Here is a 57,671-nt window from a genome sequence, read left to right as displayed (position 1 = left end):
TTGAGGCGGCCACCGCGCACCTCGTGGCCAACGGCGTAACCGTGCTGAGTGACGAGATGGACTACATCAGCCGAAAGCTGCGGCTCTTCGAGGGTCCCGAGGGCATCACCGTAGAGTTGGTACAGTGGGACGGCTCAGCCTAGACTTATCTGCGGTAGAAAATGCGTCAAACCAAAAAACTGGAGCTTCGGTTCTGATTCGATCAGAACCGATCATGCTCTAGGCAGCTGAGGACACCTTGTCTGGCTGGCAAGCGCGCTTGTCTGCGAAGGCCGTGTTGATGGCGTCGTGGAAGCGACGCAGCCAGTGCTCGGCCGTATTCGCGCGCGCTTCGGCTTCGGCCAGTCGTTTCGTGAGTTGTTCTACGTTCGCCTCACTTGCAATCAATCTTTCCTGGAGGCTGGCAATCTGTTGTGAAGCCTCAATTCGCTTCGAACGTGAATGCTGCAACAGTTCGAACGCCTTGGCCTGGATTTTGTGCGAGTGGCTTTCCACCATCTGCATGGCCTGGGCGGCGCCACTGATCAGCTCAAGGGCTTGAAGATGGTCTGGAGAATCGGCGTCTTTCGGCAGGGCCGCGGGTGACGGGACTGCCGGGGCTGACAGGGCCTCTTCGAGTTCGAAGCTGAAGTCCGAGTCACCCTGGTCCTCCGTCCGCGGTACGACGAGGCTGTAGATGTGAGGGCGACGGATTGCGTTTGGCTGCCTGATGGTGGCTCTGCTCTCCCGGGCCATGGTGTTCTCCTCCAATGCGCTGGGCCGTGACGGGACAATCGCAAGCGTATGGTTAACAAATGGTTAACGCGCACACGTGAAAAGGATGGTTGACGGGTTGATACCCCTTGGCGTTGCCGGCCTGGCGGATCAGATATCCGCCGATTTGGGGATCCGATATCGCTTCAGGATAACTTCGTCCCGCCTTAGGTGCCGGTGCGCCTGAAATCGTCGACCGGGTCGGCGCGCAGATTGCGGAAGAACGTTTCGACCTCGCGCGAGAGCGTTTCTGCCGTCGCCGTCAGGTCGCTGGAGGCGGTGAGGACGGACGCCGCGGCCGTGCTGGTCTTGCCCATGGCGTCGCTGAGCGAGCCGATATTGACCACCAGCGTGCCGTTGCCTTGCGCGGCCAGTTGCGCGTTCTGCGAGATTTCGCGGGTCGCCAGATCCTGCTGCTCGATGGCGCCGGCAATCGCCGACGTCACATCGTTGATCTCGCGCACCGCGTTGCCTATTTCGCGGACGGCATCGACCGAATTCCTGGTCGAGGTCTGGATCAGGCCGACGTTCTGGCCGATCTCGGCGGTCGCCTTGGCGGTCTGCTCGGCCAGCGCCTTGACCTCATGGGCGACGACGGCGAAGCCGCGGCCGGCGTCACCGGCGCGCGCGGCTTCGATCGTTGCGTTCAGCGCCAGCAGATTGGTCTGCTCGGCGATCGCCTGGATCAGGTTGAGCACGCCGTCGATGCGCTGCGTTGCGGCGGCAAGCCCTTCGATCTCGGTGACGGATTTCTCCGTGCGCAGACCGGCCTGTTCGACCGCGCTGGCAGACTGGCGAACCTGACGGCCGATCTCTTCAACGGAAGCGGACAGTTCTTCGGCGGCGCTGGCGACCGCGGAAACGTTGCTGGAAGCCTGCTCGGTGGCGCCTGACGCCGCAACCGCGCGTCCGCTGGCATCCGACGCTACGCTGGCGATGGTTTCAGCCGTGCCGCGCATCGACGTCGCGTTGTCGGTGACGGCGCGCAATACGCCGCCGATCGCTTCACGGAACGAGTCCACCGAGGCTTCGATCTGCCTGGTGCGTTGTTCGCGGGCCCTGGAATCCTCGACCACCTGCGAATTCAAATTGCGGTTGCGATCCATCGCCTCCTGGAAAATCTTGATGGCGCGCGCCAGCGCGCCGATCTCGTCGAGGCGATTGGCGTGCGGCACCTCGACGCCTTCGGCGCCCTCGGCGACGCGCTTGATGGTGTCGGTGATGACAGACAGCGGACGCGCGACCGAGCGGGAAATGATCAGCACGCCGATCACGACCACGATGATCGCCAGCACGCCGAGACCGGTCAGGACAAAGGCCAGCGTATGGTTGGCGTCGGCCCGCTGCGCCAGCTTCTTGCTGCGCTCGGCGTAGACCCTGGAAAGCGCTTCGAGATCCTTGTTCAGGGCCGAGCGCACCTGGCGGTTGGCGTCATTGTCGCCCCATTCGCGGCCAGCGGCAGCGCCGATTTCCACGCCGCGCCGAACCAGTTCCTTGCGGAAGTCGACGAATTGTTCGATGCGCTTCTTGAAGGTGGCGAACTGCTCGGCATCGTCGGCCTGTACCAGCGCCTGCCAGTTCCGGACGACTTCGAGAATGCTTTCGTTGAACTTGAGCAACCCATCGCCGTACTTCTTCACGACGGCGGGCTCCGTCGACATGTAGACGCCGCGCGATTCCATCACCACCGCATAGACCAGCGAATTGACGCGCTCGACATTCTGCGCGGCGCGGCTCGCCGTTGCCACGGCCTCGGTGAGCGCGGCGTTCTGGCGGGTATTGTAGTCGGACAACGCGGTAATGGCGGCGACGAGGACCGCAAACAACGCAAAGATCGAATACAGCTTGGTCGCGAGCGAAAGGCGGGACGCGATGCTGCGGACAGAGGTGGGGGATTTCACAATTTCAGCCATAACGGCACTCCACAAAGGCCGGTGAGAGCACCGTCGGCCGTCTATAAATTGTGCAGCGTTTTCATGGAGAATGTCTTAACGCGCGAGGTTCGCATGGCTGCAACTTTTGGAATTTATTACATAAGAAGTTCAAATGGTTATCGCGGTGGTCTGTCAGGTGCGGCACTACGACCGGAGCGTGTATTTCTTACCGAGCGTTGCTCACGGACGAGGTGCGATTCGATGTGATCCCGTGTTGCCGCCAGCCCACTCGCGGCTCTCGCTCATCCATAGCGGCAAGCCGCCTGACGGATGTGAGGGCGCGCCAACCTGCCGCAAACGAGCAGAAGTGTTCTCACGCAGGGGGACCCGCAAACACCGGGGGCGCGAATCAAGCTACACAGCGAGCGCAGCGACGAAACGGTCTGGCTCGTCTTGCCCAGGCGGGTGAACGCGCAAACCCAGAAGCCATCGTCTGGAACCATCGTGTGCGCAGGAGGCCTGCTGCACCAAGTGGTTCGATTGCGAGTGAGGACGAGGGCTTATGGCTCAAACTGCTGCCCTGACGGGCAATGTCGATCTCTATCTCCACGTTCGCGTGCTGCTCGCCATCATTCTCGGGCTCAGCGTCACCCGCTTGATCAGTGGCCTCGCGACCTTGATCCAGCATCCCGGCCGCTCCCCGATCTGGTCTGTTCATCTGGGCTGGGTGGCCTGGGCACTCCTGAACGTGGTCACGTTCTGGTGGTGGGAGTTTCGGCTGAGCCTCGTGCAGCAATGGACGTTTGGCCTCTATGCCTTCGTTTGCGTGTACGCGTCGATGTACTATTTCCTCAGCGCGCTGCTTTTTCCTCAGGATCTCGATGATTATCAGGGCTATCAGGACTATTTTCTCGACCGCCGCCGCTGGTTCTTTGGCTTAATTGCCCTGACGGAAGCGCTCGATGTGGTCGATACCTTGATAAAGGGCGAGCAACATCTACGTTTCCTGGGACCTGAATATCTCCCGCGGATCGGCGCATTCGTGGCGCTGTGCGCGGTGGCCGCGATCACGCGCAATCCGAGATTCCACAAGCTGTTCGTGTTCGCCGCGATCGCTTATGAGATTAGCTTTTTCGGCCGCTATTACGGTACACTGAACTAGCACCGGGCGGCGGCCACGACCGTGGAGCGAGAGCAGGGGCCAGGAAATCAGCATGGTCTATCGCCAAGCCATCGATGCCACCTCTTACGTCTTTGACGATTTGCGCGATCTGCTTGCCAAGGCGACGCCGTCGCGTTCCGGCGATCGCCTGGCCGGCGTCGCGGCTGGTAGCGCCCAGCAGATGATTGCGGCGCGGATGGCGCTCGCGAATGTCCCGCTCAAGCAGTTCCTGAGCGAGACGGTGGTGCCTTACGAGGACGACGAGGTCACCCGGCTGATCGTCGATAGCCATGACGCGGCGGGCTTTGCCGCCATCTCGTCGCTGACGGTGGGCGGGTTTCGCGACTGGCTGCTCTCGGACGCTGCGACCTCCGCGGTGCTGCAGCAGATATCGCGCGGGATCACGCCGGAAATGGCCGCCGCCGTGTCCAAATTGATGCGCAACCAGGATCTCATCCTGGTAGCAAAAAAATGCGCCGTCACGACGGCGTTTCGCAACACCATCGGCCTGAAGGGCCGGATGAGCGTCCGCCTGCAGCCCAACCATCCCTTTGACGACGCCAGGGGCATTACCGCCTCGATCCTCGACGGCATCCTGCTCGGATCGGGCGATGCCTGTATCGGCATCAACCCGGCGAGCGACGATCCGGCCGTGATCGGCGAGCTCGTGCGCCTGCTCGACGGCGTGATCGCGCGGCTGCAGATCCCGACCCAGGGCTGCGTGCTTACCCATGTCACCACCACGCTCGGGCTGATCGGGCAGGGCGCGCCCGTCGATCTCGTATTCCAGTCGATTGCAGGGACCGAGGCCGCCAACCGCAGCTTTGGCGTCGATCTGGCGCTGTTGCGGGAAGCGCAGCAGGCCGGGTTATCGCTACGCCGCGGCACCGTCGGCGACAATGTGATGTATTTCGAGACCGGGCAGGGCTCGGCGCTGTCGGCGGGCGCCCATCACAATGTCGATCAGCAGACCCTGGAAGCGCGGGCCTATGCTGTGGCACGCGCCTTCGATCCCTTGCTGGTCAACAGCGTGGTCGGCTTTATCGGCCCGGAATACCTGTATGACGGCAAGGAGATCATCCGCGCCGGGCTGGAGGACCATTTCTGCGGCAAGCTGCTCGGCCTGCCGCTCGGCGTCGACGTTTGCTACACCAACCACGCCGAGGCCGATCAGGACGACATGGACAATCTCTTGACGCTGCTGGCGGCCGCCGGCGTTACCTTCATCATGGGGGTGCCGGGCGCGGATGACGTGATGCTGAACTATCAGTCCACCTCATTCCACGACGCGCTCTATGTCCGGGACCTGTTCGGACTGAAGCGGGCGCCCGAATTCGACGACTGGCTGCTGCGCAGCGGGCTTGCCGGCCCCGATTTCCGCCTTGCGGGCGACGCGGGCCTGCTACCCGAATTTGCGTCACGGCTGATCGCTTGAACCGTCCGGGCGCGCCCGGTGACTAGCTGCCACGCAACCTTCGGGCCGCCAGCGCGTTATAAGGGGCCGCCACAATCTTGAAGAATTTCTGGCCCACCCTTCAATGACGTGCTTAAATTTGCGATAGGGCTTTGGCTGAGGAAGTTTGATGAGAGCTGAAGGCATTGAGACGGCACGGCGCATCCTGTGTGTCTTCCCCCGATACACGTCATCTTTTGGCACGTTCGAATACGCCTATCCTCTGACCGACGGCGTGCAGGCTTTCATGCCACCGCAGGGGTTGCTGCTGATCGCGGCCTATTTGCCGGCCAACTGGCCGGTCCGTTTCGTCGACGAAAACCTCCGCCCCGCCACCCAAGAAGATTTCGAGTGGGCGGAAGCAGTGTTCGTCAGCGGCATGCACATCCAGCGCCAGCAGATGAACGACATCTGCCGCCGTGCCCATGCCTTCGACCTCGCGGTCGCGATCGGCGGGCCGTCGGTGAGCGCCTGCCCGGATTACTATCCCTCGTTCGATTACCTCCATGTCGGCGAACTCGGCGACGCGACCAATGATTTGATCGCGCGGCTGGCGCGCGACCCGTCACGGCCTGAGCAGCAGGTGGTGCTGAAGACTGCCGACCGCCTCGCGATGACGGAGTTTCCGATTCCGGCGTATGAACTCGCCGAGATCAGAAAATATCTCCTCGGCAGTATCCAGTATTCGAGCGGCTGTCCCTATCAGTGCGAGTTCTGCGACATCCCCGGCCTCTATGGGCGCAATCCACGCATCAAGACGCCGCAGCAGATCGTCGCCGAACTCGACAGGCTGCGCGAATGTGGAATGACCGACACGGTGTATTTCGTCGATGACAATTTCATCGGCAACCGCAAGGCGGCGCTCGACCTGCTGCCGCATCTTGTCGAATGGCAGAAGCGAACCGGCTACATCACGCGGCTCGCGTGCGAGGCGACGCTGAACATCGCCAAGCGGCCCGAGATCCTCAAGCTGATGCACGAGGCCTTCTTCGTCACCGTGTTCTGCGGCATCGAGACTCCCGATCCCGACGCGCTGAAGGCGATGCACAAGGACCACAACATGATGGTCCCGATCCTGGAAGGCATCCACACCATCAATTCCTATGGCATGGAGGTCGTCTCCGGCATCATCATGGGTCTCGATACCGACAAGCCCGAGACCGCCGACGCGTTGCTGGCCTTTGTCGATGAATCCCGGATTCCGCTGCTGACGATCAATCTGCTGCAGGCGCTGCCGAAGACACCGCTGTGGGATCGCCTGCAAAAGGAAGGCCGGCTGCTCGAGGAAGACGACAGCCGCGACTCCAATGTCGATTTCCTGCTGCCCTACGATCAGGTGGTCAGTTCATGGCGCAAATGCATGGAATTCGCCTATGAACCCGCGCGGCTGTTCGCGCGCTATCAGTATCAATGCGAATACACCTACGCCAACCGGCTCAAAAGGCCTGTCAGCCCGGAGATGAAGAGCTGGGCCAATATCCGGCGCGGCCTGATCATGCTGCGCAACATCTTCTGGAAAGTCGGGGTGCTCGGCGACTACCGGAAGGCGTTCTGGAAATTCGCGCTGCGGCGGCTGCGGCAGGGCGACATCGAGGGCCTGATCGGTTCGGCGATGATCGCGCATCATCTGATCCTGTTCGCGCGTGCAGCCTCCGGCGGTCAGCAGAGCGCATCGAACTATTCGATCCGGCTGCGCGAGGCCTCGGTTCCTGCCGAGTAACACCGATATGAAAACGCCGGTGCTAGCGTCCCGTTCGTTGAGCGATCTGCGAGAGCTCACGCCGGCGCGCGTCGGGCTCGGCCGGGCCGGCGCCAGCATGCCGACCGATGCGCTGCTTGCCTTCACCCTCGACCACGCACGGGCCCGCGATGCGGTTCATGGCGCCTTCGATACCTCGCGTCTCGTCGAGGAATTGGCCAGTCTTGGGCTGGCGCCGGTGCTCCTTTCAAGTCAGGCGCGCAACCGGCGCGATTATCTGCGCCGCCCCGATCTCGGACGCATGCTCGATCCGGTCTCGCAACGCGCGCTGGCCGATCGAAGCGATGGCCCGTGCCAGCTGGCCATCGTGGTCGGCGACGGGCTCTCGCCCGCGGCGGTCAATGTCCATGCGGTCGAACTGGTTCGCCATCTGGTTCCACGATTGCAGGAAGCCGGGATCCAGCCCGGCGGTACCGCGGTCGCCTCCGGCGCGCGCGTGGCGCTGGGGGACGAGATCGGCGCCATGTTCGGCGCACGGATGGTCCTGATGCTGATCGGCGAGCGGCCGGGCCTGTCGGCGCCGGACAGCCTCGGCGCCTATCTGACCTTTGCGCCGCGCATCGGCCTCACCGACGCTGATCGCAACTGCGTCTCCAACATCCACGGCGCGGGGCTGGGCTACGATGAAGCCGCTTTCAAGATCGCCTGGCTGGTGCGCGAGGGGCTGGCCCGGCAAGTCACGGGCGTCGCACTAAAAGATGAAAGCGGTGGCGCGGCACCGGCGCGGATCGGCGCTGGTTAGTTCGAGTGTGACAAATCAGAGACTTAGCGGTGGTTTTCGTGATCTGCACGGCGATTTGACCCCCGCCGCGCGCTTGCCGTATGCGGTCCGGGCCTGTAAAACGGCGACGGTTAATTTACCGCGTGATTTCAAGGGCTAGCGCCAATCAGCGCCAATCAGATATGGGGCTGACTGAGCCGCATCCGCGCCCGCAACCCAAACTACAATTCAAGCCGACGTGAGAACTGGACAGGGTATGCTCGAAAAGAACACCGAAAGTCGGGTCCATGTCGAGGAGATCGAGGAGCCGCCGCCGCCCGGGCAGAGCATCGCCTTCGGTCTCGAGCGCATGGGGCTGATCGCGGTCAAGGCGCCCATCCTGTCCTGCCTCATCCTGGCCGCCCTGATGATCGCGGCGATCTTCGGCATCCAGCGCATCAAGATCGACGATTCGCTGAGCCAGCTGTTCCGCTCCGATTCCAAGGACTACAAGCAGTACGAAGCCGTCACCAAGCGCTTCCCGGCGACCGAGTTCGACGTGCTGGTGGTGGTCGAAGGCAAAGCGCTGATGGCGCGGCCCAATCTCGAGAAGATCCGTGACATGGTCACCGACCTGCAACTGGTCGATGGCGTGCGCGGCCTGGTCTCGCTGTTTTCGGCGCGTCAGGCGCCGGAGCGCGGCAAGCTGCCGGCGGCGCTGTTCCCCTCCGAGCTGCCGGAAGGCGCGGCCTACGACAAATTCGTCGAGACCGTGAAGACCAACGAGATCATTCGCGGCAAGCTGCTGTCCGAGGACGGCACGCTGGCGCTGATGGTGCTGTCGCTCGAACCATCGATCGTCGCCAGCAAAGACCTCTCCAGGGTGATCGCCGATATCCGCAAGATCATGGCCGACGATCTCGCCGGCAGCGGGCTCAACGCGCAGCTGTCCGGCGTTCCGGTCATGCAGCTCGAGATCCGCAACGCGGTCAAGCGCGACGGGCTGACCTACAACATCCTCGGCATCCTGGCCGGCTGCATCATCGCGATCATCTTCTTCCGCAAGATATCGTTCATGATCATCGCGGCGTTCCCGCCGATCATCGCGATCCTGCTCGCGCTCGGCGGTCTTGGCTGGGCCGGATTCAATCTCAACATGTTCCTCAACGTGATGACGCCGCTCATCATGGTGATCAGCTTCTCCGATTCGATGCAGCTGACCTTCGCCGCGCGCGACCGGCTGATCGCGGGACAGGACAAATACACCGCCTTCAAGAACGCCGTGCTGGTGGTGGGGCCGGCCTGCGTGCTCACCCATGGCACCGCGGGCATCTCGTTCATCGCCCTGCAATTCTCCGACTCCGAGCTGATCCGCAAGTTCGGCGAGGCCGGGCTCGCCGCCACCATCATCGCGCTGATCGCGGTGCTGTCGCTGGTGCCCGCGTTCGGCGTGCTTCTGGTGCGCAACGAAAAGATCATGGCGGTGAAATTCCAGGGTGCCGACGCCGGCGTTCAGGCGCTGCGCAATTTCTGCTACTGGATCGCCGTGCGCATGGTCGGCCGCCCCGGGCTGTTCAGCCTGCTCGCGGTGATCCTGGTCGCCGGCCTCGGCTACATCTACGCCACGCTGGAGCCGCGTTATCGTCTTGCCGACCAGGTGCCTGACAAACGCCAGGCGGTAGCGGCGTCGAGCCGTCTCGATGCCAAGCTCACCGGCGCGAACCCGATCGACGTGCTGATCGAATTCCCCAAAGGCGCCTCGCTCTATTCGGCGGACACCCTGAAGACGATCGCCGATGTCCATTCCATGGTGGAAACGGCGGCCGGCGTCGGCAACGTCTGGTCGCTGGAAACGCTGCGCCGCTGGCTGGCCGAAAAGGCCGGCAGTAGCGATGTCGCGACGCTGAAGGAATATGTCAGCGTGATTCCCGAACATCTGGTGCGGCGCTTCATCTCGGCCGATCAGGACGCCGTAGTGGTGTCGGGCCGCGTTCCCGATCTCGATTCCAGCGAGATTCTTCCCGTGGTCGACAAGCTCGACGCGGCGCTCAACAAGGTGCGCGCCGAGCATCCGGGCTATGAGATCGCGGTGACCGGTCTGTCGGCCATCGCCGCGCGCAACAGCGCCAACATGATCCAGAAGCTCAACCACGGCCTCACCATCGAATTCCTGCTGGTCGCGATCTTCATTGGCCTCGCGTTCCGCTCGGTGGTGGTGATGTTCTCCTGCATCCTGCCGGGGATTTTCCCGGTGGTGGCATCGGGCACCGTGCTGTGGCTGCTCGGGGAGGGACTGCAATTCGCCAGCGTGGTCGCGCTGACGGTGTCGTTCGGCCTCGGTCTCAGTGCGACGATCCACTTCCTGAACCGGCTGCGGCTGGAGTCGAAGCCCGGCATCAGTCCGGAACTGGCGGTGGAACGCGCCACCGTGCTGGTCGGCCCGGCGCTGATCCTGACCACGGTGGTGCTGGCCTGCGGCCTCGTCGTGACGGTGTTTTCCGACCTGCCGTCGCTGCGCCTGTTCGGCTGGCTCAGCGCGTTCTCGATGGTCGCAGCACTGGTCGCGGATCTCTTCATCCTGCGGCCGACGTCGATGTTCCTGATCAACCTGTCGGACAGGATCCGTGGCACCGGCGCTCACGCCAAGCCGGCAAAATAGCCGCAAAATAACCGATGGGCAGCTTTTTGCAGAAAGCCGTCTGCACGAAAAAGAGCCAGGTTCTGATCAATAGAACCTGGCTCTGAACCTAGAGACACCGCTCGATCAGGTCTTCGTCAGCGTGATGTTGACGCCGCGGATTTCGCCCTTGGAACTGATCTGGACGATCTGCTTGGTGCCGTTGGTCCGCAGGTTCAAATTGGCCGCAAATCCGGACGCCTCGACGAACACGTCGATCTGTCCGCCGCCCGCGGTGCCCTGCAGATTGCCGAAGATGTTGCGGCTCTTCTCACTCCAGTTGCCGGAGATGCGGTCACCCTGGCTGGTGACGTCGCTGGAGAGAACGAATTTGTAGCTGTCGCTGGCGCAGTTCAGGTTCTGCTTCAGGCCGAGCCCGTTGGCGTTGACCTTGTAGTCGGCCTTGCAACGGATGTTTTCGGTGGTGCCGTTGGACAGCGCGACCGTGCCTGCGCCGGCCCAATTTCCGTCAAAACCGGCAAACGGGCCTCCCGCCTGCGTGTAGCCTGCGGAGACTGACAACATCAGCGCGGCGCCAACGCCAACGGCCGTGAGAGCCTGACCAAACAGACTGGAACCAAACATTTTCATTGTGATTTTCCCATCAAAATAGACGCTCTTTCAAAGACACGTCTCGCCCACATCGAAGATTTAGTGTTCCCGCGATATGTTAGGTTCAAATGACAAAATGCCACTTGCGGCGATAGCGCCCCGAAAGGCGGCATTTTCACGCACGGAATCAAAAAATATCCGTTGAGCTTCGTTGGCAGCATCTAGCTTCGCGAGGGCCTGTCCGCAACAGCCAATCAAGAAGAAAGTTATGCCGTGAATAAACGTGATATATCAACTGGTTAATCGATAGGCATCGCCGCCGCAAATTTGGCCGCATTTGCCAGCGCTTGTCGTCGGCTCATTGCTGCGCTACGCGGCGTCTTCAAACAAATCCGTCCCGGCGATGCCGAAACACGATTCGGGAACAGGATTTCTTGCTGCCGAAATGAAGGAATACGATGCGTAAACTTTTCCTGGCTCTCTCTTTATTGTCGATCGCGGTATCATCGGATGCCTTCGCCCAGCAACAGCGCAGTGGAACGCCGGAAGAGCAAAAGGCTTGCGCCCGTGACGTGCAGCGCTTTTGCCGCGCGGTGATCGATCAGGGCGATTTCACCATCCTGGCCTGCCTGCAGCAAAATCGTCCGAAGATCACGGCGGCCTGCGACCAGGTGCTGAAAAGCCACGGGCAATAACCCCCGTCCGGATCGGTTAACCGTCGTACAAGGCCCGTTTCCGGCGTATTTGCCGGGAGCGGCGGCATGGGCTTGATGCCCCAGACAGCATTGGTTTTGGCGGCGTATTCCCCTATATGGGGCTCGCGATCCGTCGCACGCGCCTGATATCGGCGTGTGCCGCCATTTGGACCAATGTAGCCAGCTTTTGATGACCAGCGCGAGCGAACTACGATCCGGAAAAACCCACCGTGACGAGAACTTTCCGGTCGCGTCGTGGATCATTCATCCGCGTCACCGGGCGCTGATTCTCAGCTTCTACAATTTCGTCAGGACGGCCGACGACATCGCCGATCACGCGACGCTGCCGCCAGACGAAAAGCTGAGGCTTCTCGACCTCCTTGAAGCGGAGTTGCTCGGCAAGGGCGACACCCAGAAGGAGGCGGTCAGCCTGCGCCATGCGCTCGCCGCGCGCGAGATGCCGCCGCGCCACGCGCTCGACGTGCTGATTGCGTTCCGGATGGACGTCACCAAGCTGCGTTACGAGAACTGGGACGACGTGATCCATTATTGCCGCTACTCGGCGATGCCGGTCGGACGCTTCATGCTCGACGTCCACGGCGAGAGCACCTCGACCTGGGCTGCCTCCGATGCGCTGTGCGCCGGACTGCAGATCAACAACCATCTGCAGGACTGCGCCAAGGATTTTCGCGACCTCAACCGCGTCTACCTGCCGCGCGACGCGCTCGCAGCCGCCGGTGCTACGGTCGAGATGCTGGGCGAGACGAAGTCGCCACCCGCTTTGCTGAAGTGCCTGCAGGCGCTGGCGGTGCGGACCGAGACCGTGCTCAACGAAAGCAAGTCGCTGGCGGCCGAAGTGAAGGATTTCCGCCTCGGCCTCGAGATCTCGGTCATCCAGGCCTTTGCCGACAAGATCGTAGGCCTGCTGAAGGTGCGCGATCCGCTCGCTGAGCGCGTGCATCTCAGTCCGCTCGAATTGCTGGCGCAAAGCCTCGGCGGTGTCGCCGGCGAGATCGCGCGCCGCGCGGTGGGCCGGCGGCCCGTGTCGAAACCGGCGGCCGGCGCATGACATCAGAGACGGCGGCGGCCAACGCGAATTACGGCACCACCGCGTCCGGCAGTTCGTTTTATGCCGCGATGCGCATTCTGCCGCGCGACCAGCGCGAAGCGATGTTCCTGATCTACAGTTTCTGCCGGCAGGTCGACGACATCGCCGATTCCCACGAACCGCGGAGCGAACGGCTCGCCGGCCTCCAGCAATGGCGTGATGACATCGACGCGCTCTATCGGGGCCGTCCGCCGGCACGTCTGCAGGGCTACGTCGCCCCGGTGCGGACCTTCGGTCTCAAGCGCGAGGATTTTCTGGCCGTCGTCGACGGCATGGAAATGGACGTGCCGCAGGACATCCGTGCGCCGGATTTCGCAACGCTCGACCTTTATTGCGACCGCGTCGCGAGCGCCGTCGGGCGTTTGTCGGTACGGGTGTTCGGCCTTCCGGAGAGTGACGGCGTCGAGCTCGCGCATCATCTTGGCCGCGCGCTGCAATTGACCAACATCCTGCGCGACATCGATGAAGACGCCACCCTCGGCCGTCTGTATCTGCCGCGCGAAGCCCTGCTGCATGCCGGGATCACAAGCAACGACCCGCAGAGGGTGATCGTCGAACGCGCATTGCCGAAAGTCTGCCAGCCGCTGGCGGAACGGGCCAAGGCGTATTTCGAGAAAGCCGACGAGATCATGAAGCGCAATTCGCGGCGCAAGGTGCGTGCGCCCCGGATCATGTCGAAATATTACCGCGCCATCCTCGAGCTGTTGCTGGAGCGGGGCTTTGCCGCGCCGCGCGCACCGGTCCGCGTCACCAAGCTCGCCAAGATCGGCATCCTTCTCCGTTACGCGATCATCTGATGCAAAAAACCGCTCACATCATCGGCGCCGGCATTTCCGGCCTCTCCGCCGCCGTCCGCCTGGCGAACGCCAATTACAGGGTGTGCGTCCACGAGGCCACGCAAACGACCGGCGGCCGTTGCCGTTCCTATTTCGACGCCGCCACCAACTTGATGATCGACAATGGCAATCACCTGCTGTTGTCGGGCAACAGCCATGCGCTGGCCTATGCGCGCTCGATCGGCACCGAGGCGGGACTGGTCGGACCGAAGCGCGCGCAGTTTCCTTTCTGCGACGTCTCGACCGGCCAGCGCTGGCAGCTCGATCTCGGTGATGGCCGGCTGCCGCTGTGGGTGTTCGACGAGGCGCGCCGGGTGCCCGACACGTCCTTGCGCGATTATCTCGCGCTGATGCCTCTGATCTGGGCAGGGGCGGACAAACTGGTCGGCAAGTCGATCCCCTGCGAGGGCACGCTGTACCAGCGGCTGGTGCAGCCATTGCTGTTGGCCGCGCTCAACGTCGATCCGCCGGAGGGTTCGGCGGGGCTCGCCGGCGCGATCGTCCGTGAAACGCTGCTCGCCGGCGGCCAGGCCTGCCGGCCGCTGATCGCCCGCGAGGGCTTAAGTTCGGTGCTGATCGAACCTGCGATCAAGCTGCTGCAGGACAAGGGCGCCAGCGTTCAGCTCGGGCATGAGCTGCGTGAATTCGCGATGAACGGCAGCCATGTCGGCGCACTGAAGTTCGGCGACGACGCGATTGCGCTGGCGCCTGACGATGTCGTGGTGCTCGCCGTTCCGCCGCGTCCCGCCGCGTCGTTGCTGCCGGGTCTCAAGACGCCGACGAAATTTCGCGCCATCGTCAATGCGCATTTCCGCTTCGATCCGCCAAGGGATGCGCCGCCGATCCTTGGCGTCGTCGGTGGATTGGTGGAATGGCTGTTTGCATTCCCGCAGCGCCTGTCGGTCACCATCAGCAATGGCGACCGTTTGGTCGATATGCCCCGTGAAGAACTCGCGCAGGCGATCTGGCGCGACGTCTGCAAGGCAGGTGGCGTGCAGGGCGAACTGCCCCCCTGGCAGATCGTGCGCGAACGCCGTGCTACATTCGAGGCGACGCCGGAGCAGAACGCGCTGCGGCCGGGCCCGGTCACCGCTTACAAAAACCTGTTTCTCGCCGGCGACTGGACTGATACGGGGTTGCCGGCAACCATCGAGGGATCGGTGCGGTCGGGTGACCGCGCGGCCGATCTGGTTCTGGCCAGAGCATGATGGCCTGACTGGATGAGCGCGTGACCGGATTTACGGTGCGCGATCGCGAACAGAGGGATGTCTGACGAAATGTCTTCCGTCGATCACAGCGTTGTTGCCGATCCCGTCGCGGCAGCCGACCCCATCGCGGCAGTCGATCCCGTCGCCCTGGAGAAATCGATCTCCTCGGCGACGCAGGCGCTGCTCGGCTATCGGCAATCCGACGGGCACTGGATATTCGAGCTGGAAGCCGACAGCACGATCCCGTCGGAATATGTGCTGCTGCGCCACTATCTCGCCGAGCCCGTCGATAGCGAACTCGAAGCCAAGATCGCCAACTATATCAGGCGCACGCAAGGCAATCATGGCGGCTGGCCGCTGGTGCAGGACGGTGCGTTCGACATGAGCGCCAGCGTGAAGTCCTACTTCGCGCTGAAGATGATCGGCGATTCCGTCGATGCGCCGCACATGGTGCGGGCGCGCGAGGCGATCCGTTCGCGCGGCGGGGCCGCCAAAGTCAACGTGTTCACTCGCTTCCTGCTGGCTTTCTACGGCGTGGTGACATGGCGCGCGGTACCGGTGCTGCCGATCGAGATCATGCTGCTGCCGATGTGGTCGCCGTTCCATATCAACAAGATCTCCTACTGGGCGCGCACCACGATCGTGCCGCTGATGGTGATGGCGGCGCTGAAGCCGCTGGCGAAGAATCCGAAAGGTGTCGGGATCGACGAATTGTTCCTGCAGGATCCGAAGTCGGTCGGCATGACGCCGAAGGCGCCGCATCAAAGCACGGGCTGGTTCCTGCTGTTTCGCAGCCTCGACGCCGTGCTGCGGGTCGTCGAACCGATGTTTCCGAAAAAGTTTCGTGCCCGCGCGATCGATGCGGCACTTGCCTTTATCGACGAGCGGTTGAACGGCGAAGACGGCATGGGCGCGATCTATCCGCCGATGGCCAACATCGTTATGATGTACGAGGCGCTCGGCAAGGGACCGGATTTTCCGCCGCGCGCGATCACCCGCAAAGGCATCGACAAGCTCCTGGTGATCGGCGAGCACGAGGCCTATTGCCAGCCGTGCGTGTCGCCGGTGTGGGACACGGCGCTCACCTGCCACGCACTGGCTGAGGCCGGCGGCGAAGAAACGCTCGCAAAAATGAAGCAGGGTCTCGACTGGCTGAAGCCGCTGCAGGTGCTCGACCTCAAGGGCGATTGGGCGGTGAAGGCGCCCGATGTGCGGCCGGGTGGCTGGGCGTTCCAGTACAACAATGCGCATTATCCCGATCTCGACGACACCGCTGTTGTCGTCATGGCCATGGACCGCACGCGTCGGCAGTCCGGAAGCAACGAGTATGATACCGCGATCGCGCGCGGCCGCGAGTGGATCGAGGGCATGCAGAGCCGCGATGGCGGCTGGGCTGCCTTCGACGTCAACAATCTCGAATATTATCTCAACAACATCCCGTTCTCCGACCACGGCGCGCTGCTCGATCCGCCGACCGAGGATGTCACCGCGCGCTGCGTCTCGATGCTGGCGCAACTCGGCGAAACCGCCGCAACCAGCAAGGCTGTTGCCGACGGCATCGACTATCTGCGCCGCACCCAACTTGCCGAAGGCTCATGGTACGGCCGCTGGGGGCTGAATTACATCTACGGCACCTGGTCGGTGCTCTGTGCGCTAAATGTCGCAGGTATCGACCATCAGGACCCAATGATTCGCAAGGCGGTCGATTGGCTGCTATCGATTCAGAATCAGGACGGCGGCTGGGGCGAAGATGCGGTCAGCTACCGGCTGGACTACAGGGGATTCGAGGCCGCACCATCGACCTCCTCGCAAACGGCATGGGCCTTGCTTGGATTGATGGCAGTGGGTGAAGTCGGGAACCCGGCAGTTGCGCGCGGTGTGGAGTACCTAAAAACCACACAGACCGAAAAAGGGCTGTGGGATGAGCCGCGCTACACGGCTACGGGGTTTCCGCGGGTGTTTTATTTGCGTTATCATGGCTACTCGAAGTTCTTTCCGCTCTGGGCGATGGCGCGGTATCGGAATTTGAGAAGCACCAACAGCAGGGTGGTAGGGGTCGGGATGTGACTTGGGGGGCGGGGGCCGCCGCGATCGTGGACAATTCGAGTGATCTCAATTCGGGTGATCTCAATCAAATTGATCCGCGGCCGGTTTTGATCGTTACAGGCTTGGTACAAGAGGCCCGCATTGCGGCCGGTCCAGGCATGATCGTGATCTGCAGCAGTAGCGATCCGCAGCAATTGCGCGCGCTGCTCGCAACACTGGATTCATCGACATTCAGGGGCGTCATCTCTTTCGGCGTCGCCGGCGGGCTCGATCCGTCGCTGAAGTCGGGCGATGTCGTGGTCGCGACCGAGGTTCTGGCCGGCGATACACGTTTTCTGGCCGGTCTGGCGCTCAACGAGGAAGTGATTGCCAGCGCCGCGCTGCGGCGGCGGCGCGTGATTCGCGGCGGTCTGGCCGGAGTGGAGCAGGTCATTGCGGCGACCGCCTGCAAGGCCGCGCTGCATTCGGAGACGGGGGCTGCGGCGGTCGACATGGAAAGCCATATCGCGGCGGCCTATGCGGCCAAGGCAGGCATTCCGTTCGCGGCACTGCGCGTCATCTCCGATCCTGCCAGCCGCGCGCTGCCGGCTTTGGCCAAGAGCGCGATCAAGCCGAATGGCGATATCGACCTGCGCAAGATACTGCGCGGCGTCGCGCGCAATCCGAGAACGCTGCGCGCGCTGGTGTCCACGGGCATCGATTTCAATCGTGCGCTGCGTTCGCTGCGCGGCTGCCGCGGCTTCATCTCCGGCGGCGAGGGGCTGGCCGCGGCCAACGCCTGACGACCGCTGAAATAGTCTGCTGCAACGAAAAATGCCGTCGCAACGCGACGGCATTTTGTTTTGTGCTCTTTTGATTCTCAGCACTCACGCAACGCGGACAAGCCGCGTTGCGCTCCCGGCAGGCTTCAAGCGGCCGTGGAGGCGTTCTGCTGCTGCTTGGCGGCGGCGGCAGCCGCCTCGTCCTTGCGGATCTCCGACAGCCGCTTCTGCACTTCCGATGAGAAGATGTACTGCGCCGGACGCTGTTTATCGAGGTTGATCTCTGGGGCCATCGGACCTGATGTCCGGACGCCGCGCAGCGCCACCCACATCGCCTTCAACGGATTGACCAGCGCGGCATTGGCGGCGGTCGGCTCATAGCCGCAATGCGCCATGCAGTCGGCGCACTTCTCGTACTTGCCGGTGCCGTAGGTCTCCCAGTCGGTGGTCTCCATCAATTCCTTGAAGGTCTTGGTGTAGCCCTCGCCGAGCAGGTAGCAGGGCTTCTGCCAGCCGAAAATGTTGCGCGCCGGCATGCCCCACGGCGTGCATTCGTAGCTCTGGTTGCCGGCCAGGAAGTCGAGGAACAGGCCGGAATGCATGAAGTTCCACTTCTTGCCCTTGCCGAGGGCAAAGACGTCGCGGAACAGCTTCTTGGTCTTGGTGCGGTTGAGGAAGTGCTCCTGGTCCGGCGCGCGCTCATAGGCGTAGCCCGGCGACATCGAGACACCGACACCGAGTTCGGTGGTGAAGTCGAGGAACTTGGCGATCTCTTCCGCCGCGTGCCCGTCGAAGATCGTGGCGTTGACGTTGACGGTGAAGCCGCGCGCCTTCGCAGCCTTGATCGCCGAAACCGCGCGGTCGAACACGCCCTTCTGCGACACGGCCTTGTCGTGGTGGTCCTTCAGGCCGTCCAGATGCACCGAGAAGAACAAATAGGGCGAGGGCTCGAACAGATCGAGCTTCTTTTCCAGCAGCAGCGCGTTGGTGCAGAGCGAGACGAACTTCTTGCGCGCCACGAGGCCGCGCACGATTTCGCCGATCTCCTTGTGGATCAGCGGTTCGCCGCCGGGGATCGCCACCATCGGTGCGCCGCATTCATCGGCCGCGTCCCAGCACTCCTGCGCCGACATGCGGCGATTGAGGATCGCATCGGGATAGTCGATCTTGCCGCAGCCGACGCAGGCGAGGTTGCAGCGGAACAACGGTTCGAGCATCAGCACCAGCGGATAGCGCTTCCGGCCAAGCAGCTTCTGCTTGATCAGATAGCCGCCGATACGCAACTCCTTGAAGAACGGTATTGCCATTACAGGATTTCTTTCTGGACCTTAGTCGTCATAACTCGTGAATGGATCAGCCCGCAGTCAGTTCGGCTGGAAGCCGGAACTCGATATTTTCTTCCCTCCCAGGAAGCACCGACACCGTGACGGGTCCGATACGCCTCAAAGCCTCGATCACGTCGTCGACCAAAACTTCGGGCGCCGAGGCGCCCGCCGTGATGCCGACGGCTTTCGCATCCTTCAGCCAATCAGGGTTCAACTCGCTGCCATCGGCAATGAGATAACTCGCGACCCCGACCTCGGTGCCGATTTCGCGAAGCCTGTTTGAGTTGGAACTATTGGCGGCCCCCACCACCAAAATGACGTCCACCAGCTTGCTCAGGTCCCTTACCGCAGATTGGCGGTTCTGTGTCGCATAGCAGATATCCTGTATGTCGGGGCCTTGAATATCTGTAAAACGGGCCTGGAGGGCCGCAATTATGTCTTTTGTGTCGTCAACGCTGAGGGTGGTCTGGGTAATATAGGCCACCGGGGTGTCGACCGGGAGCGTCAGGGAGGCCACGTCGTCGACGTTCTGGACCAAAAGGACCGTCCCGGGAACCTGACCCATGGTTCCCTCGACCTCGGGGTGGCCGGCATGGCCGATCAGAATCAGGGCCCGGCCCTTCGACATATACCGTTTGCCCTGATTGTGGACTTTGGTGACGAGGGGGCAGGTGGCATTGAGGACGGGCAGGCCGCGGGCCGCAGCCTCCTCCTCGACGCTGCGGGCCACGCCATGGGCGCTGAACACGGTAACCGCGAGCGGGGGAACTTCCGACAGGTCCTCGACGAAGATCGCGCCCTTGTTCTTCAGGCTTTCGACCACGTATTTGTTATGCACGATCTCGTGACGGACATAGACCGGCGGACCGTATTTCTGCAGCGCGCGCTCGACGATCTCGATGGCACGCACGACGCCCGCGCAAAATCCGCGGGGCTGCGCAAGATATACTTCCATGGGACGCTCATTACCCAAGTTGCACCAAATTCATTCAAACGACTTCGTCCAGCCAGTCCTGCCGGGCCCGGCCGAACAAACTGCAATAACCGCACCACCGTTCCGGGGGTAATCCAACCAAGCACATGGAAGCACAGGGCTTTGTGTCAAAAAATTAGCGTCTAGAAAAGCCGGAACGCAAAAGGCCGTGTTCGGCTTGGGGTCGACTGAAGTATCATAATACCTTAATTAAGTGCCATACCTCACCGTTTCGTCACTTTCTTGCCCGCACTGGGCGTCTATATGGGGTTTCTCAATGCCATTTCGGCCCGTTTTGCCTTCTCTGAGCGGGCCTCTCTGACAGTAACCACAACAATAGATCGCCCGATGTAGATCGCCCCCGGGAACTCCGCTAGACAGCGGACGTTTTCGGCAAGCTCCCTATTAAGACTTAGAAAGAAATGATGTGCTGACCAGCCTGGTTGTCTCAATTGTTAGAACGTGCACGCGGTTTGCCACCCTCATCGTCGTCGTCTCGCTGCTCCTCGCGATTGGCGCGGGCTTCTATGCGGCTCGCAACTTCTCCATCAACACCGACATCAACACGCTGATTTCGCCCGACCTGGACTGGCGCAAGCGCGACAACCAGTTTGAGAAGGCGTTCGATCGCGAAAAGCTGATTTTGGCCGTCGTCGAGGCCCCGACCCCCGAACTCACCAGTGCCGCCGCCAAGGCGCTGGCCGACAAGCTTGCGGGCGATGCCAAGAATTTCGAATCGGTTCAGCCGCTCGGTTCCGGCGAGTTCTTCGAGAAGAACGGGCTGTTGTTCCTGCCCGTGGAGGAGGTCGGCAAGGTCGCCGGCCAGCTCGAAGCCGCCGCCCCGCTTATCGAAATCATGGCCGGCGATCCGTCGATCCGCGGTTTGACCGGCGCGCTGGAAACCGGCCTTGCCGGCATCAAGCGCGGCCAGGTCAAGCTCGACAACACGGAACGGCCCTTCAACCTGATCTCGCAGACCGTCGAGAACATCCTGAGCAAGGGAACGGCGACGTTCTCGTGGCGTGAACTCGTCAGCGACAAGCCGCTCGGCGATTCCGACAAGCGCGCCTTCATCGAGTTCAAGCCGAAGCTCGATTACAACGCGCTCGAGCCCGGCAAGGACGCCACGGACGCGATCCGGCAGGCGGCCAAGGAGCTGAATTTCGCGGGCGAGTATGGCGCGCGCGTGCGCCTGACCGGACCGGTTCCGATCGCCAATGAGGAATACGCCACCGTCCAGGATGGCGCGATCGTCAACGGCATCGGCACCGTCGTGATCGTGCTCGTGATCCTCTGGATGGCGCTGCATTCAGGCAAGATCATCTTCGCCGTGTTCGTGAACCTGTTCGTCGGCCTTGCCATCACCACCGCGGTCGGCCTGATGATGGTGGGTTCGCTCAATCTGCTGTCGGTCGCGTTCGCGGTGCTGTTCGTCGGCCTCGGCGTGGATTTCGGCATCCAGTTCAGCGTCCGCTACCGTTCGGAGCGGTTCAAGAACGATGATCTGGTGCTCGCGCTGGAGAGCGCGGCCCGCCGCTCGGCCGTCCCGCTGTCGCTCGCGGCGATGGCGACCGCCGCCGGTTTCCTGTGCTTCCTGCCGACCGACTACAAGGGCATTTCCGAACTCGGCAAGATCGCCGGCGCCGGCATGCTGGTGGCGTTCCTCACCAGCATCACGACGTTGCCGGCGCTGCTGACGCTGCTCAATCCTCCCGGCGAAAGCGAGCCGGTCGGCTATGCCTTCCTGGCGCCGGTCGACGACTTTCTCGAGCGGCACCGCGTCGTCATCATCGTCGGCACGATTTTGGTCTCGCTGGCCGGTCTGCCGCTGCTCTATTTCATGAAGTTCGACTTCAACCCGATCAATCTGCGCAACTCGCAGGTGGAATCGATCGCGACCTTCCTCGACCTGCGCAAGGATCCGAACACCGGCGCCAACGCCATCAACGTGATGACGAATTCCGACGCCGACGCCAAGAAGATCGAGGCGAAGCTGGAGAAGGTACCGGAAGTGCTTCGCGTGATGTCGCTCGACAGTTTCGTGCCGGAGGATCAGCCGGCCAAACTGAAGCTGATCGCGCAGGCCGCCAAGGTGGTGGGCCCCGCGCTCAATCCGGATTCCGTCGATGCGGCGCCGACCGATGCCGAGAACGTCGAGGCGCTCAAGAGCTCGGTCGACAACCTGCGCAAGACCGCCGGCGACGGCAAAGGCCCGGGCGCGGTCGCGGCACGGCGGCTGGCCGATGCGCTGGCGAAGCTGGCCGAATCAACCCAAGCGGTCCGCGACAAGGCGCAGAGTGTTTTCGTCATCCCGCTCAAGATAACCTTCGACCAACTCAAGAACACGATGCAGGCCCAGCCGGTCACGTTGAAGACGTTGCCGCCCGAACTCGTGAGCAGCTGGAAGACCAAGGACGGCCTGATGCGCGTCGAGGCGCTGCCGAAGGGTGATCCGAACGACAATGAAGTCCTGCGCAAGTTTGCCGATGCGGTTCTCGCCGCCGAGCCGACTGCGATCGGCGGACCGGTCTCGATTCTCAAATCCGGCGATACCGTCGTCAAGGCATTCATCCACGCCGGCATCTGGGCGCTGATCGTGATCAGCGTGCTGCTCTGGCTGGCGCTGCGGCGGGTCACCGACGTGCTGCTGACGCTGGTGCCGCTGCTGGTGGCCGGCGCGGTGACGATGGAGATCTGCGTGCTGATCGGGCTGCCGCTCAACTTCGCCAACATCGTCGCGTGGCCGCTGATGCTCGGCATCGGCGTCGCCTTCAAGATCTATTACGTGACGGCATGGCGCTCGGGCAGAACCAACCTGCTGCAGACCAGCCTGACGCGCGCGATCTTCTTCAGCGCGCTGACGACCGCCACGGCTTTCGGAAGCCTGTGGCTATCCAGTCATCCCGGCACCGCCAGCATGGGTAAATTGCTGGCGCTGTCGCTCATCACCACGCTGGCGGCGGTGCTGCTGTTTCAGCCTGCGCTAATGGGCAAACCGCGCGATATCGGGGAGTAGGCAGATATCGCCGACGGTATCGGCGGCCGCCTGCTTCTGGCCGGCAACGGACTTTTGACCCGGCGCCGGGTTCACGGCACCGGTGGTCTTCGGCGCGGCGGTTGCCGCCGGCGAGCCGGGCGCGGGCGTCAGACCCGGCGCCGTCGCCGAGGCGCCAGCCTTCGGTGCGCCTGCCGGATTTTTCGGCGCGCCGCCTTTGGCCATGCTGTTGCTGGGGCTTGAGGGAATCGGCGGCCCGACGCGGGTCCAGGTCTCGCCGCCGCACAGGAAGCCGAGCACGCAGCCCTGAATCTCGAGCTGGTCGGTTCCAATCGGCTTGATGGTCGAGCTATAAGACTGTCCGTCCTTGGCGTTGTAGACTTGGCCTTCCCACGCATCGACGCCGGGTTTCTTCTTCATGTTGATCAGGATCGGCATGCCGAGTGTCGGTCGGCTTTGCTTTGAGGCATCCGGATTATTCGCATCGCGGCCACCCGGCGTCTTCTCCCAGGCGACGGCACCCCACATGTTGCCGTTACATTGTGCTACGCGAATGTTGGCGACGCCGTCGGCCACTTTCCAATCGCCTGTGGGGTCGGCGGCCAGTGCGGAAGCAACACCTGTGGCAAAAAAGAATCCGGAAAAAACTATTCTGCGCGCGACAGTTCTTGGGCAGTGCAACATGGTTCGAACCTATGCTTATGTAGATTGTCCGAGAGGGGTCAAAACGCCGCATTGGGCGTTTTCAGTTGACGAAATGGCCATCAACCGACGTATGTAGCGAATGCTAAGTTCAAATCTAGACGTTTCCGAGATGTTTGTGGAGCGCCAGGCGCAGCGCAGTTCCATGCATTCGCGCCATTTGAACGAGCAGCTCGTCCGCGTGCTCAAGACCATTGGCTATGATGTCGGCTTTCAGAAGGGTCAAGGTCAATACCTGTTCGATCGTGACGGGGCCCGCTATCTCGATCTACTGAGCGGATTTGGCGTTTTTGCGATTGGCCGCAACCATCCGGCGTTGCGCCATGCGCTGAAAAGCGTGCTCGACGCCGATTTTCCGAATCTGGTGCAGCTCGACGTCTCGACGCTGGCCGGGGTGCTGGCCGAACGTCTGTTCGAACATGTTCCATATCTGGACAAGGTGTTTTTCGCCAATTCCGGCGCCGAAACCGTCGAGGCGGCGATCAAATTCGCCCGTGGCGCCACCGGGCGGCCCGGCATTGTCTCCTGTTCCCATTCCTTTCACGGATTGTCCTACGGCGCCTTGTCGCTGATGGATGATTCGAACTTCCGCAGCGGCTTCGAACCGCTGTTGCCGGGATGCACCCAAGTTCCGTTCAACGATCTCGCCGCCCTCGAACAGGCGCTGTCGTCGCGTCAGGTCGCCGCCTTCATCGTCGAGCCGATTCAGGGCAAGGGTGTCAACCTGCCCACCGACGAGTTTCTTCCGGGCGCGCTTGCGCTGTGTCGCAAGTACGGCACGCTGTTCATTGCCGATGAAATCCAGACCGGGATCGGTCGCACAGGCAAGTTTTTGGCGGTCGAGCACTGGAACGTCGAACCCGACATGGTGCTGCTGGCAAAAGCGCTGTCCGGCGGTCATGTGCCGGTCGGCGCGCTGCTGACGCGCAAGAGCATCTTCGACAAGATCTTCAATCAAATGGACCGCGCGGTCGTGCACGGCTCGACCTTTGCAAAGAACGATCTGGCGATGGCGGCCGGTATCGCCACGCTCGAAGTGATGAAGGCGGAAAAGCTGGTCGAGCAGGCCGCCAAGCGCGGCGCCGAACTTCGGCTCGCGCTGACGCGCATGGTGCCCGGCTACGAATTGCTGAAGGAAGTGCGTGGCAAGGGACTCATGATCGGTATCGAGTTCGGTCCGCCGAAGTCGCTGCGGTTGAAAGCTTCCTGGAACGTGCTCGAGACCGCCAACAAGGGCCTGTTCTGCCAGCTCATTACGGTGCCGTTGTTCAAGGATCACAAGATCCTGACCCAGGTCTCCGGCCATGGCAGCCACACCATCAAGCTGCTGCCACCTCTTGTCATAACTGAAGAAGACTGCAGCTGGATCGAAAAGGCGTTCGACAACGTGATCGCCGCCAGCCACAAGGTGCCCGGCGCGATCTGGTCGCTCGGCAAGACTCTGGTCGACAACGCCGTGCGGAAGTCGGCGTAGCACCAACGCGCAACACACAATTGTCATCGAGCAAGCGGAAGATTGCTTCTCAATTCCGCGCGGCGCGCATGCGTTTATGCCGCAGTTTCGGCCGATCCGCGCCATAGTATTCTCATCGCGGCAAATCACCAGGAGACGACCGATGCGCATTACCGGCGGCTGTCATTGCGGCGCGATCCGCTATCAGGTGGAAGGCGACCTGATCGTGCATGCGTTGTGCCATTGCGCGGATTGCCGGCGGCACGCCGGCGCGCCGATGGTCGGCTGGGCAATGTACGCCGAAGACGCGGTCAAGGTGACGCAGGGTGAACCCAAGGTCTACGCGTCTTCCGAACACGGCAGGCGGCATTTTTGCGCCAATTGCGGCACCGGGCTGTTCTACGTCAATGCGAACCTGCTGCCCGGGATCATCGACGTGCAAAGCGGCACCTATGACGATCCGGATGCCGTTCCTGTCATGGCGCACATCCAGGTCGCCGAGCGTATCGGCTGGATGGAGAAGGCGCACGAACTGCCATCGTTCGAACGATATCCTCCGCAGGCCTAGAGGCGGACAAGCGACAGGTTGCGGTCGCCCGCTACCCGTCTTGTCCTTCGAAGGCCGACAATGCCCGGAGCACGAGTTCGGGCGCTTCCTGCGCCACGCTGTGACCGGCGCCGTCGAACGTCCATTGGCTTGCGGCGGGAAGCAGCGCGAGCGCGCGTGACGCCATCTCCCGGTAGATGGACCAGGACTGCTCGGTGACGGCCACGCGCACCGGGCATTCGATCTCGGACAGCCACGCGAACGGATTGCCGCGCGCATCGCCCGCGTAAACCTGCTCCATCGCTTCCATGATCGGAAGCAGCACGGCTGATTCAATTTCAGGCGTGCAAAGCAGCCGGACCCGGCCATTGTCTTGCTGTGCGAAGCCGTGCTGGATGTAGGCCCGCAGCGAATTCTCCGTCCATTTTGCAAAGGCCGGCGCGGCACGGTAACGCGCGAATGCGGCGTCCGCGCTTTCGAACTCGGCTTGCCGACGCAGCGCGCCGTGCACGGCGCTTTTGCCGAAATCGCTCAAGCCATCCGGTCGAGCCGCCCGCGGATCCATCACCGTCGGCTCCATCACGAACAGCCGTGCAAAGCGCGCAGGCATCAGTTTCGCCGCCAAGAGCAGATCGGTCGCGCCGGCGCTGTGTCCGATGCCGTAGATATCGGTGAGGTCGAGCGCCTCGACGACCCGGCACACATCCTCGGCAAAATCCTGGAAGTGATAGCGGTTGGCCGCAGGCTTGTGGCTGTCGCCATGGCCGCGGCGGTCGAGCGCATAGACGGTGTAGTCCTGCGCGAGTTCGCGGGCGACGTCGTCCCAGACCTCGGCGACGAAGCCGGTGCCGTGCAATAGAAGCGCAGGCGGCTTACCCCGATCCTCCGCACCCCATCGCGCCAGCGCGATGCGCGACTCAATACCGCCGACCGAAATCCGAACCGGGCTCGTCAAGCGCGCGCATCCTGCAAAATCATCGTCGCCCCCTTTTCCGCGATCATCGCCGTCGGCGTATTCGTATTGCCTGACGTGATCGTCGGCATCACCGAGGCGTCGGCGACGCGCAAGGCGGCGATGCCGTGAAAGCGCAGGCGTTCGTCGACGACGGAACTGGCATCGGAAGCCGAGCCCATCTTCGCGGTGCCGACGGGATGGAAGATCGTGGTGCCGATATCGCCGGCGGCCTTTGCCAACGCCGCATCGTCGTCGCCGACGCTGGGGCCGGGCAGATATTCCTGCGGCTTGAACCGCGCCAGCGCCTGCTGCTTCATCAGCCGCCGCGTGGTGCGGATGGCGTCGGCGGCGACCTGCCGGTCTTCATCGGTCGACAGATAGTTCGGCGCGATCGCGGGCGCCTTGTCGGCTTCTGCGGTGCGGATGCGCACGGTGCCGCGCGAGGTCGGCCGCAGATTGCAGGCGCTGACTGTGATGGCGGGGAAGCGGTGCAGCGGATCGCCGAATTTATCGAGCGACAGCGGCTGCACGTGGAACTGTATGTTGGCGCGCTCGCGATGCGGATCGGAGCGCGTGAAGATGCCGAGCTGCGACGGCGCCATGGTCAACGGACCGCGGCGGCGGAACGCGTAATCGAGCCCCATCATGCCGCGCCGGAACAGATTGTAATAGGTCTCGTTCAGGGTACGGACGCCCTCGACCTTGTAGATCGCGCGCTGCTGCAGATGGTCCTGCAGGTTGCGGCCGACGCCCTGACGATCGAGCGTGACGTCGATGCCAAGCGGCGACAGCCAGTCGGCGGGGCCAATGCCGGAACGGTGCAACACCTGCGTCGATCCGATGGAGCCTGCGCAGAGAATGACTTCGCCCTTGGTGCGGGCTTCGACGATCTCGTTGCCCCGATAGAAGCGCACGCCGACGGCGCGGCCGTTCTCGACAATCAGCCGGTCGACCAGCACGTTCTTTTCCAGCCGCAGATTCTGGCGGTTCAAGACGGGTTTCAGAAAGCCCCGCGCCGAAGACCAGCGGCGGCCGCGCTTCTGGTTGACGTGGAAATAGCTGATGCCTTCATTGTCACCGGTGTTGAAATCGGGGATGCGGCGGATGCCCATCTGTTCGGCGGCGTCGCCGACCGCATCCAGCACTGCCCAGGACAGCCGCGGCGCTTCGATGCGCCAGCCGCCGCCCGCGCCATGATGTTCGCTCTTGCCGAGGAAATGATCTTCGAGCGCCAGGAAGTGCGGCAGCACGTCGTCATAGCCCCAGCCGGTGAGGCCGAGCTGGCGCCAGTGATCGTAATCGGCGGCCTGGCCCCGCATCGAGATCATGGCGTTGATCGCCGACGAGCCGCCGATCACCTTGCCGCGGGGATAGGCCAGCGCGCGGCCGTTGAGGCCAGGCTCCGGCTCGGTCTTGAACATCCAGTCGGAGCGGGGATTGCCGATCGCAAAGAGGTAGCCGACCGGAATGTGAAACCAGATCCAGTTGTCGTTGCCGCCGGCCTCCAGGATCAGCACGCGATTGCCGGGATCGGCCGACAGCCGGTTGGCCATGATGCAGCCGGCCGTGCCCGCGCCGACGACGATATAGTCGAAATCACCTTCAAGCCGCTTCATCATTGTTACCGCGCGACCCGCAACGCACGCAACGCCCGGGTCGAATTCGATCTGCAGGATTGGCCGCGCGTCACGTCCAGTGAACGGCGGTACCGTCGCGGACGATCAATAAACGAATCCGGGCAAAAGCGAACCCTTTCGTTTCGGCAGCGGGCGATTTCCGCCGCTCTATTGATGCCATTTCACCAAAGCGGGGTAATGGTGCGGCAGGCGCATCATCACGAGATCCTTTCGGCGAACGATGTTCGTCGGGTAGGGCGTATCGAGGTTCGTCGTATCGACGCTTGCCGCTGCAAATCCCTCATCGTCGAGGATGGCAGACTCCTGGCGTGGAAATGCAAACGCATCCGGGCCGAATACCGCGCTTTTTCCCAGGTAACCGCGATCGGGGTCGTAGACGTTCGCAAATGCAAAATAGACGTTGCTTTCGCCGCCGCGCACGCGAAAGGCGTGCCAATGGTGGGGATCGGCGCCGGTCGGGATCGGGTAGTTGTGGCGTATGCTGGTCCCCTCGTGCGCTCCGGTAAATTGGCCGGCAATGGCGGCCGGGCAAGCGACGAGGTCGCAGCCGAGCAGCGAGAGCGAACGCACCGCCTCGGGGAAAAGAGCATCGTGCCCGATCAGCAAGCCGACCCTTCCGATCGGAAGGTCGAACACCTTCCAGTCCGAGCCGGCGCTGGCCCAGGCCTTGTCGCGCGCATTCAGGTGAATCTTCCGGTAGCTGCCGACCAGCCCTTCGGGGCCGGCCAGAACGGCGGTGTTGAACAATCCTTCAGCGGCTCGCTCCGCGAAACCGGCGATGATGTGCACCCGCAACCGTGCCGCGAGGCGAACCAGACGCGTGACCGCCTGATCCTTGATGTCAAGCGCGCGGTGACCGGGTGCGCCGATCCCGGTCATCGACAATTCGGGGAATACAATGAGGTCAGGCTTTTCCTGAGCGACGGCCTCCCTGGCCAAAGCTTCGATGCGCGCAAGATTCTGCTCGACGTCGTCGGTCGGCGTAAATTGGACGACAGCGGCGCGCGATAATTGCCCGGGAGGCAGCGGCTGGTAGCCGTAGAGCTTGAAGAAGTCGCGCGGATTCCAGGTGAAGCTGTTGGTCATTAGGTTGGCATAAAGTTCGGGACGGCGGTCCTCGAAGATCGCTTCTGACAAAACCTGCCGCTTGCGCGCCCTGGTGAGATCAATCTCGCCGTGCACGATACCGTCGCCGCTATCCAGCACCGCCTGAACATTGCCGTCCGGTTCGATGATGCAGCTTCCGCCGCTGAATTGCACCGTGCGTTCGAGGCCCCAGCGGTTGCTCTCGATGACATAGCAGCCGTTTTCGAACGCGCGGTTGATCCAGTAAGGCGCCGGCGCCCGTTCCTGTAACCAGTTGCTGATGTGGCAGATCACATCGGCTCCAGCCAGCGCTTCCAGCCGCGCGGTCTCGAAGAAATGCAGGTCCATGCAGACCAGCAGCGCAATGCGTCCGATCTCGGTGTCGAACACGATGTGCGCGATGTCTCCCGACGCGGCCCATTTCGGTTCGGAAATATACGGATGCGACTTGCGGTGCTTGCCGACAACGCCTGACGGACCGATCAGAACTGCTGTGTTGTAGTAGAGGTCCGTGGAGGCATCGACCTCGGGCATGCCGACGACGATGTAGCAGCCGAATTGCTTTGCCAGCGAATGAAATACGTCGGTGGTCGGGCCGGGTACGGTTTCCACGAAAGGCTTCACTTCCGCCCGGTCATACCAGCAATAGCCGGTGGTTCCCATTTCGGGGGTGACGATCAGGCGCGCGCCTGCCGCCGCGGCTTCGCTCGTCATCTCCAGCAAGCGCCGGATGTTGCGCTGCTTTTCAAACATCGTCGGCTCGAACTGGATAGACGCCGCCTTGAAACGCTCTGATGCCATTGCCTTACCTCTGTCACGCCGCCACGGCGGATACCGAAACTTCCAGGATTCAAATCGCCATTCTCAGGTGCACAAGCTCTTCGGTGAGCTGCGATACCGGACCCTCCGCCACCACGCGTCCCTTTTCCATCATCGCGAACTGGTGCGACGCCCGGCGAACGAATTCGATGTTTTGCTCGACCAGCACGATGGTGAGGCCGATCTCGCGATTGAGGCGAATAATCGTCTGCTCGATTTCCTCGACGATCGACGGCTGGATTCCTTCATTGGGTTCATCAAGCAGAAGCACATCCGGTTCCGAGGCCAGCGCCCGGGCGATGGCCAGTTGCTGCTGCTGTCCGCCGGACAGCACGCCGCCTAGCCGGTCCATGTTCTGCAGCAGATACGGAAACAACTCGCCGACCAGCGCGGGAATGACGCGTCTGCCGTTGGTCCTGGCGAAGGTTCCGAGCAGGATATTTTCACGAATGGTGAAGTCCGGAATGATTTCGCGGCCCTGCGGCACATAGGCGAGGCCGGCGCGGGCGCGGCGGAAGGTCGGCTCATGGGTGATGTTCGTTCCGTCCAGCTCGATCTTTCCCGCGGTCTTGTCCGTCATGCCCATCAGGGTTTTCAGCAGCGTCGTTTTGCCAACGCCGTTGCGGCCGAGCACCGTGGTGATCCGCCCCTTGTCGAAGCTGAGCGTGACGTCATGCAGAACGTGGCTGCGCCCGTAGAAGCTGTGAAGGTTCGACAGGCTCAGCATCAGGAAATACTCCGCGATCCCAAATACGCCCGCCTGACGGCCTGGTCCGTTTCAATCGATGCAATGTCCCCTTCCGCCAGCACCTCGCCGAGATGCAGCACGGTGATGCGTTCCGCAATCTCGCGCACGAACGCCATGTCGTGTTCGACGACGAGCAGGGTGTGCCGGCCACGCATGCTGTTGATGATGGTTGCGGTCTTCCGGGTTTCGGCCGCCGTCATGCCCGCCGTCGGCTCGTCGAGCAGGATGACTTTCGGGTCCTGAAGCATCAGCAGGCCGAGCTCGAGCCATTGGGTTTGACCATGGCTCAGATAAGCGGCCGTCACGTCGGCCTTGTCCCGGAGATCGACGATGGCGAGCACCTCTTCGATCCTTGCGAGGGCATGCCTGGAAAAACCGAATCCGAGGTTCGCGAACACCGAGGGATTGCGGCAAGAGGCGACCTCGAAATTCTGACGGACGGTGAGTTCGCGGAACACGCTGGGAATCTGGAATTTCCTGCCGATCCCGGCCCGGGCAATCCGGTGCTCCTGCCAGTTCGTGATCTCGGTGTCGTGAAGGTGAATGTGTCCGCTGGTGCTGTGCGTGCGGCCGGAAATCAGGTCCATCAGCGTCGTCTTGCCGGCGCCGTTGGCGCCGAGCAAGACGCGCAATTCTCCCTCGGCAATCGTCATGGTGACGTTGTTGACGGCTTTGACGCTGCCAAAGCTGACTTCAAGCCCGTTGATCGTGAGCGCGGTGGCTGCCATGGCACTCACCCGCGCTCTGCAACGGCGTCGCGGCTCTCCGCCACCACCAGCCCTTCATCGGGGACGACCTCCGCGTTACGTGCCCGCCAGCGGTCGAGAAGATCGTGCGCAAATCCGCCAAGGCCCCGCGGCAGGTATAGCACCACGAGGACGAAGATCAGCCCGACCACCGCCTTCCAGACCTCCACCAACGCCTTGGTCTCGCTGACCTTGGCCTCGATCATGTTGATGAGGATGGCGCCAACGCAGGCCCCGAGGATCGAGGATCGTCCGCCCACCGCAGCCCACACCACCATCGTGATCGAGAACGACAGGTCCATGAAGGTCGGGGAGGCGAACTCCGACACCATCACATAGAGCATTCCCGCGAAGCCGCAGATCGCCGCCGACACCACGAAAAAGAAGATCTGGTAGCTCGGAACGTCCAGCCCGAGATAGCGCGCGCGGGTCTCGTCATCCCGCGTCGCCTGCAGGATCAGGCCGGCGCGTGTGCTGACCAGCAAACGCGCACCGACGAGAACCAGCGACAGCGCGATGGCGACCAGATAGTACGTCGCACGGCTGTAGGGGTCGAACTGAAACGCCCCGATCGTCAGCCAGGCGAGGTCGGTCAGTCCGTTGAAGCCGTTGGTCAGCGGCTGCGCATCGATGACGAGCAGGCGTATCAGCAACACCAGCGCCAGGGTGATGATCGAAACGAAGACGCCGGAAATTCTGTTACGGAACACGATCATTCCGGTGATGGTGGCAATCGCCACCGGCAACACGATGCCCATGGCCACGCCAAACCACTGGCTTTGAAACGGAAGCCAGATGAAAGAGCCCTTGTTGATGCAGCACAGTTGCGTCAGCGCGCCGGGCTCGGCGTTCCAGAGCATGAAGTCGGGGACCGGCTTGTCGGATCCCTGTTGCAGGCTGGTCGGGCTGGCAAGCTTCAGCGACATCGCCAGCATGTAGGCGCCGGCGCCGAAAAACAGTCCCTGACCCAGATTGAGGATGCCGGCGTAACCCCATGACAGCGCGACGGCGACGCCGAGCATGCCGAACACGAGGTATTTTGCGATCCGGTTCAGCCAGAACTCGTCCAGCATCAGCGGCGCCACCAGAATGGCGGCGACGAAGATCCCATAGAGCAGGAAATCGTATCTTTGCCTCGATGCCATGACTCTAGCGGCCCCTGAACGAGAAAAGGCCCTTGGGCTTCACGACAATGATGAGAATGACCACGCCGAATATCACGGCGCGGGCGATGGTGTCGTTCTTGAGCGCGGCCACCACGCTGTTGATCTCGCCGAGCAGTCCGGCTGACAGCACCGATCCCAAGAGACTTCCAACGCCGCCGACCACGACGACCAGGAAGCCATCGACCACCATGGGCGTGCCCATGTCGGGGAATACCGTCTTGAAACCCGACATCATGACGCCGGCTATTCCGGCGAGGCCCGAGCCAAAGGCGAAGGTGAGCGCATTGACGCGTGCGACATCGACGCCGCAGGCCGCCGCCATTTTCGGGTTCCGGATGATGGCGCGGACCTGCATTCCGATTGAGGTCCGCTGCAACAGAAGCCAGGTTACGGCCGCAAGGGCGGCGGTGACGACGATGATGAAGGCGCGATAGGTATTGATTTCCACTCCAGCCAAATGAAACGTGCCCTGCAGGGCTGCCGGCACCGGCACGTTCTGAAGGCCGGGCCCCAGGCCCTCGACGTGAATGCCGAAGAACGACAGGCCGAATTCAAGCCTGATCGCCTGCTGGATCAGGATGGCGACGCCCCATGTCGCCAGCAACGTATCCAAGAGCCTGCCATAGAGCCGGCGGACGATGACGCGCTCGATGACCAGGCCGACGATCGCGGTGACGACGAAGGCGATCGGAATGGCCATCACGATGTTGGCGTCCAGCCAGATGCGCGACAGTACGGCGGTGTAGGCGCCGAGCATCACCATCTCGCCATGAGCCATGTTGATGACGCCCATCGCGCCATAGGTGATCGCAAGTCCGAGCGCCACCAGCAGCAGGATCGAGCTCAGGCTGAGGCCGATAAACATCGTGTCTATCATGTCGTGTCTACTTTCGAGGGAGCCGGACCGTGCACTGAACATCTTCCAGCCAGGGCGCGTTGGGGTGGGAGGTGCGCCCCGGCTGGAATGTCTTTCGATGTGGCCGGGCTTGCTATTTCAGCTTGGCGGTTTCCAGCCCCTTCGCCGTGCAGAACAGATCGCTTTCAGTCTCGCCATAAGCCGAATAGGCGAGCGGCTTGATCGGCTCCGGCCAGGCGTCGACCACCTTGCTTTGGCCGTCCGGCTGCCACTGGCCGACCCGCGGCGTCAGCCAGCAATGCAGATTGTCGGCGTCGATTTTGACCTTGCCGCCCGGCGCGTCGTAGGTCTGGCCGCGGATGCCATCGCGAATGCCGTCCGCGGTAACCTGTCCCGACTTCTCGATCGCCTGCTTCCAGAGGAAAACCTGGAAATAGGCCGCCTCCAGCGAGTGGTAGGTCACCGCTTTCGGATCCTTGGTGAACTTTCTGAAGTCGTCGATGAACTTCTTGTTGGCCGGCGTGTCGATCGACATGAAATAGGGGAACGACGTGTAGCTGCCGGCGGCGTATTCGGGGCCCATCGCCGCGATCTCGATTTCGGAAGTGACCGTCGCGCAGATCGGGATCGTCGCCTGCGAGAGCCCTTGATTCTTGAACTCCCGGTAGAACGCGATGATGGAATCGCCGACCACGTTGGAAAGCACGACGTCCGCGCCCGAATCCTTGATCTTCTTGACCATGCTCGCCCATTCGGAATGGCCGAGTTCGAGATACTCGTCGCCGGTCCATTGCGCGCCGGCGGCCTCGATCAGCTTCTTGCTGACTTTCGCCATCTCGCGCGGATAGACGTAGTCCGATCCGACGATGAAGAATTTCTTCTTGCCGAGCGTCTTGGCGATCCACGGAATATACTTCCCGAGCTGCTGGTTCGGGACCGCGCCGGAATAGACGACATTGCGCGAACACTCGAACCCCTCGTAGTGGGTCTGGTAGACCAGCATGGCGTTGCGCCGTTCGAAGATCGGCAGCACCGCCTTGCGGCTGGCCGAGGTGTGGCATCCGAACACGGTTGCCACGCGATCCTGAATGACGAGCTTGGAAGCTTTTTCGTTGAAGGTTTTTGGGTCGGACGCGCCGTCCTCGACGATGACTTCGACCTTCCGGCCGAGCACGCCACCTGCCGCATTGATCTCGGATACGGCCATCTGCACCGCGCTCGCCAGCAGCTTCTCGACGATCGACAGGCCGCCGGTCTGTGAGTAGAGCGCGCCGACCTTGATCGGGTCGGCTGCAAAGGCCTGCCGGATGACGGAAGGCGATGCGATCGCTGCCGAAGTGATCGCCGCCGTCTTTAAAAAGTCACGTCTGTTGAAGGACATCTTGTTCCCCTGGTTTGTGCAAAGCTTCGGGCACTGCTGAAAAGACTCAGCGTGATGACTGGTTTGGGAAGACGCTGACGTCTCTGTCAGCCGGCAACAAAAAACCCGCAGGACCGGGTCAACGGTCTGCGGGCAACTCTGCCACCTGCGGTTCGGAGAACATTCCGCCGCTACGTCAAGACGTGGCCTCGTTGTGAGGGGACGTCCTGACGGCGCCCATGAGGGGCACTATCAACGTCAATATGCTAATCTGCTCTCGCAATCATTTGCAAGCCTAATCTGCTTGCGCTCTGCTGCGTAAAATATCTTCCGACCTGATGATCAGATTGGCAACCTCGTCTACTGGCACGCGGCTCGCCATCGCTCGATTTCGTATCTCGTGATAGGCCTCAGCCTCGCTGAGCCTGCTGCTCGACATCAGGATCGCTTTTGCCTTTGCCATTCTTTGATCGCCAAGCAGCCGGCGCTTGTACTTGCGCGCTTGCTTGCTGAGCGCCTGTTGCTGCAGCCAGAGATTTCGCGCGATCGCCAGGTTTGTCAGCAGCCCGAACGGTTTCAGCGGCCGTTCGATGACGGCCAGTGCGCCGCTTTCGAGAACGATCTGCAGCGTCGATGGATTTTCGTATGAGACGATCGCCAGGATGGTCGGCGCCGGCTGCGCGATGGATTTGAGCAGCCGTTCGGTTTCGGGGCGCGTCTCGTCGTCGATTGAAAGAAACAGCACATCCGTATGCGCAGGCAGTTCGATGGGGACGGGCCAGCGGCAATTCACCGTGCATCCGATCCGCCGCAGATGATCGACCAGAAACTCTCCCTCAGTGTCCAAAGGGTGAATGACGAGAACGTTGAGGTCCCGCAGATCTTTCAACAGCGCGACGGACACTTGAACGGCTCCCTACATTCGCACGGGCTGCGGCACGGGTTCGGATGAACCCAGCCGATGCTCCAGCATGAAGGGGTCGGGCTGAACCCGGGCCGTGGGTTCGTGCACGATTTCGTATTCGCCACGCGCATTGACCTTGGCAACGCGGGGCCACAGATGCGTATGGTTGTTGCGCCGTTCGATCTTCACATTTCCTTGCGGGGCCTCGAATTCCACCTCATAGAGCGCCGGCAGCAGTTCGCTGTAGCGATCGCTGCCCGCCCGTTCCAGCGCGGCGGCATAGAGGAAGACCTGAAAATACGCGGCTTCCGCCGGCGCAGTCACCGGCGTATCCGGTCCGCAGGCCTCGCGGCAAGCCCGGACGAATGCCTGCGCCTGCGCACTGCCGAGCGTCGAGAAGAACGGCGCGGCGGTGATATGCCCGCGGATCACCTCCGGCGCCATCTGGACGAGATCGGCCTCGCTGGTTGACAGGCTTGCGACCGGCGTTTTGGACATGTCGAGGCCGGACTGAACCAGCGCGTTGAAGCACGGAATGATGCCCGCGCCGACGATGGTCGAATAGATGACATCCGGCTGGCTGGCTTTGACGCGCTGGATGATCTTTTCGATATGAAGCGGCGTTAATTCCAGCGGCACGTAAAGCTCGTCAAGGACCTCGCCGCCGGCCTGAAGAAACAGATCGGCAATGATGCGATTTGATTCGTAAGGGTAAACGTAGTTCGAGCCGACCAGGAAGACCCGGCGGCCGTAATTGTTGGTGAGATAGTCGACAAGCTGGACCGAGTTCTGGTTGGGAGAGGCCCCGGTGTAAATGCAATTGCGCGAATATTCGAAGCCTTCATACAGCGTGGGATAGAACAGCAGGGCGCCTCGCGCTTCAATGACGGGGAGCGCCGCCTTGCGCGTGCTGGACATATGGCAGCCGAAGATCATGCGGACATGATCTTCATCGCACAGCCTGACGGCCAGCTCGCGGTATTGCTGCGGGATCGAGCCGGGGTCGTAGCAGATCGGCTCGATCGGCTTGCCGCGCACGCCGCCGGCGGCATTGATCTGCTGGATTGCCAGCAGGGTCGCCGCGCGTTGCGTTCTCTCGATCGCAGCGGTGACGCCGGTTTCGGAAAACAAAACGCCTACTCGCCAGCTGCCTGCGTCCATTGCCATCCGTCCAAAAAACAAAAAGCTCCCGCCCGTTGCCGGTCGAGAGCTACCCTGCTCATGAGGTACGGCCAAACCTGCCGTTACGACGGCCAGTCATGCCGTCGCGAGGAGCTTAGCGAGTTCAGGTCGGGCTGGCAACGCCAGTTTGCCGAGGGGATGTTTGGGTGGTTCGCCTCTTGCATGCTACAGAGCCACAAGCGTTCAACCAGAAAACGATCAGTTCCATGCCCATTGTCAACCGCGTCGCCGATCTGCAACCCGATATCCAGGCCTGGCGTCGCGATATCCATCAACACCCGGAGCTGTTGTACGAGGTGCACCGCACGGCGGCGCTGGTGGCGGACCGGTTGCGGGAATTCGGTTGCGACGAGGTGGTCACCGGTCTTGGCCGCACCGGCGTGGTCGGCGTCATCAAGGGCAACAGGCCCGCCGGCAAGGGTGAGGTGAAGGTGATCGGGCTGCGCGCCGACATGGATGCGCTGCCGATCGAGGAAGCGACCAACCTGCCTTATGCTTCGAAGAATCCGGGCCTGATGCACGCCTGCGGCCATGACGGCCACACTGCCATGCTGCTCGGGGCGGCGCGCTATCTCGCCGAGACACGCAATTTCGCCGGCGATGCTGTCGTGATCTTCCAGCCGGCGGAAGAGGGCGGCGCGGGGGCCGTCGCGATGATCGAGGACGGGCTGATGGACCGTTTCGGCATCGAGCAGGTCTACGGCATGCACAACGGGCCGGGCATTCCGGTCGGCAGCTTCGCCATTCGCCCCGGTCCAATCATGGCCGGAGGTGACGCCGTCTTCGTCCGGATCGAGGGGCGCGGCGGGCATGCCGCGCGTCCGCACAAATGCATCGATTCCGTGCTGGTCGGCGCGCAGCTGATCAATGCGCTGCAGTCGATCGTGTCGCGCAGCGTCGATCCCCTGGAGTCGGCGGTGATTTCGATCTGCGAGTTCCACGCCGGCCATGCCCGCAACGTGATCCCGCAAACCGCTGAACTGGCAGGCACCGTTCGTACCCTGAACGCTGAAGTGCGGAAACTGGTGGAAAAGCGTGTGCGCGAGGTCGTCGCCGGCGTAGCGCAGGTCACGGGGGCGAAGATCGACCTGACCTACAACCGCGGCTACCCGGTGACGGTCAATCATGTCCCGCAGACCGACGTCGCCGTCCGGGCCGCCCGGGAAATTGCCGGCGACGCCAACGTGAACGAGATGCCGCCGCTGATGGCCGGCGAGGATTTCGCCTTCATGCTGGAACAGCGGCCAGGTGCGCTGATCTTCTGCGGCAACGGCGACAGCGCGGGGCTGCATCACCCCGAATACAATTTCAACGACGAGGCCCTCGTATTCGGCACGTCATACTGGATCAAGCTGGTCGAGAACACGCTGGCGGCGTGAGGCCCGCTCCCTCTGGTGCTTCTGTTTCCGAGCTGCACCGCCACAATGGCGGCCATGCCTGAAGACTGCCGGCACGAACAGCGTTGTGGTCGGCAAGCCCGGCCCCGACCGGACCCCCTTGGCAAGCGCTCCGGATGGATAGGGCCTCTGCGGCAGAGGGGTGGGTGGAGCACGTCTTGCATGCTAGACAGGCAAGCGTTCAACCCGGAAGCAGAGAATTTGCAATGCCCATTGTCAATCGTGTCGCCGACCTTCAACCCGATATTCAGGCCTGGCGCCGCGATATCCATCAACACCCCGAATTGCAGTATGACGTGCACCGCACTGCGGCATTCGTGGCGGACCGGTTGCGCGAATTCGGCTGCGACGAGGTCGCGACCGGCCTCGGCCGTACCGGCGTGGTCGGCGTCATCAAGGGCAAGAAGCCGGCCGGCAAGGGCGACATCAAAGTGATCGGGCTGCGCGCCGACATGGACGCGCTGCCGATCGAGGAGGCGACCAACCTGCCTTATGCCTCCAGGAATCCCGGCAAGATGCATGCCTGCGGCCATGACGGCCACACCGCGATGCTGTTAGGGGCCGCCCGCTATCTCGCCGAGACCCGCAATTTCGCCGGGGATGCGGTCGTGATCTTCCAGCCGGCCGAAGAGGGTGGCGCGGGCGCCGACGCGATGATCAGGGACGGCCTGATGGACCGTTTCGGCATCGAGCAGGTCTATGGCATGCACAATGGTCCGGGCATTCCGGTCGGCAGCTTCGCCATTCGCACCGGCCCGATCATGGCGGCGACCGATGAACTCGACATCAAGATCACCGGCCTTGGCGGCCATGCGGCACGACCGCATATCTGCATCGATTCCGTGCTGGTCGGCGCGCAGGTGGTCACCGCGCTGCAGTCGATCGTGTCGCGCAGCATCGATCCGCTGGAGTCGGCGGTGATTTCGGTCTGCGAATTCCAGGCTGGCCACGCCCGCAACGTGATCCCGCAAACCGCCGAATTGCGCGGCACGATCAGGACGTTGACTCCGGAAGTTCGTGCATTGGTCGAAAAGCGCGTGCACGAAGTGGTCGCTGGCGTGGCGCAGATCACCGGCGCCAAGATCGACCTCACCTACAAGCGTGGTTATCCCGTGACGGTGAACCATGCTTCGCAAACCGAGTTCGCCACGCGGATCGCGAGGGAGATCGCGGGCGAGGCCAATGTGCATGAGACCCCGCCGCTGATGGGCGCGGAGGACTTTTCCTACATGCTGGAAGCGCGGCCGGGCGCGTTCATCTTCTGCGGCAATGGCGATACCGCGGGCCTGCATCACCCCGAATACAATTTCAACGACGAGGCGATCGTCCACGGCACGTCGTACTGGATCAAGCTGGTGGAGAACGCGATGCCGGCGTGACGGCCAACGGCTTGATGATGTTTCGCAAGAACTTGAGAGAACGCCTGCATGTCCATGCAGGCGTTTTGTTTTTTGGCGAAATGATTGAGGGGAGACGAAGGAGATACTGGTTCGCGTGAAACATGACGCGGTATGAAATCGCGAGCTTCGGTTCAGCTTGAACCGATCATGCCCGAATTTCCTTACGCGTTGGTTTAGCGGCTGAAGTGGATTGGTCCGGCGCCGGATTGCCCGCCAGCCCCTTCGGGAAATTGGGCTTTCTAGGGACCGACGGTTCTGCACTTGATCGTTTGAGTTTCGGCGCTGCTGGAATTCGCAGGCCGAAACCCCCGGCCATGCTGTGGCAGCCCGTAGGGCTGGAAAACCAATCCTCCGGAGCGCATAATTGAAGGATACTTCAAAAGGCTCCCGGTATGACGAACTACCCCAGAGGGATGTTTCTCTACGATGAGAAGCTCGTCATGGTGCGCTACGAAAGGAGCTCCATGATCCTGCCCAAGGATCAATATGAGGAGCGGTCTTACTTGCCCAAGATCGTCGATCTGCCGAGTCGGAACGATTGGCTAAAGCAATTTGGCCCAGATGGTGAATACACTGACTCCCAAGCGGAGTAATAGGCGCCATTCTTCAAACTGACCTGGATTTTGCAGCACGCAAAAAAAGCCCGCGCCGGAGGCGCGGGCTTTTCTATTGCGTTGCAGCGGAAAAACAGGCCGCTGACGTCTCTCGTGTCGTCAGAAAATATACGAGAACAGCACGTAGAGGCTGGCCGACAGCATGATCGCGGCCGGCAGCGTCAGCACCCAGGCCATCAGTAGGTTGCGGATGGTGGCTAGCTGCAGGCCGGAACCGTTAGCCGCCATTGTTCCGGCGACACCCGACGACAGCACGTGGGTGGTCGAGACCGGCAGGCCGAAGATGTCGGCGGCGCCGATGGTGCCGGCGGCAACGAGTTCGGCGGAGGCGCCCTGCGCGTAGGTCAGGTGGGTCTTGCCGATCTTTTCGCCGACGGTGATGACGATGCGCTTCCAGCCGATCATGGTGCCGAGGCCGAGCGCGATCGCGACCGCGATCTTGACCCAGGTCGGGATGAACTTGGTGGCGCTGTCGAGCGAGGCCTTGTAGGCGTTGAGGGTGGCGACCTCTTCCTTCTTGAGGTCGTTTTCCTTGTCCTTCATCAAAAAGCGGATCGCTTCCGAGGTCAGGTACATGTCGTTACGGGTGTTGCCGACGGCTTCAGCCGGCACCTTGTTGAGCGAGCCGTATTTCTGCACCTGGTCGCCGACATCCTTCACCAGCGCGGCCAGCGACGGGTAAGTGCCTTCGCTGATCTTGCGTGCGGCGACATATTGCGTCACCGCCGGGCGGGGATCGCCGATGATGCTGTGGCCGGCGCCCTTGGCGGCGATCACCTTCGAGGCCGCCTCGGAGGTCTTCTGGAACTGGACGATCTGCGATTCCGGCAGCGCGCGGTTCAGCGCGTAGGCGGTCGGCACGGTGCCGATCAGGATCAGCATGATCAGGCCCATGCCCTTCTGGCCGTCGTTCGAGCCATGCGCGAAGCTGACGCCGGTACAGGTGGCGATCAGGATGCTGCGGATCCACAGCGGCGGCGGCTTGTTGCCTTCGGGTGCCGAATAGAGCGCGGGGTTGCGCACGATGAACTTCAGGACCAGGAGCAGGATGGCGGCCATGCAGAAACCGAACAGCGGCGACAGCAGCAGCGCGTAACCGATTTCGGTGGCCTTGGTCCAGTCGACGCCCGAGGTGCCGTCGCGGCCGCGCATGACAGCGTTGGCGATGCCGACGCCGATGATCGAACCGATCAGGGTATGCGAAGAGGAAGCCGGCAGGCCCAGCCACCAGGTGCCGAGGTTCCACACGATCGCGGCGATCAAGAGCGCGAACACCATCGCAAAGCCGGCGCTGCTTCCAACCTGGAGGATCAGTTCGACCGGCAGCAGCGAGACGATGCCGAACGCGACCGCGCCCGAGGACAGCAGCACGCCGAGGAAGTTGAAGAAGCCCGACCACATGACAGCGAATTCGGCCGGCAGCGAGTGGGTGTAGATCACGGTCGCGACCGCATTGGCGGTGTCATGGAAGCCGTTGACGAATTCGAAACCGAGCGCGATCAAGAGCGCGATCAGCAGCAGAATGTAGGGCAGGTAGGTCGTCACGTTGGCGCCGGTGGCTTCGACGTCGACATAGATGCTGTAGACCACGAACAAGAACCCGGCAGCGAGAATGCCGAAGAACAGGATCATCGTGAGCGGATTGAAACCCTTGTCGAGATTGGGCCTCGAAGCCGGCTGGATCGGTGCCCCCATCGATGAATTGAGCGTCATATCGGTCATGGCAAAACCCCCTGAAATACTAACGGCGGTTAACCTTTGACCGATGGAGTTGAAGGTTAGATGACAGGATGTCGCAGGGCTTATGGCTTGGCGCGATGCAGCGTTGCGCTGATGCGCGTGTCACAGGCGCGTTGCCCATTCCCTTCTCAGCATGGACATCAGGCGCATCGACCGGAACGTTCCGTCGGGGTCCCGGTGCAAATCGCGAACCACGCCTTCCTCGATAAACCCGGTTTTGAGGTACGTCCGGTAGGCCCGTTCATTCTCAACGAATACAACGAGTTCGACGCGATGTCAGCGGCGTGCTGTTCGGCGTCCCATCGGCCGACCAGGCGCACATAGCCTTCCACGCGTTCGATGCGCATGATGGCGGGGAGTGTCGGATTTACGCGCGGCTTGAATCTGCATGGCGGCAGTTTGGCGTTGCCGCGCCTGCCGGGCAATGCTCAAGGCGAGAAGCTGCGAGCAGGGTCGATCGCCGCAAGAGATGATGGCCAAGATGATGGCAAAGACAGGTCGCGCGCTGCACGGCACCGGGGCTAGAGGAAACCGCACAGCGCGCCGACCCCATGGGAACGTCATGGCGTGAACAGGACGCCCCAACCCCTCCCCAAGAGAATGAGATAGTATCATCGATCAATTGAAGGTTGTACATTTATTTGTCAGTATTCGAGGGGGCGGTAACGGGAATTTGCGGTTCCCCTATAGCCAGTTCCGATTGAATCGGAACTGGCTATAGATTCTCGGTTTGACGCGTTTTCTTGACGCGAACCGGTATCCACTTCGCTGGAAAACCCTTTGGAATGTGCGGGAAAATTCAGGCAGCGTGCGCCGATTTTCGCAGCAAGGCTGCCGCGATTTTGAGATCGGCCACGAAGCGCTGATACTCCCGCGCCTTGGCGTCGGCGTCCGGCAGCCGCAGCAAATAGGACGGGTGCACGGTGACAAGCGCCGTCGTGCCGTCCTCGAGATCAATCAGGCGTCCACGGCTTTTGTTGATCGGCGTGATTTTGCCGAACACGCTCTGCGCCGCGGTAGCACCCATCGCCACCACCAAGGCAGGCTTGATGGCGGCGCGTTCGCGTTCGTACCATTGCCGGCAAGCTTTGATCTCGGGCGTGTTCGGCTTCTGGTGCAGGCGGATTTTTCCGCGCGGCACAAACTTGAAATGCTTCACGGCATTGGTGACGTAGACCTTTGCGCGGTCGATGCCGGCCTCATCCAGCGCCCGGTCCAGCATCTGGCCGGCCGGGCCGACGAACGGCTTGCCCGCGAGATCTTCCTTGTCGCCGGGCTGTTCGCCGACCAGCATGACCTGGGCGGCTTGTGGGCCTTCGCCGAACACGGTTTGTGTGGCGTCCTTCCAGAGCGGGCAGGCGCGGCAATCGGCGGCTTCTTCCCGCAGGGTTTCGATGTCATCGGCAGCCTGTTTGCGTTTCATCGGCGGTTCCTGCCGCTTCTGCGATTTATGCGGTTCGCTCGCCGCCTGCGCGATCATGGCGCTGGCGGTGCGTTCGGCATTTGCGATCAGAGGCTTAATCAACGAGGCCTCCGGCAGGTTCCGCCAATATCGCTTCGGCATTTCGGCCTGCATGGCCTTCACCTTCAGCCGGGCGGGATTGAAGATGCTGGCGTAGTAACGCCGCCAGGTTTCCTCGAGCCGATCTTCGGTCGGCGCCTCGGCCTTGGCTACCCCCGGCGTGATCGAGACGGCATGGCCGTCCCAATGCCCGCAGACGTCAGGCGTCAGGATCGACCAGGGCATGTCGGCAAAGCGGCGGGCGAAGAACGGCGCTGCCAGTTCGACGATATGATGCTCCGGCTCGAACCAGGCGACGAAATGCGATTTCTGTTCGCGGCCGATTTCGCGGAAGCGGACGAAGGCGTGCATCTTGTGCTCGTCGCGATGCACGGCCTTCGCCATCGCGCTAACGCGTGCTACATCCGGATCGGTCGCGACGACAAGCAGGTCATGGTTGCCGCGCAGCCGCCACAGCAGGCGATAGAGGATGGCAAAGCGTTCGCTATGGCGATGAAGGATCGCGACTTTCGCCAGCTCGACGAATTTGGCCGGGACGTTGAAAGTCGCATTTGGCGGGTCGGGGAGTGGGGTGGTCGATTCAAACAATCCAGGCGCGTCGCCTTGCACACGCCATGTCACGTCGGCCGGGCTTACCTCATTCAGCACCAGTGTTCGCGCCGCTTTGCGCCAGCCGTCAAAATCGGTTTCGTGCTCGAGGGTGATGGTGTGCATTAAATGCCGCCTGTCTCCTTCGTCATGCCCGGGCTTGTCCCGGGCATCCACGTCTTCCCTCGGTGCGGAGGAAAAGACGTGGATGGCCGGGACAAGCCCGGCCATGACGGTGTGTTTAGAATCCAAACCCCAATTGCGTCGCCTTCGGCCTGAAGCGCTCCGCCAGCTTCGCTCCGTCGAGCAGATGAGGCTGCGGGCGGTGATCACTGAGAACGATGAATGGCAGCGCCTTGTTCTTCGGGATGTGCAGCCGGGCGAGATCGGCCGCACGGATGGAAGTGACGCGGCGCGTGGCGATGATGCGGTCGACGGCCTTGCGGCCGAAGCCGGGCACCCGCAGCAGGTCCTCGCGGCTGGCCCGGTTCACATCGAGCGGAAAGCGCTCGCGGTGCCGCAATGCCCAGGCGAGTTTCGGATCGATATCGAGCGGCAGCATGCCGGCGCTTTCATCAACGATCTCGCCGACATCGAAGCCATAAAACCGCATCAACCAGTCGGCCTGATAAAGCCGGTGCTCCCTGACCAGCGGCGGAGCCGCCAGCGGCAACGCGCGGCTGGCATCCGGGATCGGGCTGAAGGCGGAATAATAGACGCGCTTGAGTTTGTAGGAGCCATAGAGATTGGCGCTGGTATGGAGAATGGTTTTGTCGTCGGCCGCATCCGCGCCGATGATCATCTGCGTGCTCTGCCCGGCCGGCGCGAAGCGCGGCGGCTTTGCCTTTGTTATGGTCTTGTCGTTGCTGCTGTTATTTTCTTGCGCCTCATCGAGCTTGAGCCGCAGCCGGCCCATGGTGCGGCGGATCGCGCGCACGTCCTTTTCCGGCGCGAGTTTGGCAAGGCTGGCTTCCTCGGGCACTTCGATGTTGATGCTGAGCCGGTCGGCATATCTGCCGGCCTCGGTGATCAGCGCATCATCGGCTTCCGGAATGGTTTTCAGATGGATGTAGCCGCGGAAGAGATGCTCCTCGCGCAGTTTTCGCGCGACGGACACCACTTGCTCCATGGTGTAGTCGGCACTGCGGATGATGCCGGAGGAGAGAAACAGGCCCTCGATGTAATTGCGTCGATAGAAGTCGATCGTCAGCTTCACGACTTCATCGACGGTGAAGCGCGCGCGCGGCACGTTCGAAGAGGTGCGGTTGACGCAATAAAGGCAATCGTAGTTGCAGGCATTGGTGAGCAGGACTTTGAGCAGCGAGATGCAGCGTCCATCCGGCGCGTAGGAATGGCAGATCCCCATGCCGGGCGAGGTCGAGCCGAGGCCCTTGCCGTCGCTGGAATCCCGCTTCTCGGTGCCGCTGGAGGCGCAGGAGGCGTCGTATTTGGCGGCATCAGCCAGGATTTCCAGCTTGCGTTGCACGTCCATCATTGAATCCCTTTGATTCCACTCATGAATCGCCTGGGTAGTATTCCCGATTGACTCCTTGGGCCCTGTTAGCTTTATATTAGAACATATCATGAACAAATGAGCCAGCAGCGGGTTCATTTCAAAACCAGCGATGGCCACGATTTCTTTAAGGGAACGGCGCATGACCGGCGCACGCCTAAACACGCTTGCGCGTTTGCGCGGCCGCATCGAACGCATCGAGGCGGGCGCGGATACGCACGCGCTTCATAAAGTGGCGCTCGGCCATGCCGAGGCCGATGCGACGCTGTGCGGCGGCCTTGCCCGCGCCACGGTGCATGAAGTCTTTGCCGAAGGACATCAGGGTGCGGCGGCGACGGGATTTATCGCGGGCCTTGCGGGACGGCTGACATCGCGCCGGCCGCTGGTCTGGGTGCGGCAGGATTTTTCGGAAATTGAATCCGGCGCGCTGTCGATGAGCGGGCTCGCCGAACTCGGCCTTGATCCGCGGCTGCTGGTCACCGTGCGCGCCGCCGATGCCGACGCGGCGTTACGGACCGCCGCCGACGCGCTGGCCTGCGATGCGCTCGGCGCCGTGGTGCTGGAAGTCTGGGGCGAGCCGCGCCAGCTCGATCTCGTCGCCAGCCGCAAACTGACTTTGGCCGCGCAGGCTTCCGGCGTCACCGCATTGCTGCTGCGGCTGGCGGCTGTGCCGCAGCCCTCGACCGCGGAGACAAGATGGATCGTGCGCGCGGCGCATTCGCCGCCATCAGCACCCTGGCATGCGTGGGGCGCGCCGGTGTTCGACGCCGAGCTCGTTCGTAACCGTCATGGCCCGGTCGGGCGTTGGATCATGGAATGGAAATGTGATGAGTGCCTTTTCAGCGAACCGGCGGCGAATCCTCAGCCTGTGGCTGCCACGCCTGCCCATCGACCGCATCAAGCGGCAGTTCAAAGCGTTTTCAGACGCAGCGCGTGAGCACGACTCTTGCAACACGACTGGTGCGCTCCCTCCCCCCTTGCGGGGGAGGGCGGGGGAGAGGGGTGGCGGCAACGGTAGTGCGCGTGGCTTACCCCTCTCCCTAACCCTCCCCCGCAAGGGGGGAGGGAACACGACTGAGCCACCGGATAGTTTCGGTGCTCCTCACGTCGTCGTCGCCAAGCAAAACAACGCGCTGCAGATCTATGCGCTCGATGATCTCGCGGCGCGTTCCGGCCTCGAGATCGGCCTGCCGCTCGCCAATGCCCGCGCGATCTGTCCGGAATTGACGGTGTTCGATGCCGATCCGGTCGCGGACGCCAAGACGCTTGGCGATATCGCCGACTGGTGCGATCGCTTCACGCCGCTGGTGGCGCTCGATCCCCCGCACGGGCTCTATCTCGACATCACCGGCTGCGCCCATCTGTTCGGCGGCGAGCGCGCGCTGCTGCAGACCCTGTGCGGCGCGCTGACCCGCAGGGGTTTTGTCGTCAGCGCTGCTATCGCCGGCACCTCGATCTGCGCGCGAACGATGACGCGCCATGCGTCAGGGAAAATCATTGCCGATGGCGAGGAGGCCGGCGCCGTCGGCCCGCTGCCGGTCTCGGCGCTCGGCGCCGATGCCGCCATCACCAGCGGCCTGCGCCGCGCCGGGCTGAAAACCATCGGCGATGTCGCCGCGCGCGGGCGCCACGAGATCACGGCGCGGTTTGGCGCCGGCTTCACGACTTTGCTCGAACACGCGTTGGGGCAGGGCGATGCGCCGATCAGCCCGCGCAAACCCTTGCCGGATTACATCGTCGAAAAACGCTTTCCCGAGCCTGTTGCCACCGACACGGTGATCGCGATGAACCTGTCGGCGCTCGCGGGCATGCTGGTGTCAGCGATGGACAAGCAGGGCAAGGGCGCGCGGCGGCTGGAAGCGAGTTTCTTCCGCACCGACGGCGCAGTGCGCAACATTACGGTCGATACCGGACGTCCGGTGACGAAGCCTGTGGTGATCGACCGGTTGTTTCGCGAGCGGTTAGATGCCTTGAACGATCCGCTCGATCCCGGTTTCGGCTTTGACCTGATACGCCTCTCCGCCAGCCGCACCGAAATCGTGGTGCAGCAGCAGCGCGATCTCGACGCCAATGTCCACGACAATGACGAACTCGCCGCCCTGATCGACCGCATCGCCGCGCGGATCGGGGGAAAGCGCGTGGTCGTACACCTGCCGCAGGACACCCATATCCCCGAGCGCGCGGTATTGGCGGTATCGGCGCAGCATCATCTGGCGGCGGCGACAGAGGCCGCCTGGCCCGAGCGGATCGAGAATGAGCCGCCGCTGCGGCCGCTGCGGCTGTTCGAGAGACCTGAGCCCATCAACGTGCCGTTTGCATCGGTGCCCGACGGGCCGCCGCATCAATTCACCTGGCGGCGCGTCACCCATGCGGTGGTGCGGGTGGAAGGCCCCGAACGCATCGCTATGGAATGGTGGAAGCAGAATGGCGAGGCGCTGACGCGGGATTATTTCCGGATCGAGGACGCGGAGGGATTGCGGTTCTGGATTTTTCGCGATGGGCTCTATGAAGGCGAACTCAGAAGCGACGAGGAGGGTGAACCCGTATCTCCCAAATGGTTCGTGCACGGGCTGTTCGCATGAACAGGCCTGCCTATGCCGAAATCGGCATCACCACGAACTTTTCGTTCCTGCGCGGCGGGTCCGATCCGCGCGCCTATGTGCATGAGGCGAGCCGGCTTGGTATTCCCGTGATCGGCATCGCCGATCACAACACGCTGGCCGGTGTGGTGCGCGCCTGGAAGGAGCTCGACAACCCGGAAGTGCTGCACAAGCCAAAGCTTCTGATCGGTTCGCGCATCGTCTTCGTGGACGGCACGCCGGATATTTTTGTTTATCCGCACGACCGTGCCGCCTATGGCCGGCTGTGCCAGTTGCTTACCCGCGGCAAACGCGGCGGCGATACTGAGCGGATCGCCAAGGGCGAGTGTCATCTGAAACTGGATGACCTCCTGGAATTTTCCGAGGGCCAGCTCCTGGTGCTGACGTTGCCGCATCGCTTCGACTCGGCCGGCGCCTTGAAAATCCTGGACCGCCTGAAGGGTAGCCGCGCCGATGGCGTGTGGCTGGCCGCAAGCCTCCTGTACCGAGGCGACGACCGCCGCCGGCTGGCGCGGCTGCATCTGATCTCGCTGACATCAAAGGTGCCGCTGCTGGCGACCAACGAGGTGCTGTATCACGATGCCGCCCGCCGCCCGTTGCAGGACGTGCTGACCTGCATCCGCGAGAAGACCACCATCGAGGCCGTCGGCAAGCGGCTCGAGGCCAATGCCGAACGTTATCTCAAGCCGCCGCAGGAAATGGCGCGGCTGTTTCGCGATCTGCCGGACGCGATCGCCGAGACCATGCGCTTTGCCGGCCGTATCAATTTCTCGCTTGACCAGCTCAAGTACCAATATCCGGACGAGCCGGTACCGCCCGGGAAAACCGCGCAACAGCATCTGGAAGATCTGACATGGCAGGGTGTTATCAGTTATTTCGGCGGCGATATCGATGGCACGCTTCGCGCCACCTTGCGCAAGGAGCTGGCGCTGATCGCCGAGCTCAACTACGCGCATTATTTTCTCACCGTGCACGACATCGTCCATTATGCGCGCAGCCAGAACATCCTGTGCCAGGGCAGGGGATCGGCGGCGAATTCGGCGGTCTGCTATGTGCTCGGCATTACCTCGGTCGATCCGACCAAGGTCGATTTGTTGTTCGAGCGGTTCATTTCCAAGGAACGGCTGGAGCCGCCCGACATCGACGTCGACTTCGAACATTCGCGGCGCGAAGAGGTGATGCAATATGTCTACCGGCGCTACGGCCGCCACCGCGCCGCGATCATTGCCACCGTGATCCATTACCGGCCGCGCAGCGCTATCCGCGATGTCGGCAAGGCGCTGGGGCTGACGGAGGACGTTACCGCCGCGCTGGCCGATACGGTGTGGGGCAGCTGGGGCAAGGGCCTCAACGAGATGCAGGTCCGGCAGGCCGGGCTCGACCCTGCGAATACGATGATCGAGCTTGCGGTGGCGCTGGCGACCGAACTGATCGAATTCCCAAGGCATCTGTCGCAGCATGTCGGCGGCTATGTGCTGACGCAGGATCGGCTCGATACCTATGTGCCGATCGGCAACGCCGCGATGGACGACCGCACCTTCATCGAATGGGACAAGGACGACGTCGACGCCCTGCACATGATGAAGGTCGACGTGCTGGCGCTGGGCATGCTGACCTGCATCCGCAAATGCTTTGATCTGATCGCCGATCACAAGGGTGAGCGATACGAGCTGGCCGATATCAAATCGGAGGACGACGACGCAGTTTATCAAATGCTGCAGCGGGGTGAATCGCTCGGCGTGTTCCAGGTCGAGAGCCGCGCCCAGATGAACATGCTGCCGCGTTTAAAACCGCGGACCTTCTACGACCTCGTCATCGAGGTCGCGATCGTGCGGCCCGGCCCGATCCAGGGCGACATGGTGCATCCCTATCTCAAGCGCCGAAAAATGCGGCCTGAGGATATCGAATATCCCTATCCAAAGGGCGGCAACAAGGATGAGTTGCGCAACGTGCTGCACAAGACGCTTGGCGTTCCCTTGTTCCAGGAACAGGCGATGCGTATCGCGATCGAGGCGGCGGAATTTACCTCCGAGGAAGCCAACGGATTGCGCCGCGCCATGGCAACGTTCCGCAATCTCGGAACCATCGGCAAATTCGAAGCCAAGATGGTCGGCAACATGATCCGCCGCGGCTACGATCCCGAGTTCGCCAATAATTGCTTCAACCAGATCAAGGGTTTTGGCTCTTACGGTTTTCCGGAAAGCCATGCCGCGAGTTTTGCGCAGCTCGTCTATGTCTCGTCATGGCTCAAGCATTACCATCCCGATGCGTTCTGCTGCGGGCTCTTGAACTCGCAGCCGATGGGTTTTTATGCGCCTGCGCAGATCGTCGGCGATGCCCGCAAGAACGGCGTCGAGGTGCGCGGGATCGACGTGTCGCACAGCTTTGCGCAAAACACGCTGGAAGAGGGCGAAGGAAAATATTGCGCCGTGCGGCTCGGGTTCCGGCAGATCGATGGTTTCAAATGGGCCGATCCCGATGAGGAGGGGTTGAAAAAAATTCAAACGTCATTCCGGGAGACATCAAAATCCAACCGCGAAGGGACTGCGCTCCCTCTCCCGCTTGCGGGGGAGGCACAGGCGGCCTATGGCCGCCGTTCTTTAGAAGAACGCCGATGCGGGGCATCGGCTACGGGTGGGGGTGTCTCCGCGAGTCACACTCTTCGTGAGGAAAGAGCCCCCACCCGGATCGCATCTAGCGATGCGATCCGACCTCCCCCGCAAGCGGGAGAGGTGAAGGAAGACTGGGCCGACCGCATCATCGCCGCCCGCACGCGCCGTCCCTTCACCTCGCTGGAGGAATTCGCCCGCGACACCGCACTACCAAAACGCGCGCTGATCCTGCTGGCGGATGCCGATGCGTTCCGTTCGCTCGGGCTCGACCGCCGCGCCGCGCTGTGGGCGGTACGCCGGCTGCCCGACGATGTGCCGCTGCCGCTGTTCGAGGCCGCAGTGGCGCGCGAGCAGCCGGACGAAAACGCCAAACCGCTGCCTGACATGCCGCTGCCGGAGCAGGTGGTTGCCGACTATCAGACCATCCGGCTGTCGCTGAAGGGCCATCCGATGGAATTTTTGCGCGCAAAGTTTTCAAAGGAGCGCATCGTGCCTTGCGAACATATCGCGCATCGCAACGACCGGCGTCATGCCCGCTGCGCCGGCGTGGTGCTGGTGCGACAGCGTCCGGGCAGCGCCAAGGGCGTCGTCTTCATGACGCTGGAGGATGAAACCGGGATCGCCAACATCGTGGTGTGGCCGGCGGTGATGGAAAAGTACCGCAAGGAAGTGATGGGCGCGCGCCTGATCCTGGTCGAGGGCTACATCCAGAGCAGTCCGGAACACGTGACGCATCTGGTCGCGCAGCGGCTGTTCGACCGCTCGCACGATCTGATTGGTCTGGCCAACGATGCCCTCAGCCGCAAGCATCCGGTGCCGGCGGGCCCTGCGCTGATCGAACCGCTCAACGACGACCGCCGCGACCACCCCGATACACCGGCGCAAAAGATCCGCCATCCGCGCAACGTCCGCATCCTGCCGCCGTCGCGGGATTTTCATTGAGGTGCGGAGCCATGACACACGCTTAAAACGGCACGCCTTAAAACGGCATGCCGCAAAAATGAAATGGCCGCTGGATGTGAATCCAGCGGCCGCCCGGGAAGAACAAAATTGATTGTTTAAGAATCCTCTAGCCCCCGGTGCCCTTTAATTTAGCCGACGCGATGCTATGCTTCGAGTCAAAATTGGCCGGCCTGCTGCGAAAGCGCTGGTAACGTTACCTGCCGGTCTCACCCAAATGGGGGTGGCGTTGGAAGGTTCCTTGTCGGAACCTGCAGCGCAGAATCGTTGTCATGAACTCGTCTTGCACGCCGGTTTCGAAGCGCGTGGCTGAAGTGGCATAGGCTGACCAATGGGGACGAAGGTGGACGTTGGCCGGCTGCAGTCGATCAGCAACCGGCTCGGCGATGCAGTGATCGATCCTGCGATGTGGCCGGCCTTGATGCAGGACATCTGCAGCGCCAGCAACTCAGCGGCGGCATGCCTGCTTCAAAGCGACGTCAGGACGCCCGACGTGCCGATGACGGAGTCCGGGCGGGAGTTTTTCAAATCCTATTTCGACAATCGCTTCCACGAAAACGACATTCGCGCGTCGCGCGGCGTGCCGTTGTTGCTCGCGGGCCGTCAGATCGTCAGCGACCAGGACATCTTCAGCTCTGAACCGGAAATGCTTCGCGATCCCCTGTATGCGCATGCGAACAATTTCGGGCTGCGCTGGTTTGCGGTTATCGGATTTTTTGCAGGCTCCGCGTTGTGGGGTTTTTCCATCCAACGCACGATCGGTGAGGGCGCTTTTGACGAATCCGAAAAGGCGGCGCTTGCCGGCCTGTCCCAACGATTGACGGAGACCGCCACGCTTTCCACTGCGGTCGGAAGGGGCGTGCTGTCCAGCATCACCAATGCACTGGCCTTCATCAAGCGCGCCGCGATCGCGCTCGACCGGTTCGGATCGGTCGTCGACATCAATCCGCCGGCGGAAGCGGCGCTTGGTGGCGATATCAGGATCATCGGGCAGCGCCTCGTTCTCGGCGACAGGCGGGCGCAGGCGGCGTTCAATAATTTCCTCGACCGGCTGCGAACGGCATCCGACGTCGATGCGCTCGGCGTCGCGCCCATCGTGGTCCGCCGCGCCGGCAAGCCGCCGATCGTCGTCCGTGTGCTGCCGGTCGATGGCGCGGCGCGCAGTCCGTTTCTCGGAGCCCGCGCCATTCTCATCCTCTCCGGCTTCGACGAAGGCGAGGCCGAACAGTTGACGATGCTGCGCCAGGCCTTCCGCCTGACGCCATCGGAAGCGCGCATCACCCTGTGTCTGGCCGGCGGCAAGTCGCTGGAAGAAGTCGCGCAGGAAATGGGAGTAGCGCATGAAACCGCGCGCTCACATCTGAAGGCAATCTTCCGCAAGACCGATACCCACCGGCAAGGCGAGTTGATTGCGCTGGTCAGCCGCCTGCGATAAGGCGTTGACCAGACGCCGCCCGCGGGCAGCGATCCGCTGTTCCCGGCGCTGCGGCAGGCGAAGTCGCTGGTGAGGGTGGTGGGGCCTTCGCGCCAGCAGGTCCCGCTTCGCGAACTCGGCGACAAGGCGGACAAGTTCGAGGGCCTGTGCCGGAAGCGCGGGTGCCGCCAGGCGAGGCGGCCTCATTCGTAACCTAGTGATAGGTGCCGAGCGTCGGCCGGGTCCAGATGTCCTGCATGATCCATCCGCCAACGGCGCGCTCCGCAAGCATCTTCGCTAGCCTGGAGTCCATCGCGCCGCCCACCACGATCTCGAGCTGCGCGTCGTCGATCAGGGCCGACTGGTCGTTGCGATCTGAATTCCTGAACTTGGTCATTGTCGTCTCCCGTTTTCCCTGCAGCGAGACCATTCCCGCCGTCCCTGATGACAGGGATACGACGGGTGCCGGGCTGCCACCGTGACGCGTGTCACACAGCAAACGGGCTGTCATGGCGGCGCTAACTGACCGCTGCAAACAGCCCTTCCGGTTCCTCCAGTTCGACCAGCTTCTTCTTGTCGATCAGCCAGAAACGATTGCCCACCGTCCGCACGAAGTTGCGGTCATGTGACACCAGCAGGCAGCTTGCCTGATGAACCATTAGTTCAGCCTCCAGGGCTTCCTGCCCCTCGATGTCAAGATGATTGGTGGGTTCATCGAGCAGATAGAAGTTTGGCTGGGCAAGCCGCAGCAACAGCATGCCCAGCCGCGCCTTCTGTCCGCCGGAAAGCTGGCCGATCGGACGGCTCTGCATCTCGATCGAGAGGCCGGCACCTGCGAGCAAGGTGCGCGCACGCTGATCGCCGACATCGAAGCGGCGGATGATCGTGTGTGCCGGAGTGTCGGCATCGGCAAGACCGGCAAGCGCCTGATCGCAATAGCCGAGAACCAGCGACTGCGTGGCCTTGATGCCGGCGTGCACCGCGTCTCGATTTTCGATTGCCGCGCGCAGCATGGCGACGAACCGGGTCTTGCCTGCCCCGTTCAACCCGAGCAGCACGATCCGGTCTCCCTTGCAGATGAACTGCTTGCCGGTCCGAAACAGCAGCCTGCCATCCGGCGTCTCGACCGTGGCGTCGTCCAGCGTCACCATCACCTTGGCGTGGGTGCCGCGATTGGCGAGCCTGATGGTGCCTGCGGATCGTTCGAGATGCCCGGGCTTTGCGGCATCTTCCAGTTTCCCGGCCCGCTGCTTCAACTGCCTGGTTTTCGACAACAGCAGGTCGCTGCCGGAATTGATGCCAATGTTGCTCAGCTTCGCAGCTTGCTGGCGCAGCTGTTGGGCGGTCTTGAGGTCATGCTGATAGCGCCGCTCGTCGGAAGCGTCCACTTCACGGAGTGCGGCGCGTGCCCGCGTATAGGGCAATGAAAACAGCTGCGACTGCTCCGGCCGCAGGAACAGCGTCCGGTTCGTGGTCGCATCGAGGAAGGCGCGGTCGTGGCTGGATATGACGACGGGCATCTCGCGCGGCAGCGCGTTCAGCCAGTTTTCAAGCTGGCTGATCCTGGTGAGGTCGAGATGGTTGGTCGGCTCGTCGAGCAGCAGCACGTCGGCCTCCGTCATCAGCACGCCCGCGAGCATGGCAAGCCGCTGCCAGCCGCCGCTCAACTGCTTCAGCGGCCGCTGCCGCAGCGCCTCGGGCACGTCGAGCGATTCCAGGGCAACGTCGACCCGCCAGCGTTCGCTGAGCCGTTGTTCGGCGGAGAGCGCCTCGAGCACGGCGGCATAGAGGGGCGTCTCCATCAGGGCTTCCGGCACGTACTGCTCGACACAGCCGACCGTCAGCCCGCGCGACCGGGTGATCTCGCCCTCGCTCGCTTCCATGGTGCCTGCCATACAGCGCAGCAGGGTGGATTTTCCGCGACCGTTGGCGGCGACAAGCCCGATCCGGTCGCCGGGATTGACGACGAGGTTCAGCCGGGAAAACAGCGGCGCGCTCAGCGTCACGCCGAGATTGCGGATGGTAATAAGCGTCATGATCGTTCTCTGGTCCTGCCGGCGATCACGATATCCGGGCACGCAGCCATCGTCGGATGTCGGTGTCAAAGCGCGGCGATGAATGAGAATGCAGGCGCGAGCGTTAGGAACGCGCAACGCCGCATGGCCACGAAGGGCAGACCAGGAAGAAGAGAAGTCTCTGGTCAGCCCTGCAAACGCATTTGCAGGGCGTTGACCGGGCCACGCTGGCGATAGTGCCGGAAGAACGTCATCATCGCGCGGCCCTCCTTTCAGGGTTGAGTGACGTCAAAATAACGCGCTCCGCACAGGAGAGCAAGCTAAAGTAGAGCAAGCCAAAGTCTCGCCGAGTCAGTTGTCGAGTCAATCCCGGCAACTGGCGATCGGTAACGTATCAGAAATTCACCCGGTTCGAGATCGCGCCATCGACGAGGAGGTTCGACCCCGTCGTGAATGACGACGCCGGGCTCGCCAGGAACACGGCGGCATTGGCGATTTCCTGCGGCGTCGCCATGCGGCCGGTCGGGTTGCGCGTCAGCGCGTCCTGATAGCGCTTCGGCATGTTCTGCTCGATCATGTTCCAGACGCCGCCCTTGAAATAGACCGTGCCGGGCGACACCACGTTGACGCGGATTTTCTTCGACGCGTATTGCCGCGCCAGGCCCTTGGCCATGTGCACCAGCGCCGCCTTGATCGGACCGTAGGAGCTGGCGTTGTCGGCCTGTGCCGCCGAGACTGACGAGATGATCACAAAGGCCGCGTCGCCGCTCTTCTCGCCACTCGCTTCGAGGAACGGCCGCGCGGCTTCGAACGCATTGACGGCGCCCAGCACGTCGAGCCGGAAATTCTGCTCCCAGGATGCGACATCGCCGCCTTGCGCCATGGCGCCGGCATTGGAGAACAGCATGTCGATGCCGCCGAGTTCTGCAGCTGCGCCGCCGACCCATGATTTCAGCGCCGCCGCGTCGGTGATATCGACGGAAGCGCCGGTGGCCTTGACGCCCCGCGCCTTCAGCTCGGCAACGGCGCTTGCGACCTGATCGGCGTTACGCGCGCAAACCGCGACATTGCCGCCTTCGCCCGCCAACGTATCGGCGATCGCCCGCCCAATGCCGCGCGTGCCGCCGAGGATGACGGCGTTTCGTCCCTTCAAGCCCAGATCCATTTTGTTTTTCCTTTGTTGGCGATCGACACTGTAGCAGAACCTCCGTGCAGGCAAAGCGATCCTCACGCAAGGCGCAATGTCTCACAGCGTCCAGGTCTTCCCGGGGTCGTCGAAGCTTGATTTGGATGTCGTTCTCTCCTCGTCATTGCGAGCGCAGCGAAGCAATCCATGGCGCGCCCAGCCGAGGAATGGATTGCTTCGCTGCGCTCGCAATGACGGTTAAGTGCGGCAAAACGACCCGACGGGCAAATCACTTCCGGTTTCCAGAATCCATGTCAAGCCCCAAAATAAAAGATATTTCTGTTTACCAGAAGGAAAATCAGGTGCATATGTTTGCCCATCCCGTCCTACTCAGAAGGGCGTCGGCCGTCGTCACGGACGTTGGACGGGTTGCGGTGGACGCTGGTTTACGCCTCGACGACGGCGTGGATAAGCGTACGGCAAAACCGTGTGGTCCTGGCACCCGTTGCAGGTGTCAAGCTGTCGGGTAGGCGAGAGCCGAACGGCAGCGACGGAGTCAACCAAGAACTCGTCTCCGGGGAGAGCACGGCATAAGCCGTAAAGCCATTGCGCAGGGAAGGCCGGGTGTTCTCCGCTGCCCTGTATGCTCGTGTGCAGCTTTCTTTGCACTATTCGCACACGAGACCGCGGGTGCAGCGCGCACCCGGTCTTCCCTGCGCCCTCTCAATGAGTGGGCGAGATTTCCAGCAAAGCTCGGGCGCATCGCGCCGCGAGGTTGCAGGCGCATATTCATCGCGTCGGCCGCATGGCAGGTCACCCGCCCGGCGCTAGGCCGCGTCAGGCGAAGCTGATACGATTTCATCCAAACAACGATTGGGGACCGTAGCATGGACAATCGCAGCGACATCTGGCGGGGCATTGACGTCATCAAGCCGCGCTTCATCGATTTGGCCGACAGGGTCTGGGCGATGCCCGAGGTCTGCTACACCGAGGCGCGCTCTGCCGCCGAACATCTGGCCGAACTGCGCCATCAGGGTTTCCGCATCACCGAGAATGTCGCCGATATTCCCACCGCCCTGATGGGCGAATGGGGAGAAGGCGGTCCCGTCATCGCCTTCCTTGGCGAATATGA

The 57,671-nt window shown here is 62.4% G+C and carries 44 protein-coding genes (2 of these 44 cut by a window edge); 22 read left to right on the top strand and 22 right to left on the bottom strand.

Features of this window, described 5'->3' with window-relative positions:
* Window positions 1–143, top strand: the 3' portion of a protein-coding gene (locus tag JQ609_RS12335; RefSeq protein ID WP_212205152.1) for a VOC family protein. It extends 304 nt beyond the left edge of the window; only the last 143 of its 447 coding nucleotides appear in the window; its start codon lies off the left edge, out of view; it ends in the stop codon at window positions 141–143.
* 76 nt (window positions 144–219) lie between these two features.
* Here JQ609_RS12335 and JQ609_RS12330 read toward each other — a convergent pair whose 3' ends face one another.
* Both JQ609_RS12330 and JQ609_RS12325 read right to left on the bottom strand, forming a co-directional pair.
* Entirely contained in the window at window positions 220–735 is a 516-nt protein-coding gene (locus tag JQ609_RS12330) for a hypothetical protein (RefSeq protein WP_212205154.1), read from the bottom strand.
* A 185-nt stretch (window positions 736–920) separates the two neighbouring features.
* Window positions 921–2,666, bottom strand: a complete 1,746-nt coding sequence (locus JQ609_RS12325) for a methyl-accepting chemotaxis protein (RefSeq protein WP_212205155.1) — start codon at window positions 2,664–2,666, stop codon at window positions 921–923.
* Between the two features lie 523 nt (window positions 2,667–3,189).
* Here JQ609_RS12325 and JQ609_RS12320 point away from each other — a divergent pair.
* The 5 genes from JQ609_RS12320 to JQ609_RS12300 all read left to right on the top strand — a co-directional run bounded on the left by JQ609_RS12320 (window position 3,190) and on the right by JQ609_RS12300 (window position 10,360).
* Window positions 3,190–3,789 carry a hypothetical protein gene (locus JQ609_RS12320; RefSeq protein WP_212273617.1) on the top strand — a complete coding sequence of 200 codons (600 nt, stop codon included), beginning with the start codon at window positions 3,190–3,192 and terminating at the stop codon, window positions 3,787–3,789.
* A 52-nt stretch (window positions 3,790–3,841) separates the two neighbouring features.
* The gene (locus JQ609_RS12315; RefSeq protein WP_212273616.1) at window positions 3,842–5,224 is read left to right on the top strand and encodes an ethanolamine ammonia-lyase subunit EutB; all 1,383 of its coding nucleotides are present in this window, start codon (window positions 3,842–3,844) and stop codon (window positions 5,222–5,224) included.
* Between the two features lie 148 nt (window positions 5,225–5,372).
* Window positions 5,373–6,962, top strand: a complete 1,590-nt coding sequence (locus JQ609_RS12310; protein ID WP_212205159.1) for a B12-binding domain-containing radical SAM protein — start codon at window positions 5,373–5,375, stop codon at window positions 6,960–6,962.
* A gap of 7 nt (window positions 6,963–6,969) precedes the next feature.
* The gene (gene eutC, locus JQ609_RS12305; RefSeq protein WP_212273615.1) at window positions 6,970–7,743 is read left to right on the top strand and encodes an ethanolamine ammonia-lyase subunit EutC; all 774 of its coding nucleotides are present in this window, start codon (window positions 6,970–6,972) and stop codon (window positions 7,741–7,743) included.
* A 235-nt stretch (window positions 7,744–7,978) separates the two neighbouring features.
* Entirely contained in the window at window positions 7,979–10,360 is a 2,382-nt protein-coding gene (locus tag JQ609_RS12300; protein ID WP_212205170.1) for an RND family transporter, read from the top strand.
* 105 nt (window positions 10,361–10,465) lie between these two features.
* Here JQ609_RS12300 and JQ609_RS12295 read toward each other — a convergent pair whose 3' ends face one another.
* Complete coding sequence (locus tag JQ609_RS12295) at window positions 10,466–10,969, bottom strand: hypothetical protein (RefSeq protein ID WP_192737358.1); 504 nt, start codon at window positions 10,967–10,969, stop codon at window positions 10,466–10,468.
* Between the two features lie 419 nt (window positions 10,970–11,388).
* On the opposite strand from JQ609_RS12295, the gene JQ609_RS12290 reads away from it, so the two are divergent.
* From JQ609_RS12290 to JQ609_RS12265, 6 genes are all read left to right on the top strand, one after another.
* Window positions 11,389–11,625 (top strand): hypothetical protein, encoded by a 237-nt coding sequence (locus tag JQ609_RS12290; RefSeq protein WP_212205172.1) that lies wholly within the window; start codon window positions 11,389–11,391, stop codon window positions 11,623–11,625.
* A 190-nt stretch (window positions 11,626–11,815) separates the two neighbouring features.
* A complete protein-coding gene (gene hpnC, locus JQ609_RS12285; RefSeq protein WP_212273614.1) occupies window positions 11,816–12,694 on the top strand; it encodes a squalene synthase HpnC in 879 nt (292 codons plus the stop codon).
* A complete protein-coding gene (gene hpnD, locus JQ609_RS12280) occupies window positions 12,691–13,530 on the top strand; it encodes a presqualene diphosphate synthase HpnD (protein WP_212273613.1) in 840 nt (279 codons plus the stop codon). Before hpnC ends, hpnD begins: the two co-directional genes overlap by 4 nt.
* Window positions 13,530–14,777 (top strand): hydroxysqualene dehydroxylase HpnE, encoded by a 1,248-nt coding sequence (gene hpnE / locus JQ609_RS12275; RefSeq protein WP_212273612.1) that lies wholly within the window; start codon window positions 13,530–13,532, stop codon window positions 14,775–14,777. Before hpnD ends, hpnE begins: the two co-directional genes overlap by 1 nt.
* Before the next feature lie 69 nt (window positions 14,778–14,846).
* Window positions 14,847–16,844, top strand: a complete 1,998-nt coding sequence (gene shc / locus JQ609_RS12270; protein ID WP_212273689.1) for a squalene--hopene cyclase — start codon at window positions 14,847–14,849, stop codon at window positions 16,842–16,844.
* Window positions 16,845–16,870: 26 nt separating this feature from the next.
* Window positions 16,871–17,605: a phosphorylase gene (locus JQ609_RS12265; RefSeq protein WP_312014675.1), complete on the top strand. Its 735-nt coding sequence runs from the start codon at window positions 16,871–16,873 to the stop codon at window positions 17,603–17,605.
* 125 nt (window positions 17,606–17,730) lie between these two features.
* On the opposite strand, the gene hpnH is transcribed toward JQ609_RS12265, so the two are convergent.
* Both hpnH and ispH read right to left on the bottom strand, forming a co-directional pair.
* Window positions 17,731–18,891: an adenosyl-hopene transferase HpnH gene (hpnH, locus tag JQ609_RS12260; protein ID WP_212273611.1), complete on the bottom strand. Its 1,161-nt coding sequence runs from the start codon at window positions 18,889–18,891 to the stop codon at window positions 17,731–17,733.
* A 46-nt stretch (window positions 18,892–18,937) separates the two neighbouring features.
* Window positions 18,938–19,864, bottom strand: coding sequence for a 4-hydroxy-3-methylbut-2-enyl diphosphate reductase (ispH, locus tag JQ609_RS12255; protein ID WP_212273610.1), 927 nt, complete (start codon window positions 19,862–19,864; stop codon window positions 18,938–18,940).
* Between the two features lie 445 nt (window positions 19,865–20,309).
* Here ispH and JQ609_RS12250 point away from each other — a divergent pair, with 445 nt between their 5' ends.
* Window positions 20,310–22,898 carry an MMPL family transporter gene (locus tag JQ609_RS12250; protein WP_212205201.1) on the top strand — a complete coding sequence of 863 codons (2,589 nt, stop codon included), beginning with the start codon at window positions 20,310–20,312 and terminating at the stop codon, window positions 22,896–22,898.
* Here the strand turns inward: JQ609_RS12250 and JQ609_RS12245 are convergent.
* Window positions 22,866–23,561, bottom strand: coding sequence for a DUF2147 domain-containing protein (locus JQ609_RS12245; RefSeq protein ID WP_212273609.1), 696 nt, complete (start codon window positions 23,559–23,561; stop codon window positions 22,866–22,868). The genes JQ609_RS12250 and JQ609_RS12245 overlap by 33 nt on opposite strands.
* 100 nt (window positions 23,562–23,661) lie before the next feature.
* On the opposite strand from JQ609_RS12245, the gene hpnO reads away from it, so the two are divergent.
* Both hpnO and JQ609_RS12235 read left to right on the top strand, forming a co-directional pair.
* Entirely contained in the window at window positions 23,662–25,053 is a 1,392-nt protein-coding gene (gene hpnO, locus JQ609_RS12240; RefSeq protein WP_212205211.1) for an aspartate aminotransferase family protein, read from the top strand.
* Window positions 25,054–25,195: 142 nt separating this feature from the next.
* Window positions 25,196–25,600, top strand: coding sequence for a GFA family protein (locus JQ609_RS12235; protein ID WP_212273608.1), 405 nt, complete (start codon window positions 25,196–25,198; stop codon window positions 25,598–25,600).
* 31 nt (window positions 25,601–25,631) lie between these two features.
* Here the strand turns inward: JQ609_RS12235 and JQ609_RS12230 are convergent, their stop codons facing one another.
* From JQ609_RS12230 to JQ609_RS12185, 10 genes are all read right to left on the bottom strand, one after another.
* Complete coding sequence (locus JQ609_RS12230) at window positions 25,632–26,534, bottom strand: alpha/beta fold hydrolase (RefSeq protein ID WP_212273607.1); 903 nt, start codon at window positions 26,532–26,534, stop codon at window positions 25,632–25,634.
* On the bottom strand, window positions 26,531–28,153 hold the full coding sequence (locus JQ609_RS12225; protein WP_212273606.1) for a GMC family oxidoreductase: 1,623 nt from the start codon (window positions 28,151–28,153) through the stop codon (window positions 26,531–26,533). Before JQ609_RS12225 ends, JQ609_RS12230 begins: the two co-directional genes overlap by 4 nt.
* A gap of 165 nt (window positions 28,154–28,318) precedes the next feature.
* Window positions 28,319–30,058 carry a nitrilase-related carbon-nitrogen hydrolase gene (locus JQ609_RS12220; RefSeq protein WP_212273605.1) on the bottom strand — a complete coding sequence of 580 codons (1,740 nt, stop codon included), beginning with the start codon at window positions 30,056–30,058 and terminating at the stop codon, window positions 28,319–28,321.
* 49 nt (window positions 30,059–30,107) lie between these two features.
* A complete protein-coding gene (gene urtE / locus JQ609_RS12215) occupies window positions 30,108–30,803 on the bottom strand; it encodes an urea ABC transporter ATP-binding subunit UrtE (protein ID WP_212205227.1) in 696 nt (231 codons plus the stop codon).
* A complete protein-coding gene (urtD, locus tag JQ609_RS12210) occupies window positions 30,803–31,552 on the bottom strand; it encodes an urea ABC transporter ATP-binding protein UrtD (protein ID WP_212273604.1) in 750 nt (249 codons plus the stop codon). Before urtD ends, urtE begins: the two co-directional genes overlap by 1 nt.
* Before the next feature lie 5 nt (window positions 31,553–31,557).
* On the bottom strand, window positions 31,558–32,715 hold the full coding sequence (gene urtC, locus JQ609_RS12205) for an urea ABC transporter permease subunit UrtC (RefSeq protein ID WP_212205231.1): 1,158 nt from the start codon (window positions 32,713–32,715) through the stop codon (window positions 31,558–31,560).
* Between the two features lie 4 nt (window positions 32,716–32,719).
* A complete protein-coding gene (gene urtB / locus JQ609_RS12200) occupies window positions 32,720–33,613 on the bottom strand; it encodes an urea ABC transporter permease subunit UrtB (protein WP_212205233.1) in 894 nt (297 codons plus the stop codon).
* Window positions 33,614–33,725: 112 nt separating this feature from the next.
* Window positions 33,726–34,973, bottom strand: coding sequence for a transporter substrate-binding domain-containing protein (locus JQ609_RS12195; RefSeq protein ID WP_212205235.1), 1,248 nt, complete (start codon window positions 34,971–34,973; stop codon window positions 33,726–33,728).
* Between the two features lie 274 nt (window positions 34,974–35,247).
* A complete protein-coding gene (locus tag JQ609_RS12190) occupies window positions 35,248–35,856 on the bottom strand; it encodes an ANTAR domain-containing protein (protein ID WP_212273603.1) in 609 nt (202 codons plus the stop codon).
* Window positions 35,857–35,868: 12 nt separating this feature from the next.
* Entirely contained in the window at window positions 35,869–37,017 is a 1,149-nt protein-coding gene (locus JQ609_RS12185) for a transporter substrate-binding domain-containing protein (protein WP_212205245.1), read from the bottom strand.
* Window positions 37,018–37,244: 227 nt separating this feature from the next.
* On the opposite strand from JQ609_RS12185, the gene JQ609_RS12180 reads away from it, so the two are divergent.
* On the top strand, window positions 37,245–38,417 hold the full coding sequence (locus tag JQ609_RS12180; protein ID WP_212273602.1) for a M20 aminoacylase family protein: 1,173 nt from the start codon (window positions 37,245–37,247) through the stop codon (window positions 38,415–38,417).
* Between the two features lie 224 nt (window positions 38,418–38,641).
* A complete protein-coding gene (locus tag JQ609_RS12175; RefSeq protein WP_212273601.1) occupies window positions 38,642–39,814 on the top strand; it encodes a M20 aminoacylase family protein in 1,173 nt (390 codons plus the stop codon).
* A gap of 734 nt (window positions 39,815–40,548) precedes the next feature.
* Here JQ609_RS12175 and JQ609_RS12170 read toward each other — a convergent pair.
* The 3 genes from JQ609_RS12170 to JQ609_RS12160 all read right to left on the bottom strand — a co-directional run bounded on the left by JQ609_RS12170 (window position 40,549) and on the right by JQ609_RS12160 (window position 45,791).
* Entirely contained in the window at window positions 40,549–42,171 is a 1,623-nt protein-coding gene (locus tag JQ609_RS12170) for an inorganic phosphate transporter (RefSeq protein ID WP_212273600.1), read from the bottom strand.
* A gap of 817 nt (window positions 42,172–42,988) precedes the next feature.
* A complete protein-coding gene (locus JQ609_RS12165) occupies window positions 42,989–44,425 on the bottom strand; it encodes a UdgX family uracil-DNA binding protein (protein ID WP_212273599.1) in 1,437 nt (478 codons plus the stop codon).
* Between the two features lie 115 nt (window positions 44,426–44,540).
* Window positions 44,541–45,791 carry a putative DNA modification/repair radical SAM protein gene (locus tag JQ609_RS12160; protein ID WP_212273598.1) on the bottom strand — a complete coding sequence of 417 codons (1,251 nt, stop codon included), beginning with the start codon at window positions 45,789–45,791 and terminating at the stop codon, window positions 44,541–44,543.
* 163 nt (window positions 45,792–45,954) lie between these two features.
* Between JQ609_RS12160 and JQ609_RS12155 the strand changes: the two genes are divergently transcribed.
* The 4 genes from JQ609_RS12155 to JQ609_RS12140 all read left to right on the top strand — a co-directional run bounded on the left by JQ609_RS12155 (window position 45,955) and on the right by JQ609_RS12140 (window position 53,419).
* The gene (locus JQ609_RS12155; RefSeq protein ID WP_212273597.1) at window positions 45,955–46,749 is read left to right on the top strand and encodes an ImuA family protein; all 795 of its coding nucleotides are present in this window, start codon (window positions 45,955–45,957) and stop codon (window positions 46,747–46,749) included.
* Between the two features lie 40 nt (window positions 46,750–46,789).
* Entirely contained in the window at window positions 46,790–48,394 is a 1,605-nt protein-coding gene (locus JQ609_RS12150) for a DNA polymerase Y family protein (RefSeq protein WP_212273688.1), read from the top strand.
* Window positions 48,391–51,966, top strand: coding sequence for an error-prone DNA polymerase (locus JQ609_RS12145; RefSeq protein ID WP_212273596.1), 3,576 nt, complete (start codon window positions 48,391–48,393; stop codon window positions 51,964–51,966). The genes JQ609_RS12150 and JQ609_RS12145 overlap by 4 nt, the downstream gene beginning before the upstream one ends.
* Window positions 51,967–52,315: 349 nt before the next feature.
* Window positions 52,316–53,419 carry a helix-turn-helix transcriptional regulator gene (locus JQ609_RS12140; protein WP_212273595.1) on the top strand — a complete coding sequence of 368 codons (1,104 nt, stop codon included), beginning with the start codon at window positions 52,316–52,318 and terminating at the stop codon, window positions 53,417–53,419.
* 193 nt (window positions 53,420–53,612) lie between these two features.
* On the opposite strand, the gene JQ609_RS12135 is transcribed toward JQ609_RS12140, so the two are convergent.
* The 3 genes from JQ609_RS12135 to JQ609_RS12125 all read right to left on the bottom strand — a co-directional run bounded on the left by JQ609_RS12135 (window position 53,613) and on the right by JQ609_RS12125 (window position 56,578).
* Window positions 53,613–53,795, bottom strand: coding sequence for a hypothetical protein (locus JQ609_RS12135; RefSeq protein WP_212273594.1), 183 nt, complete (start codon window positions 53,793–53,795; stop codon window positions 53,613–53,615).
* A 121-nt stretch (window positions 53,796–53,916) separates the two neighbouring features.
* Complete coding sequence (locus JQ609_RS12130) at window positions 53,917–55,434, bottom strand: ABC-F family ATP-binding cassette domain-containing protein (RefSeq protein ID WP_212273593.1); 1,518 nt, start codon at window positions 55,432–55,434, stop codon at window positions 53,917–53,919.
* Window positions 55,435–55,807: 373 nt separating this feature from the next.
* On the bottom strand, window positions 55,808–56,578 hold the full coding sequence (locus JQ609_RS12125; protein ID WP_212273592.1) for an SDR family NAD(P)-dependent oxidoreductase: 771 nt from the start codon (window positions 56,576–56,578) through the stop codon (window positions 55,808–55,810).
* An 848-nt stretch (window positions 56,579–57,426) separates the two neighbouring features.
* Between JQ609_RS12125 and JQ609_RS12120 the strand changes: the two genes are divergently transcribed.
* Window positions 57,427–57,671, top strand: partial view of a M20 family metallopeptidase gene (locus JQ609_RS12120; RefSeq protein WP_212273591.1) — the beginning only. It continues 1,174 nt past the right edge of the window; 245 of the gene's 1,419 nt are visible here — the first part of the coding sequence; it begins with the start codon at window positions 57,427–57,429; its stop codon lies beyond the right edge, outside the window.

It is taken from the genome of Bradyrhizobium sp. AUGA SZCCT0169 (assembly GCF_018130085.1).
Taxonomy (GTDB): Bacteria; Pseudomonadota; Alphaproteobacteria; order Rhizobiales; family Xanthobacteraceae; genus Bradyrhizobium.
Note: the sequence above shows the minus strand (reverse complement) of the source record. Positions and strands in the feature narration are given on the sequence as shown.

Bases quoted from the DNA above. Each gene is read 5' to 3' on its own strand.
- JQ609_RS12325 (WP_212205155.1), bottom strand. From the start codon at position 2,666: ATGGCTGAAATTGTGAAATCCCCCACCTCTGTCCGCAGCATCGCGTCC.
- urtB (WP_212205233.1), bottom strand. From the start codon at position 33,613: ATGATAGACACGATGTTTATCGGCCTCAGCCTGAGCTCGATCCTGCTG.
- hpnD (WP_212273613.1), top strand. From the start codon at position 12,691: ATGACATCAGAGACGGCGGCGGCCAACGCGAATTACGGCACCACCGCG.
- JQ609_RS12130 (WP_212273593.1), bottom strand. From the start codon at position 55,434: ATGACGCTTATTACCATCCGCAATCTCGGCGTGACGCTGAGCGCGCCG.
- JQ609_RS12160 (WP_212273598.1), bottom strand. From the start codon at position 45,791: ATGGACGTGCAACGCAAGCTGGAAATCCTGGCTGATGCCGCCAAATAC.
- JQ609_RS12225 (WP_212273606.1), bottom strand. From the start codon at position 28,153: ATGATGAAGCGGCTTGAAGGTGATTTCGACTATATCGTCGTCGGCGCG.
- urtC (WP_212205231.1), bottom strand. From the start codon at position 32,715: ATGGCATCGAGGCAAAGATACGATTTCCTGCTCTATGGGATCTTCGTC.
- JQ609_RS12245 (WP_212273609.1), bottom strand. From the start codon at position 23,561: ATGTTGCACTGCCCAAGAACTGTCGCGCGCAGAATAGTTTTTTCCGGA.
- JQ609_RS12145 (WP_212273596.1), top strand. From the start codon at position 48,391: ATGAACAGGCCTGCCTATGCCGAAATCGGCATCACCACGAACTTTTCG.
- JQ609_RS12330 (WP_212205154.1), bottom strand. From the start codon at position 735: ATGGCCCGGGAGAGCAGAGCCACCATCAGGCAGCCAAACGCAATCCGT.
- JQ609_RS12155 (WP_212273597.1), top strand. From the start codon at position 45,955: ATGACCGGCGCACGCCTAAACACGCTTGCGCGTTTGCGCGGCCGCATC.
- hpnH (WP_212273611.1), bottom strand. From the start codon at position 18,891: ATGGCAATACCGTTCTTCAAGGAGTTGCGTATCGGCGGCTATCTGATC.
- JQ609_RS12135 (WP_212273594.1), bottom strand. From the start codon at position 53,795: ATGACCAAGTTCAGGAATTCAGATCGCAACGACCAGTCGGCCCTGATC.
- JQ609_RS12170 (WP_212273600.1), bottom strand. From the start codon at position 42,171: ATGACCGATATGACGCTCAATTCATCGATGGGGGCACCGATCCAGCCG.
- eutC (WP_212273615.1), top strand. From the start codon at position 6,970: ATGAAAACGCCGGTGCTAGCGTCCCGTTCGTTGAGCGATCTGCGAGAG.
- JQ609_RS12220 (WP_212273605.1), bottom strand. From the start codon at position 30,058: ATGGCATCAGAGCGTTTCAAGGCGGCGTCTATCCAGTTCGAGCCGACG.
- JQ609_RS12310 (WP_212205159.1), top strand. From the start codon at position 5,373: ATGAGAGCTGAAGGCATTGAGACGGCACGGCGCATCCTGTGTGTCTTC.
- ispH (WP_212273610.1), bottom strand. From the start codon at position 19,864: ATGGAAGTATATCTTGCGCAGCCCCGCGGATTTTGCGCGGGCGTCGTG.
- hpnE (WP_212273612.1), top strand. From the start codon at position 13,530: ATGCAAAAAACCGCTCACATCATCGGCGCCGGCATTTCCGGCCTCTCC.
- JQ609_RS12180 (WP_212273602.1), top strand. From the start codon at position 37,245: ATGCCCATTGTCAACCGCGTCGCCGATCTGCAACCCGATATCCAGGCC.
- urtE (WP_212205227.1), bottom strand. From the start codon at position 30,803: ATGCTGAGCCTGTCGAACCTTCACAGCTTCTACGGGCGCAGCCACGTT.
- JQ609_RS12315 (WP_212273616.1), top strand. From the start codon at position 3,842: ATGGTCTATCGCCAAGCCATCGATGCCACCTCTTACGTCTTTGACGAT.
- JQ609_RS12125 (WP_212273592.1), bottom strand. From the start codon at position 56,578: ATGGATCTGGGCTTGAAGGGACGAAACGCCGTCATCCTCGGCGGCACG.
- JQ609_RS12140 (WP_212273595.1), top strand. From the start codon at position 52,316: ATGGGGACGAAGGTGGACGTTGGCCGGCTGCAGTCGATCAGCAACCGG.
- JQ609_RS12185 (WP_212205245.1), bottom strand. From the start codon at position 37,017: ATGGACGCAGGCAGCTGGCGAGTAGGCGTTTTGTTTTCCGAAACCGGC.
- JQ609_RS12235 (WP_212273608.1), top strand. From the start codon at position 25,196: ATGCGCATTACCGGCGGCTGTCATTGCGGCGCGATCCGCTATCAGGTG.
- JQ609_RS12175 (WP_212273601.1), top strand. From the start codon at position 38,642: ATGCCCATTGTCAATCGTGTCGCCGACCTTCAACCCGATATTCAGGCC.
- hpnO (WP_212205211.1), top strand. From the start codon at position 23,662: ATGCTAAGTTCAAATCTAGACGTTTCCGAGATGTTTGTGGAGCGCCAG.
- JQ609_RS12300 (WP_212205170.1), top strand. From the start codon at position 7,979: ATGCTCGAAAAGAACACCGAAAGTCGGGTCCATGTCGAGGAGATCGAG.
- shc (WP_212273689.1), top strand. From the start codon at position 14,847: ATGTCTTCCGTCGATCACAGCGTTGTTGCCGATCCCGTCGCGGCAGCC.
- JQ609_RS12295 (WP_192737358.1), bottom strand. From the start codon at position 10,969: ATGAAAATGTTTGGTTCCAGTCTGTTTGGTCAGGCTCTCACGGCCGTT.
- JQ609_RS12290 (WP_212205172.1), top strand. From the start codon at position 11,389: ATGCGTAAACTTTTCCTGGCTCTCTCTTTATTGTCGATCGCGGTATCA.
- hpnC (WP_212273614.1), top strand. From the start codon at position 11,816: ATGACCAGCGCGAGCGAACTACGATCCGGAAAAACCCACCGTGACGAG.
- JQ609_RS12320 (WP_212273617.1), top strand. From the start codon at position 3,190: ATGGCTCAAACTGCTGCCCTGACGGGCAATGTCGATCTCTATCTCCAC.
- urtD (WP_212273604.1), bottom strand. From the start codon at position 31,552: ATGGCAGCCACCGCGCTCACGATCAACGGGCTTGAAGTCAGCTTTGGC.
- JQ609_RS12195 (WP_212205235.1), bottom strand. From the start codon at position 34,973: ATGTCCTTCAACAGACGTGACTTTTTAAAGACGGCGGCGATCACTTCG.
- JQ609_RS12165 (WP_212273599.1), bottom strand. From the start codon at position 44,425: ATGCACACCATCACCCTCGAGCACGAAACCGATTTTGACGGCTGGCGC.